We start from the raw sequence: 56,884 nt of genomic DNA on the forward strand, positions 1-56,884 counted from the left end.
TGGGGTTTTTGACCTGGAAGGAGGCACCAACGAGGTCTTCAACAAAGTCGACTTCCGATCCCATGAGATAAAGAAGGGACATATTGTCTACAAGCAGGGTCACGCCTTCACGCTCCACCACAATATCATCAGCCTTCTGCTCTTCATCAAAATCGAAGCCATACTGGAAGCCACTACAGCCGCCGCCAGACACCGAAAGCCTGAGTTTCAGGTTCGGGTTGCCTTGCTGGGCGATCAGGGCCGCAACGCGCTTTGCCGCGCGTTCGCTGAAGCCGACTGGTGGTGCTTTCTCCGTCATAGTATCTCGTTGATCCGTCTTTTTGCCCTAAGGCATTTTCAAATATCGTTCCCCATATGTAGGGGCGTGGGCGTCGTGCGTCAATTCACGAGCCTGTGGTATATGGAATTAAAATAAAAAGCTGTATCAGGCGTGATCAGCTGCAAAGGCGGCAAAGTCAAGCTCAATGCGATCATGTTTGCTGAAATCGAACGCGAGCATCATGGTGTCAAGTATGTCGGTCTCGTCGTTATGCGAAAAGGGCAGCACAAGGGCAGTGAAATCAATCGGTTTTGCACCATCCGGCTGGAATTTTCCCTTGAAATACATCGGTGTCCCTGCAAGCGCGGACTCGTTGAGCATGGCGCGTACCACCTCGCGTACATTTTCGTCATGCGGTTCCACCAGCCGGTCGTGATTTTGCCTGAGGCGCAGCACCTCCAGCACCGTGTCGCCAGTCAACCGGTCATCGTACTCATCGACGCCCGAGACCGACACAATCGCTATCTGAGGCAGGTATTTGGGAAACTTCTGGGGGCGGAACTCTCGCTGGTTCGGGTATCTCCGGCCGTGGAGAATCTCTCGCCAATGGTTGAAAATGTCTTTGTGGAATGCGCCATTTTGCAGGGCAAGATTATCTTCAATTTTGAACGAGGTTTCTATCATTCCGCCAACTTGGTTAATAATGTATTAACAACAATATGTAAGATTAACTATTTGTTAACGTTTTGGAGTGTGCCAGAGCATTTCAGAAAAATCCAGCAAACAGTTGCTCAAAAAATTGGGCGCCTTTAATGTGCCGGAAACTGCTGCCGTAAGAGAGATGGAGAGACACCTATGAACGATGCTTTGCCGCGCTATGAAGAGACGCTTGCGTCCTACGCCTGCAAGCCGTCAGAAACCCGCGGCCGAGTGTTCAAGGAGCCAGAGACCCCGAATCGCAGCTGTTACCAGCGCGACCGGGACCGGGTTATCCATTCTTCCTCATTCCGGCGCCTGAAACACAAGACACAGGTTTTTGTCTACCATGAGGGAGACCATTTCCGCACGCGGCTGACGCATTCGCTCGAGGTGGCACAGATCGCACGCTCCATCTCACGCTCCATGCATCTTAACGAGGACCTTGCCGAGGCATTGGCGCTGGCGCATGACCTTGGTCATCCGCCTTTTGGCCATATCGGTGAAAGCGTTTTGAATGACTGTATGGGCGGCTTTGATGGTTTTGACCACAACGCACAGGCGCTTCGTCTTCTCACCCGGTTGGAGCATCGTTACGCGTCGTTTCAGGGGCTGAACCTGACCTGGGAGACGCTGGAAGGCCTTGCCAAACACAATGGCCCGCTCACCGACGCGCCGATAGATCCCAAGAACCCTCCGGAAAGCCTGCCGTTCGGCTTTCGTGATTACCTTCCGGAAAATGACCTGGAAATTCATACCTATGCGTCGGCCGAGGCGCAGATCGCAGCCCTTGCAGACGATATCGCTTATTCAAGCCACGATCTGGACGACGGCCTGCGTGCTGGGCTGTTTGAGCTTTCTGAACTCAAGCGTATTCCTGTCGTGATGCAGTTGATCGACGAAGTGAAATGGACGTACCCGGACGCACCAAAAGATGTAACGATCCATGAACTGGTGCGCCGCCTGATCAACCGCATGGTTGCCGACCTGATGGTCGAAAGCACAAAACGCATCGCGGCCCTTGATCCCAAAATACCCGATGATATCCGTAATGCGGGCCAGCCGACGATCTCCTTTGGTGCCGACATGCAGCAGGCGGTGAAGGAACTGAAAGCGTTCCTGTTTGACCGCATGTATCGCCACTATCTGGTCAACCGTATGGGCAGCAAGGCAAAAAGGGTGGTCACTGACCTTTTCAATCTGTATATCTCTGAACCCGAATGCCTGCCGACGGAATGGAGCGAACGCGCCGGTGAGCGCAATTCAGCTGAAACCGCTCGTGTGGTGGCTGATTTTATTGCTGGAATGACTGACCGTTTCGCCTTCCGCGAACACGCAAAACTGTTTGATTTGAACCGAGTATCACTATGAATGTTTTTACCCATTTCCGGGGTGCTATCGAGACGCTTTTGACCGCGCTTGCCACGTCCGGCGAGCTGCCTGAAGGGCTGGACTTTAAGAATGTCGCGGTGGAGCCGCCGCGTGACGCCTCCCACGGCGACATCGCCACCAACGCGGGCCTTGTGCTGGCAAAGCAGGCGGGCAAAAAGCCACGCGATATTGCAGAACTTCTCAAGCCCGGCCTTGAAGGGCTTGCAGAGGTTGAAGCTGTTGACATCGCGGGGCCCGGTTTTATCAACCTGCGCATCGCGGCATCTTTCTGGCAGGGCCGTGTGGCGGAAATCCTGAAATCCGGCACGCATTTTGGTGACAGCCCGATGGGCGGTGGTGAGAAAATCAACATCGAATATGTCTCCGCCAACCCGACGGGGCCGATGCATGTGGGTCATGTGCGCGGCGCCGTGTTTGGTGACGCGCTGGCGAACCTGCTGAAAAAGGCGGGTTTTGACGTCTGCAAGGAATATTACATCAACGATGCCGGTAGTCAGATTGATACGCTCGCTCGCTCCGCGCACCTGCGCTATCAGGAAGCTTACGGCCGCGATATTGGTGAAATCCCGGAAGGTCTTTACCCCGGTGACTATCTTGTGCCGGTCGGTGAGGCGCTCAAGGCCAAGTATGGCGACAAGTTTCTCGACGCTCCTGAAAGCGACTGGCTTGACTTGTTCAAGGTGGACGCCTCCGATGCGATGATGGTGATGATCCGCGAAGACCTGCGTCAGCTTGGTGTTGAGCATGATGTCTTCTTCTCTGAGCGCACCTTGCACGAAAGCGGACGCATTCCAGAGGCGGTGGCTGTGCTCAAGGAGCGTGGCCACATCTATGAAGGCGTGCTTGAGCCACCAAAAGGCAAAACACCAGAAGACTGGGAACCGCGTGAGCAGACGCTCTTTCGTGCGACCGACTTTGGCGACGACGTTGACCGTCCACTCCAGAAATCCACCGGCGAATATACCTATTTCGCTGCCGATATCGCCTATCACCACGATAAGTATGTGCGGGGTTACCACCAGATGATCGACGTGCTGGGCGCGGATCATGGCGGTTATGTCAAGCGCATGCAGGCAGCGGTGAAGGCCTTGTCGGAAGATGGTTCACTTGATGTGCGGCTTTGCCAACTTGTGAAACTCTACCGGGATGGTGAGCCGTTCAAGATGTCCAAGCGGGCGGGGAACTTTGTGACCCTGCGCGAAGTGGTTGAGGAAGTCGGGCGTGGTGTGACGCGCTTTATTATGCTGACCCGCAAAAACGACGCGCCCCTTGATTTTGACTTCAAGAAAGTCATGGAACAATCCAAGGATAACCCGGTGTTTTATGTGCAATATGCGCATGCGCGGGTCTGTTCGGTGCTGGCAAAAGCCAGGGAAGCTTTCCCGTCGCTTGACACTGGCGATGCGTCGCTCGCCGGCGCTGATCTTTCGCTCCTCAAGTCCGAGGGTGAGATCGGCATGATCAAGCAATGTATGGCGTGGCCGCGCATGGTTGAATCCGCCGCCGAAGCCCATGAGCCGCACCGCATTGCATTTTTCCTTTATGATTTAGCATCAGAGTTCCATACTTTCTGGAACAAGGGCAATGAGGATCAGAGCTTGCGGTTCATCATTGAAGGGGATGAGGCTGTCACCCGCGCACGTATGGCGCTTGTACGCGCCGTCGCATTGGTTATTGCGAGCGGACTTTCCGTGCTGGGTGTGACACCGCTGGAGGAAATGCGGTAATATGAACGATAAAAACAATGCACCGAACGATCAGGGCCGCCTGAGCGCGGAACAGGACATCCCGCCGTGGCTGCAACCCGTGCCCGAAGACGAGGAACCGCAAGGTTTTCTCGTCGGGCGCAAGATGTGGGTCATGGCCGGTGTTGCCGTGACTGTCGTAGCCCTGTTTGTGGCGGTCATCTTTGCGCTTTATGATGATGGCGCTGGCGAGCCGCCGCGCCATATCGTGGCTGACACCAGCCTGATCCGCGAAAAACCGGACGAGCCGGGCGGCATGGATGTACCCTATCAGGATAAGCAGGTTTTCGAACGGGCAGGTGGCGACACGCTGCCGTCGGGCGAGGTGAGCCTTGCCCCGCAGCCCGAGGAGCCCCTTGACACATTGCCTGAGGATCAGGTCTCCGACGATCCGATTGGGGACATTGCTGCCGAGGTAACGGACGCCAAGCCGACGCCAGCGGCAGCCAAACCCGAGCCCGCACCGGCCAAAAAGGCAGATGTCAGCAAGCCCAAAGAGGAAGCGCCTGCCAACAAAACGGCAGCTAAGGGCTTTATGGTGCAGCTCGGTGCTTACGGTTCTGAGGAATCAGCGGAGAAAGCCTGGCGTACCATCCGCGGAAAATACGGGAATTTCCTCTCCGGCCTTTCGCCGTCTTATGAGGCGGTACGGACAGGAAACCGCACCCTTTACCGCTTGCGGGTAGGCGCGCTTGATACGCGCGCGGCAGCAGATGAGGTTTGTCTGGGGCTTCGTGCCCAGCAGCAAGCCTGCATCGTCGTGAACCCGTAAGGCCGTTGCTATGATCCCAGCAATCTTTGGCTGTTCAGGAACGGCGCTGACGAAGGAAGAGCGTGGCTTTTTTGAGCGCACGAAACCTGCGGGTTTTATCCTGTTCAAACGTAACTGCGAAAGCCCGGACCAGATTCGGGCACTGGTGGCTGACCTCAAGAAAAGCGTAGGCCGTCACAAGGTGCCTATCCTGATTGATCAGGAAGGTGGCCGCGTGCAACGTATGACGGAACCACACTGGCGTAAATATCCGCCCATGGCCACCTTTGGTGCCATGGCGGCGAAAGATCCCACACTTGCCGCCAGCGCGCTTCGGCTGAATTGCCGGCTGATCGCCGACGACTTGCGGCGCGTGGGTGTGAATGTGGACTGCCTGCCGGTGCTGGACGTGATGCGTGATGACGCCGACCCCATCGTTGGGGACAGGGCCTTCTCACGGGATCCTGATCTTGTCGCTGCTTTTGGCCGTATTGTAGTGGACGCCCTCATGGATGGCGGGGTCCTGCCCGTGATCAAGCATTTACCGGGCCATGGCCGCGCCACGGTTGACAGTCATCTGGCGCTGCCCGTCGTGGATACGCCGATCGCGGAACTTGACAAAACCGACTTCAAACCGTTTCGGGCCATCAATGATGCGGCTTTCGGCATGACGGCCCATATTACCTACAGCGATATCGACCCCAACCGCCCGGCAACCCTCTCTCGCGTGGTGATAGGACGTATCATCCGCATGAAGATGGGCTTCACCGGCATCCTGATGTCCGATGATTTGTCGATGAAAGCGCTTTCGGGCGACTTTGCCGAGCGCACGCAGAACGCCTTTTCTGCCGGCTGTGATCTGGTGCTGCATTGCAACGGCAAGATGGATGAAATGCAGGCCATCGCAGCGGCGGCGCATCCTATCTCAGGAAAGCTTGAGAAACGTATTGCATCCCTCATATCAGAGGCGGATCAGGCGCCAACGGCGAACCGAGCGGATTTGCGCGCGCGCTATGAAGCCCTGATGGAAAAGTTTTAGAGTATAAAGGGGCCGCCTTTTGGACATTCTTGCCGACAAAATTTATCTTCTCAGCATCATGGCGCTGCCGTTTCTCCTGGCGGTGACGCTGCACGAGGCTGGCCACGCCTTTGCCGCCAACGCGCTTGGTGACAATACGGCGAAATCACAGGGGCGGCTGTCGCTTAACCCGCTCGTGCACATCGACCCATTGGGTACTGTGGTTATCCCGCTTGTGGCAGTGATGGCCAGTTTGCCGTTTCTCATTGGCTACGCAAAACCGGTGATGATCCAGCCGCGCTATTTCAAGAATATGCGCCGCGACATGATTATTGTCGCGCTTGCAGGACCGTTCGGGAATCTGGTTGTGGCATTTTTCTGTGCCTATGTGCTGCGGTTCTCGATCGGTTTTGGCGCTGGTGGCCAGGACTGGATCACCAACACCATGTACTACGGGATTTTCATGAACTGTCTGTTCATGGTGTTCAACCTGCTGCCGATCCCGCCTTTGGACGGTGCGGGCATCATCGAACAACTGCTGCCGTATGAGGCGGCGAAGACTTATCGTTCCATCGCGCCCTATGGTTTTTTCATCCTGATGGGTGTTATCCTCCTCGCTAAAGAGATTATTCTTGTGCCAACCCTGTTCATGACCGATCTTGTCGTGAACCTGGTTGGTGTGCCGATATGATGGAATTTGAAGAAGATACCGAGGGCGTCAAGCTGCAAGGCCGTGACACGGGTCATGACCCTGACCAGCTTGTGCTGCATATGGACGGCTTTGAAGGCCCGCTTGACGTGCTTCTGATGCTGGCGCGTGCGCAGAAGGTTGACCTTACCCAAATTTCCATCCTTGAGCTTGTGGAGCAATTCCTTGGTTTTGTGGCGGAAGCCAGGAAACTGAAGCTTGAGCTTGCAGCGGACTATCTGGTGATGGCGGCGTGGCTTGCTTACCTGAAATCGCGGTTGCTGCTGCCCAAGGAAGATGACGACGAGGAACCGTCCGCCGAAGAACTGGCATTTCGCCTGCAGCTTCGCCTGCAACGGCTTGAGGCGATGCGAGAGGCAGGCGCGCGGCTGATGGCGCGGGACCGTATGGGCCGTGACGTGTTCCGGCGCGGTAAACCGGAAGGCTTGAGGCTTCTCAAAAAAGGCTCGTACGATGTGACGCTTTATGAGCTGCTCCGGGCCTATGCAGATAACCGCCAGCGTAATTCTATTACGGAAATCCGCATCGAACGCCGCCCGGTTTATTCCCTTGAGGATGCTATCGAGCGCCTTTCAGGTCTGATCGGCGACACGTTTACCTGGGCAACCTTGTCTACGTTTCTACCTTCTAGTCTCAAGGATGACCGGCTGAGGCGTTCCGCACTCGCCAGCATGTTCGCGGCATCGCTTGAGCTTGCCAAGGCCGGGCAGGCGGACCTCAGGCAAATGGAAACCTTTGGCCCGATATATCTTCGCCAGCGCGTGGATGACGGCGCACAGGCCGGCAATGACAACAAGAATGAATAAGACCAATGTTGACGAGTGACGAAAACGAAGCACGAGTAGTAAGCCCCGAAACGGCGGTCCAGCACCGACGCATGGTGGAGGCGATTTTATTTGCAAGCGAGACCCCGCTTTCGGAGGAGGATATCGCCGAGCGTGTGGGGGAGGGCGTGGATGTGCTCTTGCATATTGAAGCACTGACAGAGGCATATGCATCTGCAGGCGTGAATCTGGTGTTTGTTGCAGGCAAATATATGTTCCGCACAGCGGAAGATCTGTCTTTTCTGTTGCGGCGCGAAGTGGATGAACCGCGCAAGCTGTCACGTGCCGCGGTGGAAACCATGGCGATTATCGCCTATCACCAACCCGTGACACGGGCCGAGATTGAGGAAATCCGCGGGGTTTCCATCTCCAAGGGTACCCTTGATGTGCTGATGGAGGCGGGCTGGGCGCGTATGATGGGGCGCAAGCGCACACCGGGCCGTCCTGTGACATATGGCACCACTGAAGATTTTCTGGTGCATTTTGGCATCGAGAGCATTAAAGATTTGCCGGGTGTGCAGGAACTCAAGGCGGCGGGCCTTCTGGACAGCGTCGATGTGGCGCTGGACAAGATGGGCGGCATGCCTGACCCGGCAAAGGCTGTTGCTGAAGCCGAGGGGCAGATTGATCTGGAGGAGGCAATCGCGCAGTCGGAGCGCGCCGCCACAGACGAAACGCAAGTTTTGCGCGTGAATAGCGAGGAGCAACCGGACGCCTGACTTGTTTCAGACCGTTTGCATTGCCAAATAGTAAGACAAACCGGCGCAAAGTGCCGGTGAGAGGGAGAAAGACATATGTTTCCGGGTTGGCTACAAATCGCACTAGTTGTGCTGCTTATCGTGCTGTTGTTCGGCCGTGGCAAAATTTCCGGGCTGATGGGCGACGTTGCCCAGGGCATTACAAGCTTCCGTAAGGGCCTGAAGGAAGGCATGGAAAGCCCGGAAGAGGGCGAAACACCCAAGGCGGTTGAGGACAGAAAAACCATCGATGGTGAAGTGGTGAAATCCTCCGAGACACAAAAAGACAAAACCGACGCGTAAGCCAAAGCTTGCGTTATAGGGTCGGGAGTCTTCTTTCATGTTTGATATCGGTGCGATGGAACTGTTTGTGGTTGCTGTGCTGGCGCTTGTTGTCGTCGGCCCAAAGGAACTGCCACGTTTGTTGAAAACTGCCGGGGGGCTGATGCGCCGCGTGCGGGAACTTTCAGCGGAATTCCGTCAGGGCGTTGAGCAACTGGCAGCTGAGGCCGAGCGCGAGACGGACCCGTTTCGTGATCTCAAGAAAAAAGAGGGACTGCGCCCGGGCATGAGCCCGGAAGAGGTCACCGACCATATTATGAAAAACCGTGAAGCCGAGGAAGCTGCGGCGATGGCGAAAGAGCCGATCAAGCGCAAATCGGACGGCACCACAAAGGCCGAACCCAAGGCGAAGCCAAATAAGGCTGAAGACGAACAAGCCGAAGGGGATAGCAAACCATGATGACCCCCAACCAGATTGGCAAGCCGGACATCACCGATGAGGAAGATGAGGTTGATGCAAGCCGTGCTCCGCTGCTTGACCACCTTAACGAATTGCGCGCCCGTTTGATCAAAGTGTTGATCGGGATGGTCATCACCTTCGGTATAGGCGTTTATTTCTCTACCGAACTATTTCAGATACTCGCGCGGCCTTATATGCAGGCGCAGGCCGGGAACGAAAATGCCCGCATGATCTTCACCGGGCTGATGGAAGGTTTTGCGGTCAACCTGAAGGTTGCGCTCTATGCTGCTTTTATCGTGACGTTCCCGCTTTTGTCGACCCAGATTTGGAAGTTTGTCGCGCCAGGCCTGTACCGCGACGAAAAGCGCGCGTTTCTGCCCTTTCTGGTGGCGACGCCTGTCCTTTTTGCCATGGGCGCGTCCCTGGCCTATTTCCTGGTAATCCCGTGGGCATGGCAATTTCTGTTAGGCTTTGAGCAAGCCGGGGGGGACGGCACTATCGCCATCACGGCGGAAGCCCGTGTGAGCGAATATCTCTCGCTTGTGATGCAGATGATCTTCGGCTTTGGCGTGGCTTTCCTGTTGCCCGTTGCCTTGACCTTGATGGGACGTGTGGGCATTGTGTCCGCCGAATCATTACGTGCCAAGCGCCGCTATATGGTTGTGGGCACGTTTCTGGTAGCAGCCTTCCTCACACCACCTGACCCGATTAGCCAGATCGCACTTGGCATTCCCATACTGCTCCTGTATGAGCTTTCCATCTTGCTGATCGCCAGCACGGAACGAAAAAAAGCGAGGGCTGAAGCCGCTGAAAGCAAAGATAACGCTGACGGCTGACGCCACGCGACAAAACCGGGATTATTATGTTTGACCTGAAATTCATCCGCGAAAACCCTGAAGCTTTTGACGCGGCGCTTGCCCGTCGCGGCGAAGATGCCCGGGCGCAGGAAATTCTGTCGCTTGACGAAAAGCACCGGGCGCTTTTGACCGAAGCGCAAACCGCACAGGCTCGCCGGAATGAAGCCTCCAAACTGATTGGCCGCGCCAAGGGGCAGGGTAATGAGGAAGAGGCGCAGGCCCTGATGGCTGAAGTCTCCGGGCTCAAAAGTCGGCTTTCCGAGCTTGAGGAAGAAGAGCGCGCGGTTGGCGAAGAGTTGACCACCCTGCTGATGAGCCTGCCCAATATGGTCTATGACGATGTGCCGGACGGAGTGGATGAAGAAGACAATGAGCAAGTGCGCACCTGGGGCTCGCCTCGCACATTTGATTTTGCGCCAAAGGAGCATTTCGACATTGGCGAAGCCCTTGGCATGATGGACTTCGAGCGCGCGGCCAAGCTTTCTGGCTCACGCTTCGTGGTGCTTTCGGGCGGTATTGCGCGGCTTCACCGTGCGCTGGGGCAGTTCATGCTGGACTTGCATACCAGGGAACACGGCTATACCGAGGTTATTACGCCCGCCATGGTGCGTGACACAGCGCTTCTCGGCACCGGCCAGTTGCCGAAGTTTGGCGAGGACGCCTTCAAAACGACGACGGACCACTGGTTGATCCCGACGTCTGAGGTGACGCTGACGAACCTGCACTCCGGCGAAATTCTGGACGAGGAGGCCCTGCCGCTGCGCTTTACCGCGCATAGCCAGTGTTTCCGTGCTGAAGCTGGTTCCGCGGGCCGCGATACCCGTGGTATGATCCGCCAGCACCAGTTCGAGAAGGTCGAGATGGTGACCGTGACGACCGAGGAAAAGTCCGACGAGGAGCTTGAGCGCATGACGGCTTGCGCCGAGGAAGTGCTCAAGCGGCTTGAGTTGCCGTTCCGCACCGTCAAGTTGTGCACCGGCGACATTGGCTTTGGCGCGCGGCGGACTTATGACATTGAAGTCTGGCTGCCGGGGCAGGACCGCTACCGCGAAATCTCAAGCTGTTCGACCTGCGGTGATTTTCAGGCGCGCCGCATGAAGATGCGCTGCCGTGCAAAGGGCGAAAAGCAGACACAATTTGTGCATACGCTCAATGGCTCCGGCTTGGCAATTGGCCGGACGCTCATTGCGGTGATTGAGAATTATCAAGAGGCTGATGGCAGCATTCGTGTGCCGGAAGCCCTGAAACCCTATATGGGCGGCGCAGAGGTTGTCGGCGCCTAAAACCTAAAACAGGCGAGGCTTATGGCTGCAATTTCACCAGCACGCATTCTTGTTTCCAACGATGACGGCATCAACGCGCCGGGCCTTGAAGTGCTCGAGCGCATTGCCAACCACTTCAGTGATGATGTTTGGGTAGTGGCGCCAGAGGAAGAACAATCGGGCGCCGGTCATTCCCTGACGCTTTCACGTGTGCTGCGCTTGCGTCAGCTTGCTGAAAAGCGCTGGGCGGTTTCTGGCACACCTACTGACTGTGTGATGATGGCCGTCAACAAGATTATGAAGGACCATAAACCCACATTGATCCTGTCCGGTGTGAACCGGGGCGGCAATATGGCTGAGGATGTGACCTATTCCGGTACCGTCTCTGTGGCCATGGAAGGTCAGCTTGCCGGTGTGCCGTCAATTGCACTGAGCCAATGCACCCGGCCTGATACAAAAACACGCTGGGAAACGGCTGAGCAGTTTGCACCCATCGTTATCAAACGCCTTATTGAGACCGGATGGCCGGAAAACGTACTGATGAACGTGAACTTCCCGGCGGTTCCGCCTGCGGATGTCAAGGGCATCAAGGTGACCGAGCAGGGCCTGCGGGAGCTGTCCGGCACCAATATCGAGGAACGGGTCGACCCCCGTGGCTTTACATACTACTGGTTTGGTCTCGGGCGTGAGATGGGGGTGCCGGGCCATGAGACCGATCTCAAGGCGATCCGCGGGGCTTATATTTCCGTGACACCGCTTCATCTTGACCTGACCCACCATGAAACCCGACGCTCCATGCTGGGCAAGGTGGATAGCGCATTATAAAATCATACTGATCTGTTGCCGAGCGGAAGGCATCCAGCTATCTTTTGAGCATGACGGGCGGAGGATCAATTTTTAAGCATGCAACCCCACGCTTGAGCCTGAGCGTGGCGGTGATATTTATGCTTTCCGCCTGTTCCACCGGCGGGTATGTGGTCGCGCCGGCGGATATTCCGGCGGTTGGTTTTGTACGCAATGCACCGAGGCCCATTCCGTGGCCTAAAACCAAGCCCAAACCGCCCGTGCGCTATGCGTCGACAACGCCGCAGACAGCGACGACCAGCCCGGCCAGGTCCAGCGGTTCTTCGTCGCGCGGCGACCACATCGTCCGTAAAGGGGAGACACTTTACGCCATTTCTCGCCGCTATGATGTACCAGTCAGGGACCTGGTCTCAGCAAACAGTTTGCGCGCGCCTTACACGCTTGCCATCGGGCAACGGCTGACGGTACCAAGCGCACAGATCCACACGGTGGCCAAAGGCGAAACCGGCTACAGCATCTCCCGTAGTTATGGGGTAACCGTCTCGGCGCTTATGAACGAGAACGGTATTCGGCCGCCATATACACTGGCAGTTGGACAAACGCTCAGGTTGCCGGGTGGCGCGAGCTCAAGTGGTGTGACCGCGGCGTCCGCCAGCCCGCGCATTGTGCGACCTCCCCAAACCGTGGGGCGCAGCGTGCCGCGTACGACACCGCCACCTCGGTCTTCCAGCGGTTTTGACTGGCCGGTGGCAGGGCGGCTGGCCTCACGCTTTGGCCCGAAGCAGGACGGGCTGCACAACGACGGCATCAACATTCTCGCACGGCAGGGCACGCCGGTGAAGGCGTCTGAGGCAGGCGTGGTGGTGTATGCCTCTAACGCGCTTGAAGGCTATGGCAACCTGTTGCTGGTGAAACATGCAGGCGGCTGGATCACGGCTTACGCCCACAATGAACGCCTGCTGGTTCGTCAGGGTGAGCAGGTCAGCAAAGGCCAGGTGATCGCGCGGGTGGGCAATACAGGAGGGGTCACTGACCCACAGTTACACTTTGAGATAAGGAAAGGGCGACAAGCGCTTGATCCACTTAGGTATCTTAGTAAAATGACCGCGTCAGCAGACAATTAGAAAGCGACGCGTTTTCCAAGTTCGCCTGCGACATTGACTACAAATTGCCACGCCGTCCGTCCTGACCTGTTGCCTCGTGTTTTGGCCCACTCAAGCGCTGCCGGGCGCCAGTCGACGTTGCTTTTAAGGCCAAATATGCTGAGGTAACCTTCTATCATCGAGAGGTATTCATCCTGATTGCAGGGGTGGAAACCTAGCCACAGGCCGAAGCGATCAGACAGGGCGATGGTTTCGTCCATTGATTCGTTGGGGTGGATGCCGGTTGCGCTTTCTTGTTCCATCATTGACCGAGGCAAAAGATGGCGACGGTTTGACGTCGCATAAAAAATGACATTCTCCGGTCGGCCTTCCAATCCGCCTTCCAGGACGGATTTCAGCGCTTTGAAATCCTGATCCGGGTTGTTGAACGACAGGTCATCGCAGAAGACAATAAAGGTGCGGTCTGTTTGTCGCAGATCGCCAAGGAGACCGGGCAGGGACGCAATATCCTCACGGTGTATTTCCACCAAAGCGGGGCCCTCTGTATTGCCGTCGGCCACGACTGCGGCATGCACAGCCTTGATCAGTGTCGATTTGCCCATACCACGCGCACCCCACAGCAGGGCATTGTTGGCGGAAGCACCTGCGGCAAAGCGCCGCGTGTTATCAAGCAGGGTGCGTTTGGCCCGGTCGATGCCCTTCAAGAGCTCCAGTTTCGGGGCGGAAACATGGGTAACAGGCCTTAGAGTACCTGCATCGGCATCAAACACATACGCATCGGCGCCTTTAAGGTTTTGTGACGGCGCTGACGCCTCGCTTCTTTGGGCTTCCAGTGCTGCGGTCAGCCGGTCGATGGCAGCAATAAGTGTGGCGTTTTCATTGTGCTGCGGCTTCAACTCTTGCATCCTTCTCAAAAAGCACCCATCTAGGATTGGCTTGATACCATGGTGAATGTTGCATTTGAAGGCAATGAAGCTATAGTCCGGCCAAGAATTTACCCGGTGGCTGAGGGAGCCACGACTTTAAAGAGGTTATCACATGTTATTTTCATCCGTTCTCGCACAGGCTACAGCTGGCCAGCTTGGCATGCTGGAGAGCTTTCTGCCCTTCATCCTGATCATTGCTATCTTCTGGTTCCTGATCCTCAGGCCCCAAAACAAAAAGATGAAGGCGCACCGCGAGATGGTTGCCAATGTACGTCGCGGTGACACCGTCGTGACCGCTGGTGGCCTTATTGGTAAGGTTGCCAAGGTGAAGGAAGACGATAACGAGATCGATGTTGACCTTGCTGAGGGTGTGCGTGTCCGCGTGGTTAAAAGCACGCTGACAGACGTCCGTGCAAAGGGTGAACCGGCACCGGCAGAAGATAAAAAGAAATAATTAAACCGCCCGGCCCTGTATGGTGTCGGGCGCTTGACCGTTTAGGGGACCTCGCATGTTGACCTTTCCGCGCTGGAAAGTGCTGATGATATTGGCCGTGTGCCTGTTCGGCGTTTTGACCGCCGCACCCAACTTCCTGACTGAAGAGCAACGGGCTGAGTTGCCGGGCTTCATGCCAACAAAGACCCTGAGCCTTGGCCTTGATCTGCGCGGCGGCGTCCGGCTTCTGTATAGTGCCGATACTGACGACGTGGTGAAAGCCCGCCTTGAAAACCTTGCCGACCAGGTGCGCGATATTCGTAACAACAACCGTGCCTTCCGCATCCGCAGTATCCAGACTGAGGGCCGCAGTGTACTATTCACTGTTGAGGCGGAAGACCAGATAGAGGCTGCACGTCAGGAACTTCTGCCACTCACGCAGAACTCTGTCGGCGCGACCAACGCGCTTCTCGGGGGTGGTGTGCAGGAAGTAGCAATGACCCGCGAGGGTGGCGCCTTCACACTGTCTCTGACTGATCAGGGCATTGAGGTTCAAAAGCGCGACGCCATTTCCCGCGCAATGGAAGTTATCCGCAAACGGATCGACCCTGATGGCACCAAAGAGATTTTGCTTCAGGTTGAAGGGGCAGACCGGATTGTTCTGGAAGTACCCGGAGCAAGTGACCCTGAGGAAATCAAGCGCATCGTTGGTAAAACGGCGAAATTGACGTTCCATGATGTGAATACGAATGTCAGCCCCGAAGATATTGCCCGGGGTCGCCTTGGTGCGCGGGAACGCGCGGTACCATTTTCTGACCGCCCCGGCCAGATTGTGATCAAGGAACGGGTAATCGTGTCCGGCGATGACCTCACGGACGCAAAAGCAGCTTATGACCAGAACGGTCGGCCAGCCGTGGCGTTTACGTTTAACACGGCAGGTGCCCGGCGATTTGGCAACCATACGCGTGATAATGTTGGCCGACCCTTCGCCATCGTGCTCGATAACTCGGTGATCTCTGCGCCCAACATTCAGGTACCGATCCTTTCCGGTAGCGGCCAGATCACCAATATAGGTACGGCGGCTGAAGCGCAGGAACTTGCAACGCTTCTCAAAGCAGGTGCGTTGCCCATTCCGCTTTCCGTTCTGTCGGAACGCACGGTGGGCCCGTCGCTCGGGCAGGAAACAATTGATGCTGGCAAAACCGCGTCTACGGTGGGCTTGGTTGGCGTGATTGTGTTCATGCTTGCTTACTATGGCCGTTTTGGCTTGGCCGCCAACGTGGCGCTTCTGACCAACCTCGTGCTGATCCTTGGTGCGCTCAGCCTGTTTCAGGCGACGCTCACACTGCCGGGCATTGCGGGTATTGTACTGACAATCGGCATGGCCGTAGACGCCAACGTGCTGATCTTTGAGCGTATCCGGGAAGAGCAAGCTAACGGCCGCAAGCCGTTTGGAGCGATGGAACACGGCTATGGTGAAGCTATGTCCACCATCGTCGATGCCAACATCACGACATTCATTGCTGCGGCTGTCCTTTACATGCTTGGTTCGGGCCCGGTACAGGGTTTTGCCGTGACGCTTGCTGTGGGCATTCTGACGTCCATGTTTACCGCAGTCGTAATGTCGCGGCTCATTCTTGCAACCTGGCTTAAGCGGGCACAACCCGCGCGACTGCCAATTTAAGGGGAGGGGATGATGTTGCTACGTCTGGTACCTGAAAACACCAAAATCAACTTTATGGCTGCCCGCAAGGTCGCTATTGCATTCTCCGCCATTCTCCTCGTGGCCTCGATCGCGCTGTTTGCCGTTCAAAGCCTGAACTATGGCATTGACTTCAAAGGCGGGATCTCTGTTGAGGTTCAAATGGAAGACGGCAAGGCTGTGCCGATGGACGAAGTGCGGCAGGTGGTCAATGACATGGGATATGTCGGTGCTTCCGTCCGTGAATTTGGCCGGCAGGATGACGCGATGATCCGTATCGAACGTCAGCCGGGCGATGCCGACGCCCAGAGCGCGGTTATCCAGAGGGTGCGTGAAGAATTGCCTGCGGCCATTCCGGGCCTTACTTTCCTTGATGGCAATTTCATCAGTCCGACAGTGTCGGAAGAACTCAAGCGTGACGGTACGCTCGCGGTTACAATCGCTGTTATTGCGGTCCTCATTTATATCTGGTTTCGCTTCGAATGGCAGTTTGGCCTTGGTGCGGTTGTAGCTCTTGTGCATGACGTGCTGTTGACCGTGGGCTTCTTTGCCGTGACCAGGCTGGAATTCAACCTCTCGATCATCGCTGCCATCCTGACGATTATCGGCTACAGCCTGAACGACACCGTGGTGGTTTATGACCGGATTCGCGAGAACATTCGCAAGTTCCGCAAGATGCCGATGGACGAATTGATCAACGTCTCGCTTAACCAGACACTTAGCCGGACCCTGATGACATCGCTCACAACACTACTGGCTCTGTTTTCCCTGTTCTTCCTTGGCGGTCCTGCAATCCAAGGCTTCACGGCAGCTATGATCTGGGGCATCGTGATCGGTACCTACAGCTCGATCTTTATCGCGTCGCCGCTCCTTCTGAGTTTCAACCTGCGCCGTGAGGCCATGATCATCGAGGACGAGAAAGACGACCCTACGGTTGATAAATCCCGCCCAAACAACCCATTTGAGCAGATGTAGTTGATATGGCAGGCAAAAGCTTCACATCCGGAGGCGTAACCCTTGAGGCGCAGTCACGTGACGACTTGCTTTTGGTGGAAAGCTATGGTGATGGCGGCTTTCGCCTGCTGGGGCGCCGTATAGCTGGCGGCGTGCTGGTGCTGGCGAACGGCTTTTTTCCGATTGAGGCCACAGATACCGGGAGCTTGGGCGTGGCCGATTTCAAAAAGGCGTTTGAGGTGGAGCAAAAGCCAGAGCTGGTCCTTATCGGCACCGGTGAGAAGATGCAGCTTATACCCTCGTCGCTTCGGCAGGCGCTTGAAGCTCAAGGTATCGGCTATGACGTAATGGACACAGGGGCCGCTGCGCGCACCTATAATGTCCTGCTCATCGAAGGTCGCAAGGTTGCGGCTCTGTTACTGCCGGTAGACTGAATTTTATCTCCCTGTGATGAACGGTTCGTCGCAGATATGGGCAATTTGTCGCATCATTCCAACCTTCCACCGATTTTGCCTTCCTTAAAGACCCTCGCAAGCGCACGGTTTCCTCACAAGAACGTGATAGAGCATAAGTGCATCTGTCAGTAACAGCAGGATAGAGCCGTACAAACGGCCCAAGCGAGGAGGTTGGCTATGCCAGCAAAATATTCTTTTAAACGTAGCGTTGCGATTGCCGCAGGGCTTTCCCTTTCATCACTGATGCTTGCGGGTGCGGGCAATGCCATGGTCACCGTCGACGATGAGGGCGGGACCGCGGAGAAAGCCGAAAAGGCTGAAAAGAAAATACGGATCGTCAAAGCGGGTGAACCAGCCGTTGTGATCCATAAGAACGCAACCGTCAGAAGCGCCAAGGCGCAGGAGCGGGCCAAAGCTATCGAGGAGGCCGAGGAGGCCCTTGAAAAGGTAGAGAAGCGCCTGGAAAAGGCGAAAAAGATAGCTGAGCGCGAAGCGCTGGAAGCCGCTGAAGACGGACTTCGCAACGCGCTCGATGCGCTGAAATCAGCAGACAATCACATGGCCTTTGCATATTCCTATGGGCCATCAATGTCAGAGATGCGCGAGATCGAAATCAAGGCACTGGAAGACGCGCTGGAGGGCATGGAAGACCATTTTAGCGCGCTCAGCCGTGTGCGAATCGAAATCCAGGGCGACCTGGCCGATGCGCGTGAGGATATCGCCGACGCCCTTGCCGATATCGAAATTGAGGTCGACATCGATGATGAGCTGCGTAAGCATCACTATCGGGGACTTGAGGAAGCGGCAGAGGAACTCGGCCACATGGAAGGGCGCCAGCTTGAAGGCCTTAAACATGTAGAAGAACAGCTGAAACGCGAGCGTGAGCGCCTGGAAAAACGTCTTGAGGAGCGCCGCCAGCGGCAGGCAGAGGAAGATGCAAGAACTCCCGAAAGCCGCTAATTCACAAAGTTGCGGCTTATGATCGGGAGGATAGGACCGCTCGCGGGTGCTTTCCTCCCATTTTTGTGATGGCTGCGTTGGGAAAGTTTCTTGTGCAAAGTGTGATATTGTAGCATTCTATGCCTCACGTTCGACACTTTGGGAAAGTGGCAATGAAACCAATTGCAACATTAGCGCTGACAGTCGCGGCACTGATTGGTCCTTCGACCATGGCAGGCGAAAGGCCAATGTCTTTTGATGGCGTTGGCTCCATGGTGCTCGACATGGCCGACGAGCCAGTGCAAAGCGCGGAATATACACCAAGTATGACGTCCGATAATGGGCAATGCGACGACGCGGAAGACGCCAGAGAAGCGTTTGAGGCACGGGTCGAGGCGATGTATTCCGATATTGAACATCAGTTCAGGCAGACAGAAGCTGTATATGCACAGTTCGACGTGAAGCAGTTTGCGGACCTCGGGCTGGAAGTCGCCGTAGCGGCGTCTGAGGCCACCTCAGATATGCAAGCGATGAAAGACCAGGCAATTGCCTCGGCATCATCGGCACGCCAAATGGCAATGGAAAAAGCCCGCGCCACCATTGAAGCACGGCGCGAGCAACTGGAGATGCGTATTGTCTCTATTGATAACCATCACAGTCGCATGGCGCTCAAGCGCGCAGAGAAGGCGCTTAGAATTGCGCACGATGCACTGACGCATTAAACCCACAAGTTGCCCAAGGGCACGGGGAGGTGTCAATAGGTCGGGGTTTCCCGGCCTTTTTGACATTAAAACGGGGCCTTGTGTTTATTCAAAAGATCAAGGTATCTGACGCAACACTATTACTCTTATGCGTGCAAAAACATTCCGATCATTGCGCAATGCCGTTGCGCCCGCGTTGAATTTCGCTTAGAGCTATGCCTGTGGCCCAAGGCCATATCAAACAAGCTATTTTCAACCCTTATCTGGACCAATTCCATCATGAGCAATCAGGACTTCTACCGCATCCGGCGTCTGCCCCCTTATCTGTTCGCTGAAGTGAACCAGATGAAGGCGGCGGCACGAGCACGGGGCGAAGATATCATTGATCTCGGGATGGGAAACCCGGACCTGCCGACGCCTCAGCACATTGTCGACAAGCTGAAGGAAACTGTGGACAAGACCACCACCCATGGTTACTCGGTCTCGCGCGGTATCCCCGGGTTGAGGCGCGCCCATGCAGCTTACTACAAGCGCCGTTTCGGGGTGGATATCGACCCCGAGACCGAAAATGTGGTGACGCTCGGGTCAAAAGAAGGCCTAGCCAACCTGGCGTCTGCTATCACGACACCCGGTGACGTGATTTTGGTGCCGAATCCCAGTTTTCCCATCCATCCCTACGGTTTCATGATTGCGGGCGCGGCCGTTCGCCATCTGCCGATGGGGCCGGGGCGTGATTTTCTAACGGAACTGAAGTATGCGGTGCAGCACGCGATCCCGACGCCAACAGCGGTGATCCTTTGTTATCCCGGCAACCCCACCGCCGAGGTGGTCGACCTCGCTTTCTATCAAGAGGTGGTCGATTTTTGCAAGAAGCATGGCATTTGGGTTCTTTCCGATCTTGCTTACTGTGAAATCTATTTCGATGACAACCCGCCCCCCTCGATCCTGCAAGTGCCAGGAGCCAAGGATATCGCGATTGAATTCACCAGCCTGTCGAAGACTTATTCCATGGCGGGCTGGCGCGTGGGCTTTGGCGCGGGCAACAAGGATCTTGTGGCGGCGCTTACCCGGGTGAAGAGCTATCTGGACTATGGCGCCTTCACGCCCATTCAGGTGGCTGCGGTGGCCGCCCTCAATGGCCCGCAAGACTGTATTGACCAGCACCGCGAGACCTATAAGCGGCGTCGGGATGTTCTGGTGGAAGGCCTCGCGGCGGCCGGTTGGCATATCCCAAGCCCCAAGGCGTCCATGTTCGCCTGGGCGCCGATCCCTCAAGAGTTTCAGGAAATGGGTAGTATGGCCTTCTCAAAACTGTTGCTGGAGCATGCCAAGATCGCGGTCGCACCCGGTATCGGCTTTGGCGAGTATGGCGAGGGTTTTGTGCGTATCGGTTTGGTTGAGAACGAACACCGCATCAGGCAGGCTATCCGCAATATTAAGAAATTCATGTCACGCAAAGATGAACTGATCGCTGAGTGGCATGCTAAACAGGCTGTGACCTAACAGTATCTGCGCGACAGTCGCGCGTGTGAGTGGAGACATTTATGAATTCGGACTTGAGTGGCAAGATCGTCGTCGGCATTGCGGGGCTTGGAACCGTAGGTGCCGGCGTAATTAAAATCTTGGAAAAACACGGTGCCATGATTGGCGCGAGGTCCGGACGGGAAATTGAAATTGGCGGCGTTTCCGCGCGCGACCGCAACCGTGACCGCGGTGTAGATCTTTCAGGGTACCGCTGGTTCGATAATGCTGTTGATATGGCCGCGAAAGACAGCGGCATCAATCTGGTTGTTGAGCTGATCGGTGGTAGTGACGGGCCCGCTCTTGCTCTGGCCCGCGAGGCGCTGTCGAACGGCATTGGCTTTGTCACGGCCAACAAGGCGCTTATTGCCATGCACGGCAAGGAATTGGCCGCGCTGGCGGAGAAAAACGGCGCCGACCTCAGGTTTGAAGCTGCGGTTGCGGGCGGCATACCGATTGTCAAAGCCCTGCGAGAAGGGCTGGCCGGGAACGAAATCACTGCCGTGCGGGGTATCCTTAACGGAACCTGCAACTATATTCTGACTCGCATGGAGCGCGAAGGCCTTGCCTTCGGTGATGTACTGGCCGACGCCCAGCGCCTTGGCTATGCGGAGGCTGACCCGACCTTTGATATCGACGGGATCGACACGGCGCACAAAACAGCCATTCTCGCATCGCTTGCGTTTGGCGTGGAGCCGGATATGGAAAACCTGCCGACCGAAGGCATCCGCAATATCGCGCCAGTGGATATCGAATATGCTAAGGAACTGGGCTACCGCATCAAGCTGCTGGGTGTGGCACAGCGCACGGATGAAGGTATTGAAACCCGTGTGCATCCGGCCATGGTGCCGATCAGCGCATCGCTTGCAAATGTGATGAATGCTACCAACGCGGTTGTTGTGGATGGCGATTTTATTGGCCAGACAGTGTATGAAGGCGCTGGCGCGGGCCAAGGGCCGACCGCATCCGCCGTAATGGCGGATATCATTGATGGCGCGCGCGGGCAGGGCGGCCCAAGGCTTGGCATGCCCGCAGGTGCGCTTAGGAAGTCGAGCCCGGTCCCTGTGGCCAAACATCGCGGTACTTATTACTTGCGTTTGCGGGTGGAAGACCGTCACGGTGTGATGGCTGATATCACCAAGATACTGGCCGAGGAAAAAGTTTCTATCGAGAGCATGTTACAGCGTGGCCGTGCGTCCGATGGTGGTGTATATATCATCATGACTACGCACGAGATTGTTGAAGCTTCTGTTGCGTCGGCACTGAATCGTTTCACTGAGCTGGAATGTGTGCTAGAGACCCCGGCAATGCTAAGAATAGAAGCTTAATCAAGGGGAACTATCATATGTCGTCACAGGATCTGAACCGTATCCTGGTTCTCGAGGTGGTTCGCGTGACCGAGGCAGGCGCTATTGCTGCCAGCAAATGGAATGGCCGCGGCGACGAAAAAGCGGCGGATGCGGCTGCTGTGGAAGCCATGCGCAAAGCCTTCAACAAGCTGCCGATCGACGGCACTGTTGTTATTGGTGAAGGCGAACGCGATGAAGCACCGATGCTTTATATCGGTGAAAAAGTGGGCGCCGGCGGCCCGAAAGTAGACATCGCGCTCGACCCACTTGAAGGCACCACCATTTGTGCGAAGGCCATGCCCAATGCGCTTGCGGTGCTTGCTATCTCCGCCGAAGGTGGGCTGCTGAATGCCCCTGACGTCTACATGGACAAAATCGCCGTTGGTGGTGGCCTGCCAGAGGGCATTATCGACCTTGACAAAAGCCCAAGCGAAAATGTTCGCGCGGTCGCTGAAGCCAAGGGCAAAGCCATTGGTGAAATGACCGTCTGTGTGCTTGACCGCCCGCGCCACGCAGCGCTTATCCGGGAGCTGCGTGAACTAGGCTGCGGTGTTGCGCTGATCGGTGACGGTGACGTTGCCGGGGTGATTGCCACGACGGATGCCGGGACGGGTATTGACCTTTACATGGGCTCGGGCGGCGCACCTGAAGGTGTATTGGCTGCCGCCGCGCTGCGCTGTATCGGTGGCCAGATGCAGGGGCGCCTGTTGTTCAGGAATGATGACGAACGTGGCCGTGCGGCCAAATGGGGCATTGAAGACCTGAACCGCAAATATTCGCTGATGGATCTCGCTTCCGGCGACGTGATTTTCGCGGCAACCGGTGTGACCGATGGTTCGATGCTGCGTGGTGTGCACCGCGACGCCAATGGTTGTTACACTACAGAGACGGTAACCATGCGGTCCAAGACCAAGACAATCCGTCGGGTGCAGTCAATTCACGGGCCGGACGGCCGCCAATAAGGGTTAGCTTTGAACGCTATCGCTGAAAATACCGGTGCGGCGGAACCTCTCCTCGGGGTCCGCCGCTCTGCATTGGGGCAGGCATGGACCATGCGTGGCGGTGTGCCGCGTATCGCGGAGGCGATCTCAGAACGCCTTGGCGTGCCAATGGTTGTTGGGCAGCTTATCGCAGGGCGCGGCGTCGAAGTTGAGGCTGCTGCTTCCTTCTACGCCCCGTCCCTGAAGGAAAGCTTGCCAGACCCTTTGGTTATCCTCGATATGGACAAGGCAGTTACCCGTATTGCCCGCGCCATACAAGCGGGGGAAGAGATCGCCATATTTGGCGACTATGACGTGGACGGCGCGACATCGAGCGCCGTGCTGTATCGTTACCTGAGTGCCCTTGGCGCACGCTTGCGTATCTATATTCCCGACCGCATGGTAGAGGGCTATGGCCCCAACACGCCAGCTCTTCTGGGGTTGCGTGAGGCCGGTGTGGACCTTGCGATCACGGTGGACTGTGGCACCTTGTCGTTTGAACCGCTGAAGGCCGCGAAAGAAGCAGGCCTTGAGGTGATTGTAGTCGATCATCACAAGGCGGAACCGGCGTTGCCGGAAGCTGTTGCCGTGGTGAACCCGAACCGACTGGACGACGAGAGCGGCCTGGGCCAGCTTGCTGCCGTCGGGGTGGCTTTTCTCTTGTGTGTTGCGCTTAACCGCGCGTTGCGCGATGCCGGGCACTTTAACGGCGGTGTGAGGGAGCCCAACCTTCTTGGTCTTCTGGATATCGTCGCCCTTGGCACCGTGTGTGATGTGGTGCCGCTCGTGGGCGTGAACCGCGCACTGGTGGCGCAGGGCCTGAAGGTGATGGCACAGCGCAGGACAGCCGGGCTGACGGCGCTCGCGGACGTTGGCCGGGTGTCCGAACTGCCTACCTGCTACCACGCGGGCTTTGTTTTAGGCCCGCGGGTGAACGCAGGCGGGCGTGTCGGTGAAAGCTATCTCGGTGCCAGGTTGCTGACCACCGATGACCCGGTGGAGGCGCGGCAGATTGCCGAAAAGCTTGACCGCTATAATGAGGAGCGACGCGCCATCGAGGCCGAAGTATTGACTGCTGCGATGGAGCAGGTTGAGCAGGCCATAGGGGCGGCCGGAAGCCCGGATACCGTGGTGGTGGCGTCGGGGGAGGGCTGGCATGCGGGCGTCATTGGCATTGTGGCGTCGCGGCTCAAGGATAAATACGGACTGCCGACCTTTGTGATGGCTATCGAGAATGGTGAGGCCAAAGGTTCAGGCCGGTCAATCAGCGGCGTTGATATGGGGGCGGCAGTGATAGAGGCTGTGCAGCGCGGCCTTCTGATCAAGGGTGGTGGTCACGCGATGGCCGCGGGCTTGACAATGGCACCAGACAAGATTGACGCTTTCGCTGAATTCCTGCGCGACCTGATGCGCACCTCCGTTGCCAAGGCGTTTGAACGGCGTTCCCTCAAGATTGACGGTGTTGTGGCGCTTTCCGGTGCCACGGCGGAGCTTGTTGAGCAGGTTGATGCCGTTGGCCCCTTTGGAGCGGGCAACCCAACCCCCAATTTTGTTATTCCTGATGTAGACCTGTTGAAGGCTGATCTGGTGGGGCAGAATCACCTGCGCTGTATCTTCAAGTCAAAAGACGGCAAATCCATTAAGGCGATGGCATTCCGCCAATGGGACGAGCCGCTCGGAGAGCAACTCAGGACCGGGATCGGCCGGCGTTTCCATATTGCCGGAAAACTCAAGAAAGATACCTGGGCTGGGGGCGGAAAAGTCGAAATGACACTTGAGGATGTAGCCCTTGTCGGTGCACCGTAAGAAAAATGCAAAAAGATGTTGACCGGGATGCTGCACCCCGGTATCTAGGCCCCCGTCGCTTCGGAGATTGATATATGGTCCCTTCGTCTAGCGGTCTAGGACGTCGCCCTTTCACGGCGAAAACACGGGTTCGAGTCCCGTAGGGATCACCATCTCCAAATCGGCCATTCGAGTGCAGAATGGTCCCTTCGTCTAGCGGTCTAGGACGTCGCCCTTTCACGGCGAAAACACGGGTTCGAGTCCCGTAGGGATCACCACTCAGTATCAAAAAGCCTCGCATTTGTTGCGGGGCTTTTTGCTTTTCCGTACTTTTTTTTCAAGAAACGGCCTATTTTCGGGGTGCTTTTCGACAGGTGGTCCGCAAAGCGAAATATTCGTCATAAATGTGCGCGCATTGTCTCTTTTTTGACAATTAGCTGTCATATTACCGGAACAGATCGCAGCCATAAGAAAGGAGGGCAAGGGATTAGCGAATGGTCAGAAGCAAATTTCTCAAGTTATTTTGTGCGGGCGGCATGCTAGTGGTGACTAACGCCGCGGCACCGATATGGGCCAAAGATGTGCCAGACGGTGTGTCTGACGTTGCACCGGTTTCCGAGGCGAAAGCTGGGCCACATGTGGCCGCGCGGGAACCCGTTTTGCTCAATGTACTCTCTTACAATATCCAAGGGTTACCATCGCCGCTGAAGTCTCATAAAACACCACTTTTCGAGCGTATCGCCGCAATCCTGCGGGAGCGCCGTGAACGGGGCAGCCAGCCACAGGTTGTCTTGCTGCAAGAAGCGTTTGACAGTGACGCCAGCATCATTGCCGAGACATCCGGTTACAGCTATGTGCTGAAGGGCCCGGGCCGTAAGGCCCGGTCTGAAAAAGGCCGGGTGCATTGGGCAATGCAAACACGCAAAAACTATATGAGCTTTAGCGACCCGCAGAAGATTACCGGCAGCGGCCTTTATATCCTTTCCGATTATCCGATCGTCGAAGCTCAGCACAAGGCGTTCGACAGTGACATGTGCGCGGGGTTCGACTGCCTCTCCAACAAGGCAATCCTTCTGGCGCGTATAGCCGTACCGGGGCTTGATGAACCGCTTGATATTATCAATTCACACTTCAATTCGCGCCGGTCAGCCAAGGCCCCAAGCCGTCATGTGTTCCGTGCGCATCAGCGCCAGACAGATACCCTCAGTTGGTTCATGGACAAGCTCTGTGGCGGTTATCCGGTGATTGTGGCAGGTGACTTCAATACCAAACAGCCAGAGCGCTATGAGTACTTCCGCAACACTATAGCTGTTGTGGATGCCGCAGAAGACTGCCTGTCAGCGGGGCCGGACTGCGCGCTGCGCAACGCGGCGGAGCGCGACAACGTGCTTTATGATACCAACGACAAACAGTTTTTTCGCCCAACAGATAAATACCGGATCATTCCGACGTATATCGAACGCAATTTCACTGAAGAGGTGGATGGCAGGCCCCTTTCCGACCATCTGGGTTATGAGGTAGAATATAAAATCCTGCCTCTTGGCAACCAGACAGGGAAACAGCAGTGGGCACTGCGCTGAAGCGGTATATAACTTTCCTTATCTTCCTGACCTTAACCTCCACGCTACCAGCGCGGGCAGGGCAGAGTGTAGACCTGAACCGCAGTGGTCAGCCGGTCTACATCGAATCTGTCCCGGTTGACGACGAGCGCCGAAAGGACAGCTGGGTCGGTCAACTCGGGGTAGGACTAAACCTGAGCCCTGATTTTCTGGGGGCGGGAGCGCATGAAGTGACGACCGCCGTGGACCTGCGCCTCAGTTATAAGGACACCTTCTTCCTTGAGAACAACAAGATTGGCGCAGTGGTAACCTCCCGCCGTTTTCTGCGCGCCGGTATTATCGCGCGGCTGCAGGATGGCAGGCGCGACGACCTGAGCCGCGCAGGCATCGCCAAAAGCGATGCGCTGTCCGACGCTGTTGAAATAGGGGTATTTGCGGGGACCTCCTTCTATAAGCTGTTTCTGAGCGCTGAAGCTTATTGGGGCGTGGGGAGTGTGCATGGCGGTATGAGTATGGAGCTTGAGGCAGGCTATCTGTTTGAGCTGAATTCCAGTTTCAAGCTCGTGCCGGTTATCGGTATGAGCATTGGCTCACGCGATTATTTGCAAGCATATTATGGGGTTGGGGCCGATCACCCTACATATACCGCCTATCACCCTTCAGGCGGGGCCTATGAGGTGCATGCGGAATTGTCAGCGGAGCACAGGCTTGCTAAGAATTGGCTGGTGAAGGGGAGTTTGCGGGCTTCCAAGCTGAAGGACAATGCGTTTGACAGTCCTTTTGCCCGGGAGAGCCGTGCGCAGTTGCGGGCCTTTCTTGGCCTTGTCTGGTTATTCTAAGGGGGGCGTATGCGCCAGCTAATCTTGGGGGTGTTATTGATGGTTATTGGCCCGGGCGCAAATGCAAGCCCCGCAGAGGAAGGTTTTGTGGACCTTGAAGTTTATATCCCTGGTATCGTGGTTGAAGCGCGTTACGCGGGCGATGAGAACTTCATGGGCCGCCCGGTGCAGGGTTACCATGCCGGGAAGGCCTTCATGAGCCGCGAGGCGGCAGAAAAGTTGACGGTCATTCAAAAGCGTTTGTCGGATTGTGGTCTGACGCTCAAGGTGTTTGACGCCTACCGCCCCCAGCGGGCAGTTGACGATTTTATGGCGTGGACAAAGGATACCGGCGATACGCTAGGCAAGGCACGGTATTATCCCGATGTCGCCAAGGATGACCTTGTGCCGCATGGCTATATTGCAGAGAAGTCAGGCCACACGCGCGGCTCTACCATTGACCTGACCATCGCAGCCCATGGGGAAGATGGTCGCCTGTTTGAGCTGGACATGGGTAGCCCGTGGGACTTTTTCGGCCCCGTCTCCCATGCGCTCAGCAAAGAGGTCAGTATGCAGCAGCGCGCCAATCGTATGCTGTTGCGCTCCCTCATGACGGACCATGGCTTTAAGCCTTATGAAGCTGAATGGTGGCACTTCACACTGGCGGACGAGCCATATCCTGATACGTATTTTGATTTTCCGGTGGAGTAGCAGCGCATACGTCGCTGCGCTATGTCAGTTCTTGACGAGACGTTCCATATATTCTTTGCCCGGTGTCGGCAATGCGCCTGCTTCGGCGCGGGTATAACGCTCCAGCAGCTCTGTCTGGGTAAGGTAGCCGGCGCCGTCGCGGATATCCGCTTCAATCGCTGCTTTCAGGCCAAAGGGGTTGCGGGTCTCGATGGCTTGCATGATCTCCACATGGCGGTCGGTCATATAATGTTTTTCAAGGTTGGCGAGCGCGAGGCGGTGTAGTGGTCCGAGTTGCAGCCAGATGCGTTCAATCATCGGCATACTCACCGGGTGCGGGTGGGCTAGATAAAGCGTGCGGTGAAACGCCTGATTGCCGATGATGATGCCCTCCCGGTCCGGGATCTCAAAAGCCTTGTTCTGGCTTTCATTGAGATGTCTCAGCGCTTGCAGACAGGCGTCATTGATGTAAGGCAGGGCACGTTCCGCGGCGTGCACCTCCAGAAGGATACGAAGTTCCAGAAGTTCAGCAAGGCGCGCAGGCGACAGGTCGGGCACCATGATGCGCCGATTTGACTTCAACTCAAGCGCCCCCTCGGACGTGAGACGTCTCAGGGCCTCTCGCACCGGCATGGCGGACACCTTCAGCATATCGGCAATACCGCGGATGGTGAGCGCACGACCAGGTTCAACCTGGCCGGACATCACAGCAAAGCGCAGCGCACGATAAACCCATTCCTGGGCGGTTTCACCGGACTCGCGCGCGAGCTTGTCAAAATTGATGTCGTTTTTGCTCATACTCTCCTTCTTACGCAAGGATGGCGAAGCCAATCAAGGATATAAGCGCAGCAAGCACCGCAAAAGGCAATTGCGTAAGAGCGTGCTGGATGGATGTACAGCCACAACTTTGCGCTGTCAGGACGGTTGCGTCGGCATAAAGGCAGGCATGGCTGCCGAATGTGCTGGCGGACAGTGTGGCACCAATAATGAGCGGTATGTTCGCGTCTGTCGCGATTGCCAGTTCCGCAATGATTGGCAGGGCGATCACAAACATCCCCCAGCTTGAGCCGGTGGCAAACGCAATCAGCCCCATCACACCAAACACGATGAAGGGTAGGGTCTGTGCGGTCATAAAGGGTTGTGTAAGCTCAAGAATAAAGGATGTGAGGCCTAGGGAGCCGTTCACATCCTTGAGCATATAAGCGGCGAAGATGATCGCCAGCGGCTCGATCATTGTCTTGAAGCCTTCGATGACGGTGTCGAAGGTGTCGTGCAGGTCAAGCACCCGCAGTGACAGCACCGCGAAAACGGTCAGCGCCAGCGTCGCAATGGTCGCGCGCAGGAATTCAAGGTCGAAATAGATGGTAAGCGCGACAAGGCCAAGCATGGGTAATAAGAACAGCGATATTTTTTTCTGCACACCATGTTTTTCCTGCAAGGCGAGGTGCGCCTTGTGGATATGCTCGGCGCCGGGCGGGATGCACTGGCCTGTGGCGGCCCGTGCTTCGGCCTTTTTCATCGGGCCAAAAAGCGGGATCTTGCCTGCCGCGATCAACGGGACCATCAACACAGCGATCCATGGGTAAAGCATATAGGGGATGCCGCTGATATAGGCCATCACACCGTGGCCTTCTTCTGCCATCCCTACGTCCACAAGGATGGTGCCAAAAAACACCGCCCATGTCGAAATGGGGATTATCACGCTGATGGGTGCTGCGGTGCTGTCGATGACATAAGCCAGCATTTCCCGCGATACCTTGAACTTGTCGGTAATGCGGCGCATGGCGGCGCCAACGGTGATGGAGTTGAGATAGTCGTCAACAAAAAGCGCGACCCCCATCAGCCAGGTTGCCATCAGGGCACCAAAACGAGTGGTAACACCGGCGGTTACCTTGTCCATAAAAGCGTGCAGACTGCCTGTTCGTATAAAGAGGCCGATCAGGCTACCCATGCCGCCACACACAAGGATGATCCATGCCAGGTCATCATCCTGCAGGGTGCGGATGGCTATGTCCGCGAAGGCGCCCACGGACCCGGTGCCGTTAAGCATGACAACGCCAACGATTGCACCGGCCAGAAGGGCTTCAATCGGGCGTTTGATCCAGATGGCAATGACAAGCACCAATAGTGTCGGAATGAGCGAGATCGCGCCGTGGTGCGACAAGGTGGTGTTGAGGGCGTCGGTCGCCTCCATGATGGTATCTCCCCAGAAACCGGTTTCCCTGAAACAATGAAGGGCGCGGTCCCTTTCCCACGCCCTTCAAATTGCTATAGCTGAACCCACGTCGTTTTCAAGTTGGTATATTTATCGAGGGCGTGGAGCGACTTGTCACGGCCGAAGCCGCTTTGTTTGTACCCGCCGAACGGGATAGAAAGGTCGCCTGTCGGGTCCCAACAGTTAACCCAGACGGTGCCTGCCTGAATGGCCCGCGCCATGCGGTGCGCCCGGCTGATATCCTTGCTCCAGACCGCGCCAGCGAGACCGTAGATAGTGTTGTTGGCGAGCTCGATGGCTTCTTCCTCACCATCAAATTCAAGGATTGCAAGCACGGGGCCAAAGATTTCCTCGCGCGCAATAGTCATCTCCGGCGTGATGCCGTCAAAGATTGTCGGCTCAATGAAGTATCCGCCCGATTCTGTGCGGGCAACATTGCCGCCTATCTCTAGTTTGCCACCTTCTGCCCTGGCTGTTTCAATGAACTTCATGACACGGCTGTGCTGTTCCTTGTCGACGATGGCGCCAAGGTTGGTTTTGGGGTCAAGCGGGTCACCGGGCACCCAACTTTTCGCAGCCTCCAGAAGCTTGGTGACGAACTTGTCCTTGATTTTCCTGTCGACCAGCAGACGAGAGCCTGCGGTGCACACCTCGCCCTGGTTGAAGAAAATGGCACCCGCGGCGGCTTGCGCGGCGGCGTCAAGATCAGGGCAGTCATCCATAATGATATGTGGGCTTTTGCCTCCGCACTCAAGCGCGATGCGTTTGAGGTTGGACTGGCCTGAATATTCCATGAAATATTTGCCAACCTGCGTGGAGCCGGTGAAGGCAAGGCCGTCTACATCCATATGCAGGCCAAGCGCCTTGCCTGCGGTATGGCCAAGCCCGGGCACCACGTTAAACACGCCTTTGGGAATGCCGGCTTCGTGCGCTAGCTCTGCAATGCGTAGCGCCGAAAGGGGTGACTGCTCCGCCGGCTTGAGCACAACGCAGTTGCCAGCAGCGAGGGCAGGGCCCAGCTTCCACGCAGCCATTAACAATGGGAAGTTCCACGGCACCACGGCGGCGACCACCCCGATGGGCTCCCGCGTTACCATGGCAAGCGAGCTGGCGTCTGTGGGGGCTATCTCATCCATCACCTTGTCAGCGGCTTCGCCATACCACCGTAGGCTGTTGATGACAGCGGGAATATCAACCGATGTTGCGTCACCAATGGGCTTGCCCATGTCCAATACTTCAAGGACCGCCAGTTCATCGGCGTGTGCAGCGACCTTGTTGGCGAAGGCCACCATCAACTTGCCGCGTTTGGTGGGGTGCAGATCGGCCCAGCCGCTCTCCCGGAAGGCGCGGCGGGCAGACGCGACGGCCTTGTCCACATCCGCCTTGTCACAGCTCGCTACACGTGCGAGCACTTCACCGGTGGCTGGGTTGATGGTTTCAAGTGTTTCGCCGCTGGCGGCCTCGATCCATGCACCATCAATGAACGCTTTTGTGCGGATTTTGGCGGCCTTGGCCTGCGACTGCCAATAGGCGTGGTTTTTTTCTGTCATGACAATACTCCCTACATGCGTCCGAGCTGTTTGGCTGTCAGGTCTAGCGCGTGCCGAGCCTTCTCAACCAACTCATCAATTTCATCATGCGTGATAACAAGGGGGGGGCACAGGATCATCGCGTCGCCCACGGCGCGCATGATGAGGCCTGTGTTGAAGCAGTGCTCACGGCACTTGAAACCAACATCCAATTCCGCATCGAATGGCTTTTTGATGCCCTTGTCGTCAACAAGTTCAATGCCACCCAGGAGGCCGATGGAGCGCACCTGTCCAACCAGTGGGTGGTCAGCCAGTGTCGCCAATTGTTTCTGGAAATACTCAATGCGCGGCTTTGCGGCGTCGCCAACGAGGCCGTCACGCTCCAGAATCTCGATGTTCTTCAGCGCCACTGCACAAGCCACCGGATGGCCGGAATAAGTGAAGCCGTGGACCATTTCTTCGTCACCGGAGGCGATGGTGTCGGCTATATCGCCGCCAAGCGCCACGGCGGAAAGCGGCTGGTAGCCTGATGTCATGCCCTTGGCCATCGTCATGACATCCGGGGTGATGCCAAAGTGCTGGCTGCCGAACCATTCGCCGGTACGGCCCCAGCCGGTGATCACTTCATCAGCCCACAGGAGCACACCATATTTACGGCATATCGCTTCAATCCGTGGCCAGTAGCCGGCAGGCGGCGGCATCATGCCACCGGCCCCCATGACAGGTTCGCCGACAAAGGCTGCAACATTCTCAGGCCCTAATTCAAGGATCTTGTCCTCCAGAGCCTGTACGCAGCGGTCGGTAAACTCTTCTTCCGTCAGGTCCCCGCCAAATTTGTAGTGATGCGGCGTGGGGCCGATATGATGAATGCCTGGCACCGGCAGGTCAAACTGCGGGTGCATGCCGGTCAGACCTGAGAGTGACGCGGCAATGGTAGTGGAGCCATGATATGCCCGTTCCCGCGCGATGAATTGTTTGCGCTGGGGCTGTCCTTTGAGGTTCCAGTAGTATTTGATCAGCTTATAGGCACTGTCGACCGCTTCGGAGCCAGAGCAGGCGAAAAGCACCTGCGAAATGCCTTCGGGTGTCTTTTCGGCAACCTTGGCGGCGAGTTCTGTTGCGTAAGGGTTGGAGGTCATGAAAAAGAGATTGTAATACGACAGGTTCCGCATTGCCTTTGTCGCGGCTTCCACAATCTCTTCATTCCCATAGCCCACTTGTGTGCACCAGAGGCCCGCCATGCCATCAAGGATCTCGTGGCCTTCGGAATCGGTTAGATACACGCCCTTGGCGCCCGTGATCATACGGACGCCGCGTTCTCTGAGTTCAGGATGGGTGGTGAAGGGATGCAGGTGATGATCCGCATCCTGGCTCTGCCAGAATTTCGTCTGGTTGGAGATCTGGTTCATGGTCTTAACCACCCTTCTTAAACCGTCAGTAGCAGGTATTTGGTTTCCCATGGGCTGAGGACAGAGGAGTAGCTGTCATATTCCATGGCCTTGGCGTCGAGATAGGTTTCGACAAAGCCCTCGCCGAGGATTTCCTTGAGCGCTGTACTGCCGCGCATGTTCTTGAGACCTTCAAGGAAGTGACTTGGCAGCGAACGGCCCCGTGCTTCATAAGCCGAACCACGGAATTCCGGTGCCGGGTCAAGCCCCGCCTTCATGCCAAGGTAACCACAGGCAAGCGAGGCCGCGATTGCAAAATAGGGGTTCACATCCGATCCTGAGATACGGTTTTCAATGCGGCGCGACTCTTTTGAGCCACCAGGGACCCGCAGGCCGACAGACCGGTTTTCCCGGCTCCAGTGTGTGTTCGTTGGCGCCGACCATGCCAGTGAGAAGCGGCGATAGCTGTTCACAAACGGGGCAATCATGGGCATGGCTTCGTGCATGTAGGTCTGCAGCCCGGCGATATGTGACAGAAACAGCTTCGAATGGCTGCCGTCCTCATTGGCAAAAATGTTTTTCCCGGTTTTCAGGTCCACTACAGACTGGTGGATATGCATCGCGCTGCCATAGGTATCCGGGTAGGGGCTCGCCATAAAGGTCGCGAACATATTGTGGCGAATGGCAATCTGGCGAAGGATGCGTTTAAAGAGGAACGACTGGTCGGCCACATTCAGGGCTGGCCCGTGCACCACGTTAAACTCAAACTGCGCAGGACCGGCTTCATGAATAAGTTCATCGACATTAATGCGCTGGGCTTCGCAGGCATCATAGATGTCGTCGAAATAAGGCGCAAATTCATCGAGGCTGTCGATCGAATACGGCGCCGATCCGCTATCTCTGCGGCCAGACATACCGACCGGAGAAATGGGTGAAGATTCAACATCTTCCTGACGATCTATCAGGTAAAACTCGAACTCTGGGGCGACAATCGGCTGCCAGCCTTCGTCTTCATAAAGCTTGAGAACGCGCTTGAGTACCTGCCGCGGCGAAAACGCGACAGGGTCCCCGTTGTCGAGCTCGCAATCGCAGATAACGGCCGCGGTCGGCTCCGGTTGCCACGGTGTCATGCACAGGGTGTCAAGGTCCGGCAGTAACACGACATCGCGTTCGGTCTCCGACAAATAATTATTGAGGGCATAGTCACCCGTGATGGTCATGCCAAACACGGTCTCCGGCAGGCGAAGCCCGCGGGTTTTGAGGCCATCGATAAATTTGGTACGGGGCATGGACTTGCCGCGGGCGATACCTGCGTTGTCCGCCACCATGCACTCGATGTCATCGATATTTTCGGCCTTGAGCCATTTGTCCAGTTCCTCGATGCGCTTTGCATCATACATGGATCACCAATGCAGGCCCATTACTGGGCGCTGTCCTTCTCTCAAATTTGGGGCGCTACGCCCTTTGTGATGCGCGCACGGCGTCGCCAAACGCGCGAAATAGTTTTGTGGACTGCGTGTTTTCCCACGCCTTCCATTCCGGGTGCCACTGCACAGCCAACGCGAAATTTTTAGCGTCTTGCACTGACACCGCCTCAATTGTTGTATCTGGTGCTACTGCTTCGACCTTGAGGCCAGGTGCCAGGTCGTGGACGGCCTGACCGTGCACGGTATTGACCATGAATTCCCGTTCCCCAACGATATCCGCGAGGATGCCGCCTTCTGTTACGGCCACGCTGTGGGCCGGGCCGTATTGGACCTCCACGGGGTCCTTTTTGTTTTCGCGGTGGTCCATGCGGCCTTCAATCTCATGCACCCTCGGGTACAGGGTGCCGCCAAGCGAGACATTGAGTTCCTGAAGGCCGCGGCAGATGCCAAACATTGGCAGACCGGCCTCAAGCACGGCACGTATAAGCGGCAGGGTGTTCGTGTCCCTCAATGGGTCTTCATTTTCGCCTTCAGGCGCGGGCGCGTTGCCATAATGGTGGCGCTGGATGTTGCTGTATCCGCCGGTGAACAGGAGGCCATCAGCAAAGCCAAGGATTGCTTGTGCCGCGATAGGCTCTTCCATCGCAGGGATAAGTACGGGAGTCACGTCCGCGCAGCGCACAAGTGCCTGCACATATTTATCGCCCACCTGATGGTAGCGGTGCGGCCCCTGAACCGTGGTGTCACAAACGATGGCTACAACTGGTTTCATTTTATCTTTTACCTTGTCTGGTTTCGATTTCCGCGCGTTCAACAGCGGTGTCTCGGGCTTGTTCTTCCTCGTCTTCATCTGCGGGTACCGCCTCGTGCCACTTGAAGAGGTTCATCTCGATGAAGAAGAAGGCAACAATCCACAAGAAGGCGTCCCAGAAGCCCATGAAATCACCCAGCCAAGCCCAGTAGCTGCAGCAGACAATCAGCGTAATATAAAGCAAAGCCTTGACCACGCCGTTCCATTTATAGAGTTTTTCCGTCAGTTCCCGGCGCAGTTGCAGGAAGATATCGATCCACAACACGATGACAATCAACACCCATGTGGCTGCGTTGACCACATCTGTAATCGCAAGATTCTCAAGATAGGGCAGCAATTCTGCCGTCGTGAGAGCGTTCAGATGCTCGTTATAAAAGGTTGCTCCTTGCGCAAACATGCCGCAATTTTCCGCACTGAGGTCAGGGAACTCATATAGGTCAAGTGCTACACTTGATACCACGCCGACCGCATCACATGCCGCGCCCGCATAGGGCTGGAAGTCGAGGATCACCTCCATATGGTTGACGTAGCCAATTAGCGCCTGAATGATCAGGACATAACAGATGCCGGCTGCCAGGTTCAGGCTCCATTTCAAGGCGCCTTTCAGTTTTTCATCAGATACTACATAGGTTTGTAGTTCAAAGATGAGAAGGAGAATCAGCCAGCCGAATGAATCGGTGGACTGTGAAAATGCATCAAAGGCATGGCCCAAGCCAATGCCTTCCGGGAAACGTGCAGCCAATGCCAGATATTCTTCGTGCAGGAAATAGACGAAGTTGATGAAGATCAGGGTATAGATACTGTACTTAAACCCCTGAAACAGCGTTTCAGGTTTCAGGCCTAAAATTCGTCGGTCAGATGACACGTTTTGTCCCCCATTCGGGCTCTCCGGGTTTTAAATGCCCAGTTTGTCCCGCATTGAATACCACCAGCAACCGATTGTGCTGAGTGGTACGCTCAGTAATTGCCCTCCTGGAAAACTACGCGCCGGCATCCCGGCAAATACGTCAAAAAGGCTGGCATCACCATGAACAGCAGCACCCACAAGCCGCCCCATCATGTGAGAGCTTGTAACGCCATGTCCGCTATAACCATGCGCAAAATAAGTCGATTTGCCAAGCCGCCCCACGTGAGGGAGGCGTGACCATGTCAAGGCGATGTTCCCCTGCCAGCCATAGTCAACCTTCAGGTCTCGTGTCGCCGGGAAAAGTTTCTCCATGTTGGGCCGCAATGCTTTCTCGACATCTGCGACATCTTCACCGCCATAAACCGTACCGCCGCCAAAAAGCAGGCGCTTGTCAGCGGTCAAGCGGTAATAATCGAGCACATAGTTGGCATCCTCGACACACATATCGGTTGGCAGGATATCGCGTGCCATATTGTCAGAAAGTGGTTCGGTGACAATGATTTGCGTGCTGGCGGGCAGAATTTTGGGATAGAGCTCTTTCACGGTTTTACCGAGATAGGCATTGCCAGCGAGCACAACATACCTGGCGGTAACCGAACCGCCTTCCGTGTGCACAACGGGGGTATCAAGCTGATGCTGCACGCGGGTGACGCGTGTTTGCTCATAAATCGTGGCACCAGCGGCTTCGGCGGCCGCCGCTTGACCAAGGACAAGGTTAAGCGGGTGAATATGGCCGCCATTGTGGTCAAGCCAGCCCCCGACATATTTGTCTGTACCTACATGCTTGCGAATGTCTGATGTGCTGAGTAGATCAATGCCATCGCGGCCGAGTGGTTTCCACAATGCGATGGTGTCTGCAATATCCTTCATCTGCCTTTCGGTATAAGCGGCAAGCACAGAGCCGTGCTTGAGGTCGCATTCGATACCGTATTTGGCGATGTTCTCGCGGATTACATTACCGCCTTCCAATGCGAGAGAGGCAAGCGCCATGGCACCGTCGTGGCCGACGGTTTCTTCAATATAATCTATCTCGCGACTGAAACCATTGATGATCTGCCCGCCATTACGGCCGGAAGCCCCCCAGCCAACCTTGGCTGCGTCCAGAATCACGACTTTATAGCCTTGCTCTGCCAGCGTCAGGCCTGTGACAATGCCAGTGAAGCCCGCGCCGACGATGCAGATATCCGTTTCAATGTCGCCTTTCAGTGATGGGCGGGCGGGGCTCGCGTTTGCCGATGCGGCATAATAGGAGCTTGTATGGTTTATCTGTTGCATCAAAATTACACCTTGCGAACAAATCGGCACCCACAGATGGGATGGCCGCATATTTTCAATAAAGTGATCACATTTTGAGATTGTCGTCAAGCGCTATTCCAAGGCTTTCTTCACGCGGTATTACGCCATATATTGTTGTTTCAGGCTGGGTCTGAAGCGCTCTTGCCGTTGGCTTCGGCGAAAAGTTACCATGGTCGTGTTGACAGTATGAAATTATTGTGATCACATTAATCCGGATCGTGAGGGCTACCTCCTGCGATAATTTTGCGTATTGTTTCAGAGTAGTATGAATTTGACGTGAGAGGTAGCACTTCCCGTTTGTTTGAGCGGCACGATTTTGAGGAGATATTCCATGAAGTTGAATGATCAGGCGCTTCTTAAGGCGCAAGCATATATAAACGGTGACTGGGTATCAGCAGGCACTTCCTTTGAGGTGCGGAACCCGGCAACGGGCGACGTGCTGGCAACATTGCCGGATATGGGTGCCGAAGAAACCCGCGCGGCAATTGATGCGGCGGAAACAGCTTTCAAAAGCTGGCGCAAAATGCTGGCCAAGGAACGGTCCGCAATTTTGCAGAAATGGTTCCGGCTGATTATGGACGCGCAGGAGGATCTTGCGCAAATCCTGACAGCGGAGATGGGCAAGCCCTTGACAGAATCGCGTGGCGAGATCGCGTACGGCGCCAGCTTTATTGAATGGTTTGCGGAAGAGGGTAAACGTGTTTATGGCGATGTCATTCCGTCTCCCCAGCCCGACCGTCGCATCATGGTGATCAAGCAGCCGATTGGCGTGGTGGGCGCTATTACACCGTGGAATTTCCCGAATGCCATGATCACACGTAAGGTCGCGCCGGCGCTCGCTGTGGGTTGTACCATGGTTGTCAAGCCCGCAGCGGAGACGCCCTTGTCTGCGCTTGCGCTTGCTGAACTTGCTGACCGTGCTGGTGTGCCCAAGGGCGTGTTCAATGTCGTGGTTGGCAAAAAGTCACGCGATATTGGTGGGGAGCTTTGCTCGAACCAGAAAGTACGCAAATTGACCTTCACAGGGTCCACCGAAGTTGGCCGTGTCCTGATGCGCCAGTGCTCGGACGATATCAAAAAAATGTCGCTGGAGCTTGGGGGTAACGCCCCTTTCATTGTGTTCGATGACGCGGATATTGATGCAGCTGTGGATGGTGCAATGGCCTCGAAGTACCGCAATTCTGGCCAGACGTGCGTCTGTGCGAACCGCTTGTATGTGCAGGACGGCATCTATGATGCTTTTGTAGACAAGCTCGCTGCCAAGGTCGCGGCGATGAAGGTGGGCGACGGCACCGAGGACGGTGTTGTGCAAGGGCCGCTCATCAACGACGAGGCCATTGAGAAAGTAGAAGAGCATATCGCGGATGCGCTGGCAAAAGGCGGTGAACTGGTCCTTGGTGGCAAACGCCATGAACTGGGCGGCAGCTTCTTTGAGCCGACACTTATCCGTAATGTCACCAAAGACATGAAAGTGGCGCGTGAAGAAACTTTTGGCCCGGTCGCGCCCGTTTTCCGCTTTACGGATGAGGCGGACGTAATCGCTCAGGCCAATGATACGGAATTTGGCCTTGCCTCATATTTCTATGCCCGCGATCTCGCGCGTGTCTGGCGGGTGGCGGAAGAGCTTGAGTATGGCATGGTCGGTATCAATACCGGCATCCTGTCAACCGAAGTGGCGCCCTTTGGCGGAGTGAAACAATCGGGCCTCGGTCGCGAAGGCTCAAAGTACGGTATCGAAGACTATATCGAGATGAAATACCTTTGCATGGCTGGGGTGTAATACAGGAATGAGTGTGGTTTATGTCGGTTGAGCAGGAAATATCGAGTTTTCTTGAGGAACACCCCGATGTCGAAGTTGTCGAGGTGCTGATGGCCGACATGAATGGCATTTTTCGCGGTAAGCAAATCCCTCTGAGCGGCCTGAAAAGGGTGGCGAAGAAAGGGGTGCCCTTTCCCATCACCACGCCATTTTTGACTACGAACGGAGCGAATGCCGAGACCATTTCGGATGAGTATGGTAGCGACCCGGACCGCATCTGTATGCCGGTTCCAGGGTCCCTCAGGCTGATGCCATGGGCGGACCGCAAGTCTGCACAGATTATAGTGACCATGCAGGACAGTGATGGAACCCCTTTCTTTATGGACCCCAGGTCGGTGCTTGACAGGGTTCTCAAGAGATTTGAGGCAGATGGCCTTCGGCCTGTTGTGGCGCTTGAGTATGAATTTTTCCTGTTTGAAGCGGGCTCAGTGCCGCCGGTGCCGGTATCGCCGCCTAATGGCATGGCTGCTGCAGGGGGTGCCAACTGCTACAACATGGATGTGCTCTACGACTTTGAAGCCCTGATGCGTGAGATTGAGGAAACCTGCCGTGCGCAGGATCTCGATATCATAGGGCTGGTCTGTGAATACGGCAACGGCCAGTTTGAAGTGAACTTGCAGCACACGGACGATGTGGAGGCCGCGTGTGACGATGCCCTGGCCCTTAAACGGGTGGTGAAATCTGTTGCTCTCAAACATGGCCTGCTTGCCAGCTTTATGGCGAAGCCGCTTTATGATGAAGTGGGCAACGGTCTGCATGCCCATGTCAGCCTCCTTGATGAAGATGGCAATAATGTTTTTAGCTTGGATGACGGCGATAAGCGCCTGCAGGATGCTATTGGCGGCCTTCTGAAGACCATGCCGGATGCGACGGCGATTTTTGCGCCAAATGCCAATAGTTACCGACGGTTTGACCCTGACTGGTTTGCGCCCGTTGTACCAAACTGGGGAGAGAATAACCGCCGCCTTTCAGTGCGCCTGCCGCTATCCGGCTCTAAAAACCGACGCTTTGAGCACCGGGTTTGTGGCGCAGACGTTTGCCCGCACCTTGTTGTTGCCGCTATTCTGGCCGGCGCGCATTATGGTTTGACCCATAAGGTGGACCCCGGGCCGGAGTCAGGCGAGTTTGACTCCGTGGACTTTGACAATGTACTGCCGCCGCGCTGGCGTATGGCGCTTGACCGATTTGAGAAAAGCAAGGTGATGCGTGAGTATCTTGGCGAGGACTTTGTCGATTTGTACTTGCGCGTGCGCCGCGACGAGGAAGAGGAATTTCACCGGCAGATCAACCTGTGGGATTACGAACAATACTTGAGAGTGATATAGAGGACGCTAGGGTTTATGCGGGTTAGAGACAGCATACATGACGACAGGTTGCCGAACTCCTATTACGCGGCAACCTGTAATGACCTGTCTGGCTTCGGGCGTCTCGAGGGAAACATCAAGGTTGATATCTGTATTGTAGGTGGTGGGTTCACCGGCGTGGCGGCGGCCTTGCATCTGGCCGAGCGTGGTTATGAAGTCGCCCTTGTGGAACAGAACCGTATCGGTTGGGGGGCGTCTGGTCGTAACGGCGGGCAGGTGATCGGCGGATACGGGCCGGAGCTGTCGAATTTTTCCAAAATTGAAAAGACCTTCGGGGCAGGTAACGCCAACACGGTCTGGAAGATGGGCGTTGAATGTGTCGACATTATCGCGGATTGGGTCAAAAAGTACGATATCGATTGTGACCTTCGCTGGGGTTATGTCGACCTTGCAATGAAAGAGAGTGAGCTTGAGGAACTGAAGCAGGCCAAGGCGGCACTTGAAGCTCAAGGGTATGCCGCCGAGCAGAAAGTGCTGAACGCTGACGAAGTGAAGGCTTGTGTGGGTTCCGACCGCTATATCGGGGGTGTTACCAACATGGGGTGGGGGCATTGTCATGTCCTGAACCTTGTGCTTGGCGAGGCGCGTGCGGCTGAACGGCTTGGCGCGCGAATATTCGAAGACGCCCGTGTCAGTAAGCTCCATATTGATGAAGACAATGTTATCGTGGATATGGACCATTGCAGGGTAACGGCCAATAAGGTTGTGTTGGCGGGCAATGCCTATCTTGGCAAGTTGGTGCCCAAGCTGGCGTCACGCGTGCTGCCGGCTGGCAGCTATATTGTCGCGACAGAGCCGCTTGATGCGGGGCTTGCCGATAAGATCATGCCTATGGGTTTTGCGGCTTGTGACCAGCGGTGGGCCCTGGATTATTTCCGCCTGACGCCTGACAGACGCCTGCTGTTTGGTGGGCTTGCCACCTATTCCGGGCGCCATCCACATGATATTGTGGCGGCGGTCAAGCCCAACATGCTGAAGGTATTCCCTGAGCTCATACATACCCGTATCGATTATGCATGGGGCGGCTATATGGGCATTGGCCTGAACCGAATTCCACAGGTGGGCAAGGTGGCGGAAAATATCTATTTCGCGCAGGCTTATTCCGGGCACGGAGTAGCACCAACGCATATGTCGGCCAGGCTGATTGCAGAAGCGATATCAGGCGATGCAAGCCGCTTTGACATTATGGCGAATGTAAAACATCCGCCGTTCCCGGGCGGTCAATTATTCAGGCAACCCATGCTTGCTTTGGGCATGGCCTATTACCGCATGAAGGATGCCATGGGGCGCTGATGGCTACATTGGGACATATATCTGGCGCGGGCGCGCCAAAAGGGCCAGGCGGCTCCAAGATGAACCCGGCGCAGGCGCAGGACTTCCTGCGTCGCGGTTACCGTGCAATGCAGCGGGGCGACTTCCATGAAGCAGGCGGATGCTGCAGCCTTGTGCTCAAACATTTTCCGAAAGCCAAGGAGGCGCACTTCCTTGTTGGCCTGATTGGCATTGAAAGCGGTGACTGGGCAACTGCCAAGCAGGCCTTCCGGAATGTGGTCAGCCTTGACGAAGCCCACACCGCAGGCTGGGCGCAACTTGCGCGCTGCTGTGTGACCATGGGCCAGTATAACCTAGCTGAGAAAGCGCTGCACAACGCGGTGGCAACGGGCACTGACGACCCGTTGGTAATGGATGTCATCGGCAACGTATACAGCCTGCTCGGCGATCAGAAGACCGCACTGGAATGGTTTGATGGCGCTGCCAGCAAGGCAAAAACGGCATTTTTTGAACTCAGCCGGGCCAAGGCGTTGACGTTCCTGGGGCGGCTGGATGAAGCACGTCATGCGCTTGAGGCTGTGCTCCATGAAAAGCCGGATGCCGCGCTCGCACACTGGATGCTGGGCAGACTTCGCACTGCGGAAGGCCCTGAACATATCGCAGCAATGGAGGCAATTTCGGTACGTGTACCGGATGCCCACCCGGACGCGCCGTTCCTTCACTATGCGATTGGCAAAGACTATGAGGACCTTGGCAGGTGGGATGAAGCCTTTAAGGCCTATAACGCAGGTGCCGTGGCTAGGCGCAAGCTGGTCAATCATGATGAAGCTGCGGAAGAAGCGTTGTTTGACAGTCTTCAAGAGCTCCTGACGAAAAACTGGTTTGACGCACAAAAGGATGGGTACAGTGATGCCGCGCCTGTTTTTGTTGTTGGTCAACCGCGCACCGGAACCACACTTATTGAGCGGATCATGACGGCGCACAGTGACGTGGAGTCCGCGGGTGAGCTGCAGCAGTTTGGCATGGCGATTAAACGTGTCAGCGAAATGAGTTCACCGCGCCCCATGACCGCGGAGATTGTGAAAAAAGCGGCGGGTGCGGACATGAAGGCACTCGGCGATCTTTACCTCAATACCACGCGGGCGGTGCGAGGCAGTAGCCCACGGTTTGTCGATAAGTTGCCGGTGAACTATTTATATCTACCGTTTATCGCCGCAGCGCTGCCAAATGCAAAAATCGTTCATATTGTCCGTGACCCGATGGATAGCTGCTTCGCAAGCTACAAGCAGTTGTTCGCGGACGCCTATTATCATTCTTACGACCAGGAGGAAATGGCACGACATCATGTGCGCTATCGCAAGCTGATGGACCGGTGGCGGCACGTGCTAGGCGAGCGAATTCTGGATGTCGCCTATGAAGACACGGTTGCCGATATCGAACCTAACGCAAGGAAAATTATCGATTTCCTTGGGCTTGAGTGGCAGGACGCGTGCCTCAGTTTCTACGAACAGAAATCCGCTGTGACAACAGCGAGCGCTGCACAGGTGCGCGAAGCTGCGCACACTCGCTCTGTTGGCCGCTGGAAAAAATTTGAAAAGCATTTGGGACCGATGCAATCGGTCCTCAATACCGCGGGGTTGTTGAAGTTACCCGTATAACTGGCCAGGCCCCGGGGTGGAGTCTGGTTCGATGTTCAACATGAGAGAGCAGCTGTCAGGGCATGTCTGAACGTTGCTTAAAAAAATCCGGTGACAGACCGGAGTATATCATCCTTAAGGGGAGGAGCAGAAAATGACATCTGTCTATCGAACCCGTACACACGCTATCAAGGCAGGGGCGTCGCTCGCGGCAATCCTTCTATCCGGCGGTGCTGCGATTGCTCAGGACGCGGACGACGACACGCTCGCGATTGAGGAGGTTGTGGTCACCGCACAGAAACGTGTGCAATCAACACAAGACGTCCCGGTTTCCATCACAGCGTTTGACGCCAATTTCACCAAGCGAGTCAACATTGATGATGTGAAAGATCTGGTGAAATTCGCGCCAGGCTTTGCTGGTGACAGTAAAGACAGCTTCATCGATTATATCAACATTCGTGGTATCTCCACCAATGACTTCGGGGTGGGTGGCGATCCATCGGTCGGTTTTTTCAAAAACGGTCTGTATCAGGGTCGCAACGGTGTGGTCGTGACTTCCATGTTTGACATGGAACGCGCAGAAGTTCTCAGGGGCCCACAAGGGTTTCTTTTCGGGCGCAATGCCATCAGCGGTGCCGTAAGCCTATACACCGCCAAGCCGAATTTCGATTCTGCGTCGGGATACGTTGAGCTGGGTGCCGGCGAGCGGGGCATCCTTGAGATGGAGGCCTGGACCAATATCCCGATGAATGACAACTTCGCGCTGCGTCTTGCTGCCTATCACAGCGAAGAGGACGGCTATTCAGATAACGCCGCGGAAATTGGCGACGATAATCTCGTAGCGCACGATAAGTCTGCATTCCGCGCAACTGCCGGGATGCGCGGCGAAAGCTGGGATGCGACCCTCATGTTGGAATATGAGGACCGTAAACAAAGTGGCTCAATCTACCGGTTGATAGAAGATGACGAGGTTGTCCCGTTTCTGGAAGAGGTGCTGGGCCGTGATATCAGCCCACGCGGCAGTATCCGGAGTGTGGATAACGACGCCAAGCTTGGCAACTATGACAACGGTGAGATCATTTCGCTTAGTGCCGAAATCAACTTTGACCTTGGCTTTGCGACCCTGACCTCCGTGACGGGCTACAAAGACCATGATTATTCTTATGCCGAAGATTTTGACGGCATGAATATCGGGTTCAATGACTACGCACAGGACCAGAGCGGAGATTATTTCGAGCAGGAACTTCGCCTTGTTAGCCAAGCGGATGGCCCGCTTAGCTGGTATGGTGGTGTTTCTTATTACAAGGAAAATATTGATGCCTTCTTCCGCCAGCGCGGCGACGAAGAAGTCATGTGTGCGGCTTACTACTATTATTCCTGCTCCGAAGTATTCGCCTACTATGGCTGGGGCGAGTTTACGCCAAACCCTGATGGGTTGCTTGAGGCAAACCAAGTATACGGTAAATACCACGGTTGGGGCGCCTATGTGGATCTGACCTACGCCGTAAGCGACAAGTTCGAGGTCGGGGCGGGTATGCGCTACAGCAAGGATACCAAGGAATTTGGTAACTATATCCTGCCTGTAGACAGCGAGCTTGGTCCATTCTGGGCATTTGGTGTCACCACGGACGGTTTTGTTGAGGGCGAACACTCGTGGGATGCCTTCACACCGCGGTTTGTTGCGCGTTATCGTCCCAATGACGACTGGATGATCTACGCCAGCGCCACGCGCGGCTTCAAGGCCGGTGGTTTCGGCAGCTTTGCGGTCGAAGCGGATGACGACGACGTAACCGAGGATCTTGTCGCGCTTAATGCCACACTCAATCAGTTCGAGCCAGAGACGGTCTGGTCCTATGAGGTTGGTGTGAAAGGCGATATGCTCAATCGCCGTATCCGTCTGGATGTCAGTGCGTATCACTACCGCTATAAAGATCTGCAGCTCAATTACTTCGACAAGGGGACGCGGATCACCAACGTGGGTAAAGTGAAGTCCTGGGGGCTGGAAAGCACCGTGCAGGCTATCGTGAACAAGAATATTGACTTATTCTTCGCAGGCTCATGGAATGAGAACGAAATCTCGGGGGCCGAAACCGTCGAGCCGGGCAGTACAGGCAATCGCCTGCCGGGGTCGCCCAAGTTCACGCTTTCTGGTCTTGCCAGCTATCATTTTGAAGTTGGTAACGGTGAGATGAATGCTTCCGTTGACTTCCGAACACAAACCAAGACCTACGGGGGGCTCGGAAATTCGGAGGTGTTTGCAAACCCGGGCTGGACCGATGTATCGGCGCGTCTGAGCTATGAAAGCTTCAACAGCTGGAAAGTAACGGCCTATGTGGAGAATATCTTCAACGCGGCTTACTATGATGGCACGTCTGAGGCTGGCGGCTTCTTCCCCGGCCATGGCTTTGGTATCAGCCGACCAACGACAGTCGGCGTGAAATTTTCCTATCGCTTCGGCGAATAAACTTAATTCAATGCAGCGAAGGGCATACGTGCCCTTCGCATCTTATGCAAAATAGGTGTTTCATGGACGGCACAAACAAACGTATGAATGATGATATGGCAGCCTACTGGATGCCGTTCACGCCAAACAAAGATTTCAAAGCCAACCCGCGCATGCTGGAAAGCGCGGATGGCCTTTATTACCGCACGACGGACGGGCGTGAGGTGATCGATGGATCATCGGGGCTCTGGTGCTGTGCGCTTGGACATAACCATCCAAAGGTGGTTGAGGCAATACGCGAACAGGCTGGCACGCTTGACTACTCGACCGCGTTCCAGTTTGGACATCCCAAAGCATTTGAGCTCGCGAATATGCTCAAGGACACTATGCCGGGCGATCTTGACCATATCTTTTTTACCAACTCCGGTTCCGAGTCCGTGGACACTGCGCTGAAGATGGCGCTTGGGTATCACCGCTTGCGCGGGGAGGGCCAGCGCACGCGCTTTATTGGCCGTTTGCATGGTTATCATGGTGTTGGCTTTGGCGGTATTTCCGTCGGCGGCATGGTCAATAACCGCAAGTTTTTTGGCGCACAGCTGCCGGGGGTGGACCATCTGGCGTTCCCATATGATGAGAGTATGAAATTCTCTAAAGGTCAGCCGACCGATGGCGCCGACTATGCCAATTCTCTTGAGGAGATTATCTCGCTTCATGATGCAAGCACGATTGCCGCAGTGATTGTGGAGCCTGTCGCGGGGTCCGCCGGTGTGTTTGTTCCACCAATCGGGTATCTCGAACGCCTGCGCGAGATTACAGAACAACATGGTATTCTGTTGATATTTGATGAGGTTATCACTGCGTTTGGCCGTCTGGGGTATGCTTCAGCTTCGGAACGTTTTGGCATTGTACCCGACATCATCACCACAGCCAAAGCCGTTAACAATGGATCAGTGCCGATGGGTGCTGTGGCTGTCCGTAAAGGCATCTACGATACTTATATGGATGAGGTGAAGGGCGGGGTTGAGCTTTTCCATGGTTATACCTATTCCGCGCATCCGCTGGCGGTAGCCGCCGCAATCGCGACCCAGAAGGCCTATGCGGAAGAGGGCGTGTATGAGCACGTGCGCGCGACAGAAGACTATTTTGCTGATATGGTGCATAACCTGCGCGATGCGGAAACGGTGACTGATGTGCGCAACCTGGGCTTCATGAGTGCACTCACATTTGCACAGATCGACGGCAAACCGGCGTCGCGCTCAGGCAAGATATTCCTGCGCGCATTTGAGAATGGGCTCAAGGTGCGCATGAGCGGTGACCACATTGCCATCGCGCCGCCACTGGTGTCGCGAAAAACAGATATTGACAAGATTGGTGAAATTATGCGGAAAACCATCAACGACGTTAGTTAACCACCCGCAATTTCATCAAGGGCTTCATGGTCAAAAAAACAGTCAGGAGAATGATGCCTGCCTCCCGCATTGGTCGGTTTGTGGTGGGCATTATTCTTATTTTAGGCGGACTTCTTGGCTTTTTGCCGGTTCTGGGGTTCTGGATGATCCCGCTGGGCTTGCTAATCCTTTCACATGATTTTGCCTCGGTCAGACGTTTCCGGCGACAGTCTGAAGTCAAGCTTGGTCGTTGGTGGCAAAGGTGTCGCGAAAAAAAAAGCAGCGAGGAGGAGGGCGACGAATGACATACGCCATCAGTATGGATGATATCCGAAGTGCAGCGAAACAAATTGAAGGCGCTGCCGTTCGCACGCCGCTTCTTGAACATCCGGCGCTGAATGACGCTGTTGGTGGCCGGGTTTTCATAAAGCCAGAAAATTTTCAGCGGGTCGGTGCGTTCAAGTTCCGTGGTGCCTACAACCGGCTATCACGCCTTGGCGATGTTGAAAAAGCCCGGGGAGTGGTAGCCTTTTCAAGTGGAAACCATGCGCAAGGCGTTGCCAAGGCAGCCCAGATGCTGGGGATCAGGGCGACCATTGTGATGCCGGACGACGCACCGAAACTCAAGCTGGCAAATACCCGGGGTTATGGCGCGGATGTCGTACTTTATGACCGTTATAACGAGGACCGCGAGGCCGTTGCGAAGCGGGTTGTCGGGGATAGCGGCGCGACCGTTGTTCCGCCCTATAATGATCGGTACATCATGGCGGGCCAGGGCACGGTGGGCCTTGAAATAGCGCAAGACCTGCAAAAGCTTGGTCTGAAGCCTGATCAGGCGCTCATCAATTGCGGCGGCGGTGGGCTTGCGTCTGGCACGTTCCTGGCGCTTAAGGACGCTTTTCCAGTCATGCGGGGTTATGCGGTGGAGCCAGAGGAATTTGATGATGTGACACGCTCGCTAAAGAGCGGTGTGATCGAGAAAGTGGATTTTGGAGCCCGCTCAGTGTGCGATGCGCTTTTGACCCCAAGTGCAGGGGACCTGACCTTCCCCATATTACGGGGCCTTGGTATTGAAGGGCTTACCGTAAGTGACGCTGAGGCGATGGACGCTGTCCGCTATGCAGCGATCACCCTTAAGCTGGTGGCTGAGCCGGGCGGGGCAGCATCTTTGGCCGCGCTGATGAATGGGCGCGTTGAAACCCGCGGCAAAACAACCGTCATTGTCCTGTCGGGTGGCAATATCGAACCTGAAATGTTGGCGGATTGCGTCGGCAACGTATCAGAGAGTAATGCAAACTAGGCGAGGACCTTAAGGGCTTGGCGGCGCGCCGATGATGCGCTATAGAGCGGAAAATAATTTTTGAGGCCAAACACGCCGCTATAATTGGAGCCAATGAAGATGGATATTCACGAGCAAGAACGCACATACGACGGGTTCATGAAATACGGTACGCGTGCGACCGTTAGCATCATTGTTGTAGTTGCACTGCTGGCGGCCTTTGTCGCTTAAGCGGCAGGCAACGCCAGAAGCAAAAAAAGCGGCGCTGTTGGCGCCGTTTTTTTTATTGTCTGTAAGCTAGCTTAATGTCGGGGAATGGCCTTTAACTGGTACTGACCTTCCTTGAGGTCACCAAACAGCTCAAATACCTCGGGATGATTGACCGGTTCGTCAGAATCGTCCGCGACGAGGTTCTGCTGTGAGACGTAGGCTTCGTAGCTGGTGTCCTCGTTCTCGGCAAACAGATGATAGAAGGGTTGTTCCTTCGCCGGACGGATTTCCGCCGGGATAGATTCCCACCATTCTTCGGAGTTCGCGAATTCAGCATCTACGTCAAAAATTACACCCCGGAACGGGAAAAATTTATGGCGTACGACCTGACCTATCGTGAACAGCGGTGTTTTTACGATATTTGTTTCGCGCTGCATGCTTCGGTTTTGCACTCCTTAACTCTCGCGTCAGATAGGCGTCTTAGGCCTTGATGTCAACAGGCCTTGCATTTCGTCTCAGGCTTGCGCCATCCTACCGCAGATTGGTTGGCAAAAGATTACCAGCTATAAAGAATTCCAGTCTTTTAACAATAATTTGGGTTTAGGGATAAAAAAGGGAGTGATCATGTTACGCCAAACCGTTTCATCCATTGCACTTTTGCTTGCGCTGGCCGCTTGTGAGCCAGCAAACGAAGCAAAACAAAATGAGCAAAAAGCCTTTGGCCAGGAAGCACAGGTGGCCAAGGAACAGCAGGCAGAAAAGCTCGCTCAATTTTTCGAGACCGCGATGAACGAGCGCCTTGCGCTTAACCCATTGCAGGCAGAGCGTCTCGGTGATCGTAGCCGCAACGATGAATGGCCGGACGTTAGTGACGCCGCAGATGACAAGGAACTGCAATTATACAAGGATCAGCTCGCGACGTTGCATGGCTTTGACTTTGATACGCTGAGCGATAAGGACAAGCTGAGCTATCGCATTTTTGAGCTTACAGCCCAGCGCCATATCGATAGCGACAAATGGCGCGATTATGGCTATCCGGTCAATCAGATGTTCGGCTGGCACGCTGGCGTGGCGACGCACCTGATGAATGTACACCGCATCGACAGCGTCAAAGATGCCGAGGCCTACATCACCCGTCTCGAAACCATGAATGGCATGATGCAGCAGTTGAGTGACGAATTGCAGCAGCGCGCGGACAAGGGCATTCAAGCCCCTAAATTTGTCTACCCTTATGTTATCCAGTCCTCACGTAATATCATCAGCGGAGTCCCGTTTGATGATAGCGGCGAAGAGAATGTCCTGTTCGCCGATTTCAAGAAAAAGATTGAAAAACTTGAAATCAGCGATGATGAGAAAGCGGACCTGACTGAGCGCGCGAAAGCGGCGCTGCTTGGCGGAACCAAATCGGGTTATGAACTTCTGATTACCAAGCTTGAAGAGCTGCAGGCAACAGCGACAACCGATGACGGTGCCTGGAAGTTCCCTGACGGCGATGCCTTTTATGCTCAGGCGCTCAAGAACACCACGACAACGGACATGACCGCGGATGAAATCCATCAGGTTGGTTTAGACAATGTCGCGCGGATCCATGAGGAAATGAAAGCCATCATGGAGCAGGTTGGTTTTAAAGGCACCTTGCAGGAGTTTTTCGAGTTTACCCGCACCGATGACCAGTTTTTCCTGCCCAATACTGAAGAGGGCAAAGCCGAATACCTGAAGATGGCCAACAATTACATTACGGCCATGCGGGCCAAAGTTCCCGAGTTTTTTGCCCTTACACCAAAGGCGCCGCTTGATGTCCGGGCGGTCGAGAAGTTCCGTGAGGAATCGGCGGGCAAGGCGTTTTATCAGCGCCCGGCGCTTGACGGCTCGCGCCCTGGTATCTTTTATGCCAATCTGCGTGACACGCGCTTCATGCCGACATATCAGCTTGAAGCATTGGTGTATCACGAGGGCATTCCCGGTCACCACTTCCAGATAGCCCTGACACAAGAGCTGGATGGCGTGCCACTGTTCCAGCGCACAGCGCGCTTCACTGCCTTTACCGAAGGCTGGGGCCTCTATTCTGAGGAACTGGGCAAGGACATGGGGTTCTATCAGGACCCATATTCAGACTTCGGTCGCCTGGCCATGGAGCTGTGGCGTGCCTGCCGCCTTGTTGTGGACACGGGCCTTCATTCCAAAAAGTGGACCCGTGAAGAGGCAATTCAGTATCTTAAAGACAATACGCCTAACCCCGAGGGCGATATTGTTGCCGCGATCGAGCGTTACGTGGTCATGCCGGGGCAGGCAACCGCTTATATGGTCGGGAAGCTCAAGATTATGGAGCTGCGGCAGATGGCTATGGACCAGCTTGGTGACAAGTTTGACTGGAAAGGTTTCCATCGTGTGGTGCTCGAAAGTGGCGCAGTTCCGCTGTCCATTCTTGAGGAAAATGTACAGGCTTGGGTGGACAGCTTGAAACAAGCCGCCTAAACTACTATATAGAGAAATATGCAGGCGTCGGTTGGGATCGTCCGGTCGACGCCTGTTTTATGTACCGCACCCATGTTTTTATTTTGTCATGGGGCAGACAAAAAACTGTCTCAAAGCAGTGATAGTTTTCCCGGTACCAATTAAAAAAATGGAAGAATAATATGTACCAACCAGTTGACAGCGCCGGATTGCGCCGTCTTGTCAGTTTTGAGCTCAACCGCCTTCATCCGCGTACGCGTGAGGAGGCCCATCGCGCCATGACAGGCCGCATGGGTGCTTATGACACCGACGGTGATGCAATTGAGGCCAGTATCGATGCGTATTTTGCCTCGCAGGCAAGCGCCCACTAAAAAACTGTAAAAGCAGAAGAAGCCCCGAAGCGGTGGCGAAGGACGTGCTGAGGCACTGTCACTTCGCGCCGGTCTCCGGGGCTTTTGAATTGGGCTTGTCTATTCTTCGGGTTGAAGCAGTTTATGCAGATGCACAACCACATATTTGGTCATTGCATCGTCGACATTTGCCTGGCTAACACTGCGCCAAGCCTGTTCTGCTTCCGCATATGACGCGTAGATCCCAACAATATCAACCTTGCTGAGATCGTTGAATTCGAGCGACTGCGGGTCTTTAACCTGACCACCAAAGACAAGATGGAGGAGCTGCTTGTCGGCCATGGAATATGTTCCTATTGAATTGGTGATAACCGTAACATCTGATTGCTTCGGACGCGTTTATTTAGCAAACTTGCTGGAAAACGCCACCCTTTTCTTGGGAGTACCGCTGTGACACCACCCTCAAACGACAAATATCTTATCTCTATCATCGGGCGTGACCAGACCGGTGTGGTCTCGTCTGTTACTGGTTATCTCTTTGAAATTGGGGCGAACCTAGCCGACAGTGCCTTCGCTGTGTTGGGCGAAGCCTTTGAATTTTCCTGCGTTGCTGAATTTTCTGCCGGCGCGGCGGTCGAAGAGGTTGCTGAAGGGCTCGAGGGGCTTGCTTTGCTTGATGGGGCCAGAATCACCGTGACCGCCTTTCCCTTTGCCCTGTCACGGGGCAACAGCGCCACGATAACCCATATCGTGGATATTTCGGGTGGAGACCGCCCGGGGCTTGTCGCGCGCATCAGTGAAGTGCTGATGGACTATAACGCCAATATCGTCCGGATGAGCAGTAAACGGGTTCCAGCCGGTGACAGCTTCGATTATCGCACACGGTTTGCGATCAATGTGGGAGAGGGGCGTTTCTCCGCGCTTGAGGCGGCACTCTATAATACTGCGGGAAGCCTGAGGCTGAACTGCGGTGTCGAAGTGGTGGAAAGCAACACCGCAGCGGGTACTTAGTCGTGGGCTCAGGAGTGAGAGCCTGACGGCATTTCATTTTGTGATTTCAACCAGGCAATAAGGCCGTCAAAACCGTCCTTCTTGATTTTGCTAGAGAACAGGTCACGGTTGGTTATAAGCAGGTTGATACCCTCAAATTCCAGGTTGACGATTTGAAACTTACCGTCTTTTTTGCGCACGCGCCAGTCGGCCAGGATGGGTTCACCTTGCTCGCGCTTGACCTCGGTTTTCACATAAAGGTGGCCTTGTTTACCCGAAGCGGGTTTGGTGCCGGTTACCTCCAGCGCCTTGAAACCGATCTGCGCCATGCGTTTATCAAATTCGGAGATAATATAGTCGCCCATGGCTTTCATGTAGGTTTCGCGCTGTTGCGCGCTGATAGTGCGGTAATGAACACCCAGCATCCCTTGCGCCAGCAGTTCAATGTCGGTTGCTTCCTCGAAAATGGCGCGAAAAGCCTTATAGCGCTCCCCGGAGGATAGCTTGCTGTCGCTCCAGACAGCAATGGTCTCTTTGCTCAGATTCTGGACAAAGTCCATCGCGCCGCGCACGTCATCGACGGCACGGTCTCCACCATCCTGTGCAGCGGCAGGCTGCACAAGGATGAAGCAAAAAGAAAGGATGGCAATAAGGCGTTTCATAGTCTGGTCCTTGCTGGCTAAATGCCTGAATTATTCTCCCGCCACTGTCGCTTTGCGCAGATAGGCCATCAGGTCTTTGCGGTCGTCTTCCTTCCGCAAGCCTGCAAAAGCCATCTTGTTACCGGGCAGGAAGGTCTTGGGCGACATAAGCCACTGATCAAGTTTCTCTTCCGTCCACACAAAGTCTGCTTCAGCGAGAGCTTTGGAGTATTTATAGTCTTCTTTGCTTCCTGCTTGGCGCCCGAACAAATTGTCAAGGTTGGGCCCCATGCGGGAACGGTCCGCTGCAGTTAAGTTATGGCAGGCTTTGCAGCGATTGAAAATACGTTTGCCTTTTTCAGCGTCACCATGTGATGACAATGCAGTCGAGCTTGGGTCGTCGTCAGCCATGACGGGGGCGGTTACTGTCCCACAAAAGGCGGCTAGCGCTACTACTCTAAAAAATGTTTTCATAACTTCTGCTCCTGACAAAATTGTGGCGGAGTAAACCCCCGCCACATATGCATATTCATACTGAATGTCACATTAATGCCGGTCAAGGCAGCTGTGTCAGTTTGCCGCCGCTTCGTCGTCGTGAATATAAGGCTTGATCTCGCCGGATTTAACCCGGGCAAGATAACTTTTCAGCATTTCTTTCACTTCCTTGCGCATGATGAAGAGGCCCACGATATTTGGGAAGCCCATGGCAAGCAGAAGTGCGTCGGCCATATCCATTACGGGTGCAAGCGACATGGCCGAGCCGATGACGAGTATCCCCAGATACGAAAGCTTGAAGGCAAAGTCAGCCATGCCGTTATTGCCAAACAGATAGAGGAACGACCGCTGGCCGTAGTAGAACCACGTGATCGAGGTAGAGAAGGCAAACAGCACCACGGCGACTGTCAGAATATACGGGAACCAGTCGATTACCGAGGCGAAGGCCTTCGATGTCAGGGCAATACCCGCAGATGTGCCAGATGCGTTGGCATCAAACGATCCAGTCAGGATGATCACCAGCGCGGTAATGGTACAGATAACCACAGTGTCGATGAACGGTTCGAGAAGCGCAACAAGGCCTTCTGCAACCGGTTCGTTGGTCTTTGCGGCAGAGTGCGCGATCGCGGCAGAGCCGAGGCCTGCCTCGTTCGAGAAGCTCGCGCGTCTCAGTCCCTGGATCAACACCCCGATGATGCCCCCCTGTATACCCTCGCCGGTGAAGGCGCCGGCAAAAATCTGCCCGAAGGCGGCAGGAATTTCCGTGAAGTGGCTGAAGATAATTACAAGCGATGCCGAGATGTAGATGGTTGCCATGATAGGCACCAGAAACTCGGTCACATGCGTGATCTGGCGGATGCCTCCAATGATCACAAGCCCAACAAAAAACGCGAACAGAATGCCAAAGAGCCATGGCCGGCCGAAGAAAAAGCTTTCTGCGCCACCGGTCAGTGCGACAAGTTCGTTGGTAAACTGGGTCGAGGACTGATTAACCTGGAACATAGCACCGGCACCATAGGCGCCGCCGATACAGATCACTGCCGCCGCAATGGCGAGAATTTTACCAAGGTTCGGGAGGCCGTGGTTGGCAAGGCCTTTCGAGAGGTAAAGCATTGGTCCACCAGTGACGACACCATTCTGGTCAATCTCCCGGTATTTAACCCCAAGGGTACACTCGACAAACTTGCTGGTCATGCCAAAGAAGCCAGCCAAAATCATCCAGAATGTCGCGCCAGGGCCGCCGATTGATACGGCAATGGCCACGCCCGCGATATTACCTAGACCAACGGTGCCGGAAACTGCGGCCGTCAATGCCTGAAAGTGGGTTACCTCGCCTGGGTCGTTGGGGTTGTCATAGGTGCCCTTGACAATTTTGATCGACTGTTTGAAGCCGCGAATATTGGGGAAACCCATATAGAAGGTAAAAAACAGGGCGCCTCCGACGAGCCACAAGGCAATGAACGGGATGCCCGGTGCGCCGGCAATCAGCCAGTCCATCGGCAATGCGAAAAAGATGATATCCGAGATGAATTGGCTAATCGGCGCCATAACTTCGTTGACCGATTCAGCAAATGTTTGTTCGGTACCTTGCGCAAAAGCGGCGCTGGCACCTGTTAATACCAGGATGATTGAAGCCAAAAGGCGTTTCATTGTTGCTCCCCAACACTCTGTTGTCATTGATTGGACAGGAAAAAACCCGTCGTGTCTTCAGTTTGTTCTTGGGACGAAGCGCTCGTCCGGTTAAAATTGTGCCGCATGCTAGCCGCTAACGGTGTCTTGCTCAACGGAAAGATGCTCACGTTTTAGGGAATGCGGGACTTTCCGGGGAAAAGGTCTACGATAGTACCGCGTTTTAACGGGCGATTAACCTGTTTGGCCTAGCGTGCGCGAATGGCCTTTTATGTAAGGGAAGATGGATTTGTCTGACGCCAATAAGCTTTCAAGCGCCGATGTAGCCAAACTACTTCAGGATCCGAACGAAGAAAACCGGGCGGTTGCCGCCGCCAAGGTTGCCAGCACGTTTGGGACCAGTGAACTGACGGAGGGTGAAAGGAAAATTGCGGAAGATATCTTCCGGGTCATGCTTCGCGACGCCGCTGTGCGCGTGCGGCACGCGCTTTCAGAGAGCCTGAAAGACAATCCGGACGTGCCACATGATGTGGCGACTTCGCTTGCACAGGATGTGGACGAGGTAGCCATGCCGGTTATCGAGTTTTCTTCTGTCCTTACGGACAAGGATTTGATTGATATTGTGCGCACCCGCGATAGCGCGGTGCAGAAAGCTGTTGCCGGACGTAGCGACGTCTCCGAGGATCTGGCGGATGTCCTGGCTGACACTGGCGACGAAGCTGTCGTCGCTACCCTCGTCGGGAACCAGAGCGCAAAAATCAAGGAAAGTACCTTCGGCAAAGTCCTCGACAAATTCGCTGATAGCGACATCGTGAAGGCACCGATGGCGCAACGTGGCGAGCTTCCAATCGGGGTGGCCGAGCGCCTTGTTACCCTGGTGTCCGAGCAATTGCGCGACCATATCATGACGCACCATGAAATCTCGCCGGCCATGGCGGCCGACTTGCTGCTTGAAAGCCGCGAGAAAGCGACCGTTTCGCTTCTCGAAGGCGGGCAAAAATCCACAACGGTGCAGGAACTGGTTGACCAGCTCTATGATAATAAACGTCTCACATCGACGCTGATGCTGCGTGCCTTGTGCATGGGCGACACAACTTTCTTTGAGGTGGCTCTTGCGAAGCGCGTTGGTATCCCCGTGGTGAATGCCTACAAACTGGTGCATGACAAGGGAAATCTGGGTCTCAAGCGCCTGTTTGAAGCTGCGGATATGCCACAGCAATTCCTTCCCATGGCCCGTGCGGCGCTGGAAGTTGCGGACGAGATGCTGGAGACGGGCGGGGACGACCGTGAGCTTATTCGCCAATTGATGATCGAGCGCGTGCTTACCGCCGTCGAGAACGATGTGGACACCGAAAACCTGGATTACCTGATCGGTAAACTGCAGCGTGTCGAGGCTGGCGATTCGAACGCTGCCTGACCACCAAGCTTTGACCGGGTTTTAAAGGAGGCGGTTTTCGCCTCCTTTTTTATAGTTTATTGCGCCATGGTCTGTGGTAGCCACAGGGCCAGTTCAGGCCATGTCAGCAGCACAAGAAGCCCGATAAGCTGCAATATCACAAATGGGACGATGCCACGGTATATATCCGCCAGTTTGACGCCTTCAGGTGCGGCGCCCTTCATGTAAAAGAG

56 protein-coding genes and 2 tRNA genes (2 of these 58 only partly in view) are annotated in these 56,884 nt (G+C 55.4%); 41 read left to right on the forward strand and 17 right to left on the reverse strand.

Annotated elements, in window-relative coordinates; genetic code table 11:
- Both erpA and OEU85_RS10170 read right to left on the reverse strand, forming a co-directional pair.
- Positions 1–298, reverse strand: the 5' portion of a protein-coding gene (erpA, locus tag OEU85_RS10165) for an iron-sulfur cluster insertion protein ErpA (RefSeq protein ID WP_262691362.1). Its footprint begins 44 nt before the window's first position; only the first 298 of its 342 coding nucleotides appear in the window; it begins with the start codon at positions 296–298; its stop codon lies beyond the left edge, outside the window.
- Positions 299–424: 126 nt separating this feature from the next.
- Complete coding sequence (locus OEU85_RS10170) at positions 425–943, reverse strand: PAS domain-containing protein (RefSeq protein ID WP_262691363.1); 519 nt, start codon at positions 941–943, stop codon at positions 425–427.
- A gap of 171 nt (positions 944–1,114) precedes the next feature.
- Here OEU85_RS10170 and OEU85_RS10175 point away from each other — a divergent pair, with 171 nt between their 5' ends.
- From OEU85_RS10175 to OEU85_RS10235, 13 genes are all read left to right on the forward strand, one after another.
- Positions 1,115–2,326: a deoxyguanosinetriphosphate triphosphohydrolase gene (locus OEU85_RS10175; protein ID WP_262691364.1), complete on the forward strand. Its 1,212-nt coding sequence runs from the start codon at positions 1,115–1,117 to the stop codon at positions 2,324–2,326.
- Complete coding sequence (gene argS / locus OEU85_RS10180) at positions 2,323–4,074, forward strand: arginine--tRNA ligase (protein WP_262691365.1); 1,752 nt, start codon at positions 2,323–2,325, stop codon at positions 4,072–4,074. The genes OEU85_RS10175 and argS overlap by 4 nt, the downstream gene beginning before the upstream one ends.
- 1 nt (position 4,075) lies before the next feature.
- Positions 4,076–4,864 (forward strand): SPOR domain-containing protein, encoded by a 789-nt coding sequence (locus tag OEU85_RS10185; RefSeq protein ID WP_262691366.1) that lies wholly within the window; start codon positions 4,076–4,078, stop codon positions 4,862–4,864.
- 10 nt (positions 4,865–4,874) lie between these two features.
- Complete coding sequence (nagZ, locus tag OEU85_RS10190; protein ID WP_262691367.1) at positions 4,875–5,882, forward strand: beta-N-acetylhexosaminidase; 1,008 nt, start codon at positions 4,875–4,877, stop codon at positions 5,880–5,882.
- 19 nt (positions 5,883–5,901) lie between these two features.
- Positions 5,902–6,552, forward strand: coding sequence for a site-2 protease family protein (locus OEU85_RS10195; RefSeq protein WP_262691368.1), 651 nt, complete (start codon positions 5,902–5,904; stop codon positions 6,550–6,552).
- On the forward strand, positions 6,549–7,376 hold the full coding sequence (locus OEU85_RS10200) for a segregation and condensation protein A (RefSeq protein WP_262691369.1): 828 nt from the start codon (positions 6,549–6,551) through the stop codon (positions 7,374–7,376). Before OEU85_RS10195 ends, OEU85_RS10200 begins: the two co-directional genes overlap by 4 nt.
- 5 nt (positions 7,377–7,381) lie before the next feature.
- A complete protein-coding gene (gene scpB / locus OEU85_RS10205) occupies positions 7,382–8,113 on the forward strand; it encodes an SMC-Scp complex subunit ScpB (protein ID WP_262691370.1) in 732 nt (243 codons plus the stop codon).
- Positions 8,114–8,188: 75 nt separating this feature from the next.
- On the forward strand, positions 8,189–8,434 hold the full coding sequence (locus tag OEU85_RS10210) for a Sec-independent protein translocase family protein (RefSeq protein ID WP_262691371.1): 246 nt from the start codon (positions 8,189–8,191) through the stop codon (positions 8,432–8,434).
- A 37-nt stretch (positions 8,435–8,471) separates the two neighbouring features.
- On the forward strand, positions 8,472–8,873 hold the full coding sequence (gene tatB / locus OEU85_RS10215) for a Sec-independent protein translocase protein TatB (protein WP_262691372.1): 402 nt from the start codon (positions 8,472–8,474) through the stop codon (positions 8,871–8,873).
- A complete protein-coding gene (gene tatC / locus OEU85_RS10220) occupies positions 8,870–9,709 on the forward strand; it encodes a twin-arginine translocase subunit TatC (protein ID WP_262691373.1) in 840 nt (279 codons plus the stop codon). Before tatB ends, tatC begins: the two co-directional genes overlap by 4 nt.
- A 26-nt stretch (positions 9,710–9,735) precedes the next feature.
- Positions 9,736–11,013: a serine--tRNA ligase gene (gene serS, locus OEU85_RS10225; protein WP_262691374.1), complete on the forward strand. Its 1,278-nt coding sequence runs from the start codon at positions 9,736–9,738 to the stop codon at positions 11,011–11,013.
- A 21-nt stretch (positions 11,014–11,034) separates the two neighbouring features.
- Positions 11,035–11,817, forward strand: a complete 783-nt coding sequence (gene surE, locus OEU85_RS10230; RefSeq protein WP_262691375.1) for a 5'/3'-nucleotidase SurE — start codon at positions 11,035–11,037, stop codon at positions 11,815–11,817.
- Between the two features lie 104 nt (positions 11,818–11,921).
- A complete protein-coding gene (locus tag OEU85_RS10235; protein ID WP_262691376.1) occupies positions 11,922–12,920 on the forward strand; it encodes a M23 family metallopeptidase in 999 nt (332 codons plus the stop codon).
- Here the strand turns inward: OEU85_RS10235 and OEU85_RS10240 are convergent.
- Entirely contained in the window at positions 12,917–13,804 is an 888-nt protein-coding gene (locus OEU85_RS10240; RefSeq protein ID WP_394805412.1) for an ATP-binding protein, read from the reverse strand. The genes OEU85_RS10235 and OEU85_RS10240 overlap by 4 nt on opposite strands.
- Before the next feature lie 133 nt (positions 13,805–13,937).
- Here OEU85_RS10240 and yajC point away from each other — a divergent pair, with 133 nt between their 5' ends.
- The 15 genes from yajC (at position 13,938) to OEU85_RS10315 (ending at position 27,732) form a co-directional block, all read left to right on the forward strand.
- On the forward strand, positions 13,938–14,279 hold the full coding sequence (yajC, locus tag OEU85_RS10245; RefSeq protein WP_262691378.1) for a preprotein translocase subunit YajC: 342 nt from the start codon (positions 13,938–13,940) through the stop codon (positions 14,277–14,279).
- 55 nt (positions 14,280–14,334) lie between these two features.
- A complete protein-coding gene (gene secD, locus OEU85_RS10250) occupies positions 14,335–15,942 on the forward strand; it encodes a protein translocase subunit SecD (RefSeq protein ID WP_262691379.1) in 1,608 nt (535 codons plus the stop codon).
- A gap of 9 nt (positions 15,943–15,951) precedes the next feature.
- Entirely contained in the window at positions 15,952–16,935 is a 984-nt protein-coding gene (gene secF / locus OEU85_RS10255; RefSeq protein WP_262691380.1) for a protein translocase subunit SecF, read from the forward strand.
- 5 nt (positions 16,936–16,940) lie between these two features.
- Entirely contained in the window at positions 16,941–17,348 is a 408-nt protein-coding gene (locus tag OEU85_RS10260; protein ID WP_262691381.1) for an Mth938-like domain-containing protein, read from the forward strand.
- A gap of 198 nt (positions 17,349–17,546) precedes the next feature.
- Complete coding sequence (locus OEU85_RS10265; protein WP_262691382.1) at positions 17,547–18,329, forward strand: hypothetical protein; 783 nt, start codon at positions 17,547–17,549, stop codon at positions 18,327–18,329.
- 152 nt (positions 18,330–18,481) lie between these two features.
- Entirely contained in the window at positions 18,482–19,030 is a 549-nt protein-coding gene (locus tag OEU85_RS10270) for a hypothetical protein (RefSeq protein ID WP_262691383.1), read from the forward strand.
- Positions 19,031–19,288: 258 nt separating this feature from the next.
- Positions 19,289–20,512: an LL-diaminopimelate aminotransferase gene (locus OEU85_RS10275; protein ID WP_262691384.1), complete on the forward strand. Its 1,224-nt coding sequence runs from the start codon at positions 19,289–19,291 to the stop codon at positions 20,510–20,512.
- Positions 20,513–20,553: 41 nt separating this feature from the next.
- Positions 20,554–21,858 (forward strand): homoserine dehydrogenase, encoded by a 1,305-nt coding sequence (locus OEU85_RS10280; protein ID WP_262691385.1) that lies wholly within the window; start codon positions 20,554–20,556, stop codon positions 21,856–21,858.
- Positions 21,859–21,875: 17 nt separating this feature from the next.
- Positions 21,876–22,841 (forward strand): class II fructose-bisphosphatase, encoded by a 966-nt coding sequence (glpX, locus tag OEU85_RS10285; RefSeq protein ID WP_262691386.1) that lies wholly within the window; start codon positions 21,876–21,878, stop codon positions 22,839–22,841.
- Between the two features lie 9 nt (positions 22,842–22,850).
- A complete protein-coding gene (gene recJ / locus OEU85_RS10290; protein ID WP_262691387.1) occupies positions 22,851–24,665 on the forward strand; it encodes a single-stranded-DNA-specific exonuclease RecJ in 1,815 nt (604 codons plus the stop codon).
- Between the two features lie 76 nt (positions 24,666–24,741).
- Positions 24,742–24,817, forward strand: a tRNA-Glu gene (locus OEU85_RS10295).
- Between the two features lie 29 nt (positions 24,818–24,846).
- Positions 24,847–24,922: transfer RNA gene (locus tag OEU85_RS10300), tRNA-Glu, on the forward strand.
- A gap of 216 nt (positions 24,923–25,138) precedes the next feature.
- A complete protein-coding gene (locus OEU85_RS10305) occupies positions 25,139–26,224 on the forward strand; it encodes an endonuclease/exonuclease/phosphatase family protein (protein WP_262691388.1) in 1,086 nt (361 codons plus the stop codon).
- Positions 26,209–27,042 (forward strand): MipA/OmpV family protein, encoded by an 834-nt coding sequence (locus OEU85_RS10310; RefSeq protein ID WP_262691389.1) that lies wholly within the window; start codon positions 26,209–26,211, stop codon positions 27,040–27,042. The genes OEU85_RS10305 and OEU85_RS10310 overlap by 16 nt, the downstream gene beginning before the upstream one ends.
- 9 nt (positions 27,043–27,051) lie before the next feature.
- Positions 27,052–27,732 (forward strand): M15 family metallopeptidase, encoded by a 681-nt coding sequence (locus tag OEU85_RS10315; RefSeq protein WP_262691390.1) that lies wholly within the window; start codon positions 27,052–27,054, stop codon positions 27,730–27,732.
- 24 nt (positions 27,733–27,756) lie between these two features.
- Here OEU85_RS10315 and OEU85_RS10320 read toward each other — a convergent pair whose 3' ends face one another.
- The 8 genes from OEU85_RS10320 to OEU85_RS10355 form a co-directional block, all read right to left on the reverse strand.
- Positions 27,757–28,509: a GntR family transcriptional regulator gene (locus tag OEU85_RS10320; protein WP_262691391.1), complete on the reverse strand. Its 753-nt coding sequence runs from the start codon at positions 28,507–28,509 to the stop codon at positions 27,757–27,759.
- 10 nt (positions 28,510–28,519) lie between these two features.
- Complete coding sequence (locus OEU85_RS10325) at positions 28,520–29,905, reverse strand: Na+/H+ antiporter NhaC family protein (protein WP_262691392.1); 1,386 nt, start codon at positions 29,903–29,905, stop codon at positions 28,520–28,522.
- A gap of 74 nt (positions 29,906–29,979) precedes the next feature.
- A complete protein-coding gene (locus OEU85_RS10330; RefSeq protein WP_262691393.1) occupies positions 29,980–31,476 on the reverse strand; it encodes an aldehyde dehydrogenase in 1,497 nt (498 codons plus the stop codon).
- A gap of 11 nt (positions 31,477–31,487) precedes the next feature.
- Positions 31,488–32,864 (reverse strand): aminotransferase, encoded by a 1,377-nt coding sequence (locus OEU85_RS10335; protein WP_262691394.1) that lies wholly within the window; start codon positions 32,862–32,864, stop codon positions 31,488–31,490.
- A 17-nt stretch (positions 32,865–32,881) separates the two neighbouring features.
- Positions 32,882–34,243, reverse strand: a complete 1,362-nt coding sequence (locus OEU85_RS10340; RefSeq protein WP_262691395.1) for a glutamine synthetase family protein — start codon at positions 34,241–34,243, stop codon at positions 32,882–32,884.
- A gap of 55 nt (positions 34,244–34,298) precedes the next feature.
- Entirely contained in the window at positions 34,299–35,042 is a 744-nt protein-coding gene (locus tag OEU85_RS10345; RefSeq protein ID WP_262691396.1) for a gamma-glutamyl-gamma-aminobutyrate hydrolase family protein, read from the reverse strand.
- Between the two features lies 1 nt (position 35,043).
- Entirely contained in the window at positions 35,044–35,946 is a 903-nt protein-coding gene (locus OEU85_RS10350; RefSeq protein WP_262691397.1) for a hypothetical protein, read from the reverse strand.
- 30 nt (positions 35,947–35,976) lie between these two features.
- The gene (locus OEU85_RS10355; RefSeq protein WP_262691398.1) at positions 35,977–37,263 is read right to left on the reverse strand and encodes an NAD(P)/FAD-dependent oxidoreductase; all 1,287 of its coding nucleotides are present in this window, start codon (positions 37,261–37,263) and stop codon (positions 35,977–35,979) included.
- A 352-nt stretch (positions 37,264–37,615) separates the two neighbouring features.
- Between OEU85_RS10355 and gabD the strand changes: the two genes are divergently transcribed.
- The 9 genes from gabD to OEU85_RS10400 all read left to right on the forward strand — a co-directional run bounded on the left by gabD (position 37,616) and on the right by OEU85_RS10400 (position 48,717).
- Positions 37,616–39,064, forward strand: a complete 1,449-nt coding sequence (gene gabD, locus OEU85_RS10360) for an NADP-dependent succinate-semialdehyde dehydrogenase (protein ID WP_262691400.1) — start codon at positions 37,616–37,618, stop codon at positions 39,062–39,064.
- Between the two features lie 20 nt (positions 39,065–39,084).
- Positions 39,085–40,428, forward strand: a complete 1,344-nt coding sequence (locus OEU85_RS10365; RefSeq protein ID WP_262691401.1) for a glutamine synthetase family protein — start codon at positions 39,085–39,087, stop codon at positions 40,426–40,428.
- A 15-nt stretch (positions 40,429–40,443) separates the two neighbouring features.
- Positions 40,444–41,760 (forward strand): NAD(P)/FAD-dependent oxidoreductase, encoded by a 1,317-nt coding sequence (locus tag OEU85_RS10370; RefSeq protein ID WP_262691402.1) that lies wholly within the window; start codon positions 40,444–40,446, stop codon positions 41,758–41,760.
- Entirely contained in the window at positions 41,760–43,397 is a 1,638-nt protein-coding gene (locus OEU85_RS10375) for a tetratricopeptide repeat-containing sulfotransferase family protein (RefSeq protein WP_262691403.1), read from the forward strand. The genes OEU85_RS10370 and OEU85_RS10375 overlap by 1 nt, the downstream gene beginning before the upstream one ends.
- 133 nt (positions 43,398–43,530) lie before the next feature.
- A complete protein-coding gene (locus OEU85_RS10380) occupies positions 43,531–45,840 on the forward strand; it encodes a TonB-dependent receptor (protein ID WP_262691404.1) in 2,310 nt (769 codons plus the stop codon).
- Positions 45,841–45,902: 62 nt separating this feature from the next.
- Positions 45,903–47,228, forward strand: coding sequence for an aspartate aminotransferase family protein (locus tag OEU85_RS10385; protein ID WP_262691405.1), 1,326 nt, complete (start codon positions 45,903–45,905; stop codon positions 47,226–47,228).
- Positions 47,229–47,254: 26 nt separating this feature from the next.
- Positions 47,255–47,512, forward strand: a complete 258-nt coding sequence (locus OEU85_RS10390) for a PGPGW domain-containing protein (protein ID WP_262691406.1) — start codon at positions 47,255–47,257, stop codon at positions 47,510–47,512.
- On the forward strand, positions 47,509–48,507 hold the full coding sequence (locus OEU85_RS10395; protein WP_262691407.1) for a threonine ammonia-lyase: 999 nt from the start codon (positions 47,509–47,511) through the stop codon (positions 48,505–48,507). The genes OEU85_RS10390 and OEU85_RS10395 overlap by 4 nt, the downstream gene beginning before the upstream one ends.
- Positions 48,508–48,606: 99 nt before the next feature.
- Entirely contained in the window at positions 48,607–48,717 is a 111-nt protein-coding gene (locus OEU85_RS10400; RefSeq protein WP_262691408.1) for an aa3-type cytochrome c oxidase subunit IV, read from the forward strand.
- Between the two features lie 71 nt (positions 48,718–48,788).
- On the opposite strand, the gene hspQ is transcribed toward OEU85_RS10400, so the two are convergent.
- Positions 48,789–49,133, reverse strand: coding sequence for a heat shock protein HspQ (gene hspQ, locus OEU85_RS10405; RefSeq protein ID WP_262691409.1), 345 nt, complete (start codon positions 49,131–49,133; stop codon positions 48,789–48,791).
- A 187-nt stretch (positions 49,134–49,320) separates the two neighbouring features.
- Here hspQ and OEU85_RS10410 point away from each other — a divergent pair, with 187 nt between their 5' ends.
- Positions 49,321–51,171 carry a DUF885 domain-containing protein gene (locus OEU85_RS10410; protein WP_262691410.1) on the forward strand — a complete coding sequence of 617 codons (1,851 nt, stop codon included), beginning with the start codon at positions 49,321–49,323 and terminating at the stop codon, positions 51,169–51,171.
- 161 nt (positions 51,172–51,332) lie between these two features.
- The gene (locus OEU85_RS10415; RefSeq protein WP_262691411.1) at positions 51,333–51,521 is read left to right on the forward strand and encodes a hypothetical protein; all 189 of its coding nucleotides are present in this window, start codon (positions 51,333–51,335) and stop codon (positions 51,519–51,521) included.
- 99 nt (positions 51,522–51,620) lie between these two features.
- Here OEU85_RS10415 and OEU85_RS10420 read toward each other — a convergent pair whose 3' ends face one another.
- The gene (locus OEU85_RS10420; protein ID WP_262691412.1) at positions 51,621–51,842 is read right to left on the reverse strand and encodes a DUF4170 domain-containing protein; all 222 of its coding nucleotides are present in this window, start codon (positions 51,840–51,842) and stop codon (positions 51,621–51,623) included.
- A 108-nt stretch (positions 51,843–51,950) separates the two neighbouring features.
- Between OEU85_RS10420 and OEU85_RS10425 the strand changes: the two genes are divergently transcribed.
- Entirely contained in the window at positions 51,951–52,511 is a 561-nt protein-coding gene (locus OEU85_RS10425; protein WP_262691413.1) for a glycine cleavage system protein R, read from the forward strand.
- 8 nt (positions 52,512–52,519) lie between these two features.
- On the opposite strand, the gene OEU85_RS10430 is transcribed toward OEU85_RS10425, so the two are convergent.
- The 3 genes from OEU85_RS10430 to OEU85_RS10440 all read right to left on the reverse strand — a co-directional run bounded on the left by OEU85_RS10430 (position 52,520) and on the right by OEU85_RS10440 (position 55,276).
- Positions 52,520–53,152: an MlaC/ttg2D family ABC transporter substrate-binding protein gene (locus tag OEU85_RS10430; RefSeq protein WP_262691414.1), complete on the reverse strand. Its 633-nt coding sequence runs from the start codon at positions 53,150–53,152 to the stop codon at positions 52,520–52,522.
- Between the two features lie 30 nt (positions 53,153–53,182).
- A complete protein-coding gene (locus OEU85_RS10435; protein WP_262691415.1) occupies positions 53,183–53,605 on the reverse strand; it encodes a c-type cytochrome in 423 nt (140 codons plus the stop codon).
- Between the two features lie 96 nt (positions 53,606–53,701).
- Complete coding sequence (locus OEU85_RS10440; protein WP_262691416.1) at positions 53,702–55,276, reverse strand: alanine/glycine:cation symporter family protein; 1,575 nt, start codon at positions 55,274–55,276, stop codon at positions 53,702–53,704.
- Positions 55,277–55,544: 268 nt separating this feature from the next.
- Here OEU85_RS10440 and OEU85_RS10445 point away from each other — a divergent pair, with 268 nt between their 5' ends.
- Positions 55,545–56,672, forward strand: a complete 1,128-nt coding sequence (locus OEU85_RS10445) for a DUF2336 domain-containing protein (protein WP_262691418.1) — start codon at positions 55,545–55,547, stop codon at positions 56,670–56,672.
- Positions 56,673–56,728: 56 nt separating this feature from the next.
- Here OEU85_RS10445 and OEU85_RS10450 read toward each other — a convergent pair whose 3' ends face one another.
- A protein-coding gene (locus OEU85_RS10450) for a TRAP transporter large permease (protein ID WP_262691419.1) crosses the window boundary here: on the reverse strand, positions 56,729–56,884 show its 3' portion. The gene runs 1,209 nt beyond the window's last position; only the last 156 of its 1,365 coding nucleotides appear in the window; its start codon lies beyond the right edge, outside the window; it ends in the stop codon at positions 56,729–56,731.

Source organism: Kordiimonas aestuarii, assembly GCF_025574465.1.
GTDB lineage: Bacteria > Pseudomonadota > Alphaproteobacteria > Sphingomonadales > Kordiimonadaceae > Kordiimonas > Kordiimonas aestuarii.

What these genes read in the sequence shown, in the direction of transcription:
- serS (WP_262691374.1), top strand. Translation starts at nt 9,736, where the DNA reads ATGTTTGACCTGAAATTCATCCGCGAAAACCCTGAAGCTTTTGACGCG.
- OEU85_RS10430 (WP_262691414.1), bottom strand. Translation starts at nt 53,152, where the DNA reads ATGAAACGCCTTATTGCCATCCTTTCTTTTTGCTTCATCCTTGTGCAG.
- OEU85_RS10270 (WP_262691383.1), top strand. Translation starts at nt 18,482, where the DNA reads ATGAAACCAATTGCAACATTAGCGCTGACAGTCGCGGCACTGATTGGT.
- OEU85_RS10325 (WP_262691392.1), bottom strand. Translation starts at nt 29,905, where the DNA reads ATGGAGGCGACCGACGCCCTCAACACCACCTTGTCGCACCACGGCGCG.
- glpX (WP_262691386.1), top strand. Translation starts at nt 21,876, where the DNA reads ATGTCGTCACAGGATCTGAACCGTATCCTGGTTCTCGAGGTGGTTCGC.
- OEU85_RS10385 (WP_262691405.1), top strand. Translation starts at nt 45,903, where the DNA reads ATGGACGGCACAAACAAACGTATGAATGATGATATGGCAGCCTACTGG.
- OEU85_RS10240 (WP_394805412.1), bottom strand. Translation starts at nt 13,804, where the DNA reads ATGCAAGAGTTGAAGCCGCAGCACAATGAAAACGCCACACTTATTGCT.
- OEU85_RS10345 (WP_262691396.1), bottom strand. Translation starts at nt 35,042, where the DNA reads ATGAAACCAGTTGTAGCCATCGTTTGTGACACCACGGTTCAGGGGCCG.
- OEU85_RS10440 (WP_262691416.1), bottom strand. Translation starts at nt 55,276, where the DNA reads ATGAAACGCCTTTTGGCTTCAATCATCCTGGTATTAACAGGTGCCAGC.
- OEU85_RS10415 (WP_262691411.1), top strand. Translation starts at nt 51,333, where the DNA reads ATGTACCAACCAGTTGACAGCGCCGGATTGCGCCGTCTTGTCAGTTTT.
- OEU85_RS10265 (WP_262691382.1), top strand. Translation starts at nt 17,547, where the DNA reads ATGCCAGCAAAATATTCTTTTAAACGTAGCGTTGCGATTGCCGCAGGG.
- gabD (WP_262691400.1), top strand. Translation starts at nt 37,616, where the DNA reads ATGAAGTTGAATGATCAGGCGCTTCTTAAGGCGCAAGCATATATAAAC.
- scpB (WP_262691370.1), top strand. Translation starts at nt 7,382, where the DNA reads ATGTTGACGAGTGACGAAAACGAAGCACGAGTAGTAAGCCCCGAAACG.
- OEU85_RS10320 (WP_262691391.1), bottom strand. Translation starts at nt 28,509, where the DNA reads ATGAGCAAAAACGACATCAATTTTGACAAGCTCGCGCGCGAGTCCGGT.
- OEU85_RS10375 (WP_262691403.1), top strand. Translation starts at nt 41,760, where the DNA reads ATGGCTACATTGGGACATATATCTGGCGCGGGCGCGCCAAAAGGGCCA.
- OEU85_RS10380 (WP_262691404.1), top strand. Translation starts at nt 43,531, where the DNA reads ATGACATCTGTCTATCGAACCCGTACACACGCTATCAAGGCAGGGGCG.
- OEU85_RS10420 (WP_262691412.1), bottom strand. Translation starts at nt 51,842, where the DNA reads ATGGCCGACAAGCAGCTCCTCCATCTTGTCTTTGGTGGTCAGGTTAAA.
- OEU85_RS10260 (WP_262691381.1), top strand. Translation starts at nt 16,941, where the DNA reads ATGGCAGGCAAAAGCTTCACATCCGGAGGCGTAACCCTTGAGGCGCAG.
- OEU85_RS10305 (WP_262691388.1), top strand. Translation starts at nt 25,139, where the DNA reads ATGGTCAGAAGCAAATTTCTCAAGTTATTTTGTGCGGGCGGCATGCTA.
- OEU85_RS10340 (WP_262691395.1), bottom strand. Translation starts at nt 34,243, where the DNA reads ATGTATGATGCAAAGCGCATCGAGGAACTGGACAAATGGCTCAAGGCC.
- hspQ (WP_262691409.1), bottom strand. Translation starts at nt 49,133, where the DNA reads ATGCAGCGCGAAACAAATATCGTAAAAACACCGCTGTTCACGATAGGT.
- secD (WP_262691379.1), top strand. Translation starts at nt 14,335, where the DNA reads ATGTTGACCTTTCCGCGCTGGAAAGTGCTGATGATATTGGCCGTGTGC.
- OEU85_RS10315 (WP_262691390.1), top strand. Translation starts at nt 27,052, where the DNA reads ATGCGCCAGCTAATCTTGGGGGTGTTATTGATGGTTATTGGCCCGGGC.
- OEU85_RS10210 (WP_262691371.1), top strand. Translation starts at nt 8,189, where the DNA reads ATGTTTCCGGGTTGGCTACAAATCGCACTAGTTGTGCTGCTTATCGTG.
- OEU85_RS10175 (WP_262691364.1), top strand. Translation starts at nt 1,115, where the DNA reads ATGAACGATGCTTTGCCGCGCTATGAAGAGACGCTTGCGTCCTACGCC.
- OEU85_RS10390 (WP_262691406.1), top strand. Translation starts at nt 47,255, where the DNA reads ATGGTCAAAAAAACAGTCAGGAGAATGATGCCTGCCTCCCGCATTGGT.
- yajC (WP_262691378.1), top strand. Translation starts at nt 13,938, where the DNA reads ATGTTATTTTCATCCGTTCTCGCACAGGCTACAGCTGGCCAGCTTGGC.
- OEU85_RS10200 (WP_262691369.1), top strand. Translation starts at nt 6,549, where the DNA reads ATGATGGAATTTGAAGAAGATACCGAGGGCGTCAAGCTGCAAGGCCGT.
- OEU85_RS10435 (WP_262691415.1), bottom strand. Translation starts at nt 53,605, where the DNA reads ATGAAAACATTTTTTAGAGTAGTAGCGCTAGCCGCCTTTTGTGGGACA.
- OEU85_RS10275 (WP_262691384.1), top strand. Translation starts at nt 19,289, where the DNA reads ATGAGCAATCAGGACTTCTACCGCATCCGGCGTCTGCCCCCTTATCTG.
- tatC (WP_262691373.1), top strand. Translation starts at nt 8,870, where the DNA reads ATGATGACCCCCAACCAGATTGGCAAGCCGGACATCACCGATGAGGAA.
- tatB (WP_262691372.1), top strand. Translation starts at nt 8,472, where the DNA reads ATGTTTGATATCGGTGCGATGGAACTGTTTGTGGTTGCTGTGCTGGCG.
- OEU85_RS10170 (WP_262691363.1), bottom strand. Translation starts at nt 943, where the DNA reads ATGATAGAAACCTCGTTCAAAATTGAAGATAATCTTGCCCTGCAAAAT.
- OEU85_RS10330 (WP_262691393.1), bottom strand. Translation starts at nt 31,476, where the DNA reads ATGACAGAAAAAAACCACGCCTATTGGCAGTCGCAGGCCAAGGCCGCC.
- argS (WP_262691365.1), top strand. Translation starts at nt 2,323, where the DNA reads ATGAATGTTTTTACCCATTTCCGGGGTGCTATCGAGACGCTTTTGACC.
- OEU85_RS10395 (WP_262691407.1), top strand. Translation starts at nt 47,509, where the DNA reads ATGACATACGCCATCAGTATGGATGATATCCGAAGTGCAGCGAAACAA.
- OEU85_RS10280 (WP_262691385.1), top strand. Translation starts at nt 20,554, where the DNA reads ATGAATTCGGACTTGAGTGGCAAGATCGTCGTCGGCATTGCGGGGCTT.
- OEU85_RS10400 (WP_262691408.1), top strand. Translation starts at nt 48,607, where the DNA reads ATGGATATTCACGAGCAAGAACGCACATACGACGGGTTCATGAAATAC.
- surE (WP_262691375.1), top strand. Translation starts at nt 11,035, where the DNA reads ATGGCTGCAATTTCACCAGCACGCATTCTTGTTTCCAACGATGACGGC.
- secF (WP_262691380.1), top strand. Translation starts at nt 15,952, where the DNA reads ATGATGTTGCTACGTCTGGTACCTGAAAACACCAAAATCAACTTTATG.
- OEU85_RS10185 (WP_262691366.1), top strand. Translation starts at nt 4,076, where the DNA reads ATGAACGATAAAAACAATGCACCGAACGATCAGGGCCGCCTGAGCGCG.
- nagZ (WP_262691367.1), top strand. Translation starts at nt 4,875, where the DNA reads ATGATCCCAGCAATCTTTGGCTGTTCAGGAACGGCGCTGACGAAGGAA.
- OEU85_RS10355 (WP_262691398.1), bottom strand. Translation starts at nt 37,263, where the DNA reads ATGCAACAGATAAACCATACAAGCTCCTATTATGCCGCATCGGCAAAC.
- OEU85_RS10370 (WP_262691402.1), top strand. Translation starts at nt 40,444, where the DNA reads ATGCGGGTTAGAGACAGCATACATGACGACAGGTTGCCGAACTCCTAT.
- OEU85_RS10335 (WP_262691394.1), bottom strand. Translation starts at nt 32,864, where the DNA reads ATGAACCAGATCTCCAACCAGACGAAATTCTGGCAGAGCCAGGATGCG.
- OEU85_RS10365 (WP_262691401.1), top strand. Translation starts at nt 39,085, where the DNA reads ATGTCGGTTGAGCAGGAAATATCGAGTTTTCTTGAGGAACACCCCGAT.
- OEU85_RS10410 (WP_262691410.1), top strand. Translation starts at nt 49,321, where the DNA reads ATGTTACGCCAAACCGTTTCATCCATTGCACTTTTGCTTGCGCTGGCC.